Annotated in this window: 41 protein-coding genes (1 of these 41 running past the window's edge); 21 read left to right on the top strand and 20 right to left on the bottom strand. The window is 68.2% G+C overall.

Going from position 1 to position 53119, the window contains the following annotated elements; all coding sequences use genetic code 11:
* A protein-coding gene (locus D472_RS0115020; protein ID WP_083903487.1) for an alpha/beta hydrolase crosses the window boundary here: on the top strand, positions 1 to 70 show its 3' end. It extends 707 nt beyond the left edge of the window; the window shows 70 of its 777 coding nt (coding positions 708–777); its start codon lies off the left edge, out of view; its stop codon occupies positions 68 to 70.
* Positions 71 to 98: 28 nt separating this feature from the next.
* Here the strand turns inward: D472_RS0115020 and D472_RS0115025 are convergent, their stop codons facing one another.
* Positions 99 to 1211 carry a serpin family protein gene (locus D472_RS0115025; protein WP_026117715.1) on the bottom strand — a complete coding sequence of 371 codons (1113 nt, stop codon included), beginning with the start codon at positions 1209 to 1211 and terminating at the stop codon, positions 99 to 101.
* Between the two features lie 307 nt (positions 1212 to 1518).
* On the opposite strand from D472_RS0115025, the gene D472_RS0115030 reads away from it, so the two are divergent.
* On the top strand, positions 1519 to 2280 hold the full coding sequence (locus D472_RS0115030; RefSeq protein WP_017605304.1) for a DUF3159 domain-containing protein: 762 nt from the start codon (positions 1519 to 1521) through the stop codon (positions 2278 to 2280).
* A gap of 191 nt (positions 2281 to 2471) precedes the next feature.
* Here the strand turns inward: D472_RS0115030 and D472_RS0115035 are convergent, their stop codons facing one another.
* Complete coding sequence (locus D472_RS0115035) at positions 2472 to 3164, bottom strand: potassium channel family protein (RefSeq protein WP_033303895.1); 693 nt, start codon at positions 3162 to 3164, stop codon at positions 2472 to 2474.
* A gap of 1 nt (position 3165) precedes the next feature.
* Entirely contained in the window at positions 3166 to 3852 is a 687-nt protein-coding gene (locus tag D472_RS0115040; protein ID WP_026117716.1) for a potassium channel family protein, read from the bottom strand.
* Between the two features lie 222 nt (positions 3853 to 4074).
* Between D472_RS0115040 and D472_RS0115045 the strand changes: the two genes are divergently transcribed.
* A complete protein-coding gene (locus tag D472_RS0115045; protein ID WP_017605307.1) occupies positions 4075 to 5367 on the top strand; it encodes a class I SAM-dependent RNA methyltransferase in 1293 nt (430 codons plus the stop codon).
* A gap of 120 nt (positions 5368 to 5487) precedes the next feature.
* On the opposite strand, the gene D472_RS0115050 is transcribed toward D472_RS0115045, so the two are convergent.
* On the bottom strand, positions 5488 to 6432 hold the full coding sequence (locus tag D472_RS0115050) for an EamA family transporter (RefSeq protein ID WP_017605308.1): 945 nt from the start codon (positions 6430 to 6432) through the stop codon (positions 5488 to 5490).
* Between the two features lie 310 nt (positions 6433 to 6742).
* On the opposite strand from D472_RS0115050, the gene D472_RS0115055 reads away from it, so the two are divergent.
* The 5 genes from D472_RS0115055 to D472_RS0115075 all read left to right on the top strand — a co-directional run bounded on the left by D472_RS0115055 (position 6743) and on the right by D472_RS0115075 (position 16693).
* The gene (locus D472_RS0115055; protein WP_017605309.1) at positions 6743 to 7678 is read left to right on the top strand and encodes an LLM class F420-dependent oxidoreductase; all 936 of its coding nucleotides are present in this window, start codon (positions 6743 to 6745) and stop codon (positions 7676 to 7678) included.
* Between the two features lie 380 nt (positions 7679 to 8058).
* Positions 8059 to 10782: an aconitate hydratase AcnA gene (gene acnA / locus D472_RS0115060; protein WP_017605310.1), complete on the top strand. Its 2724-nt coding sequence runs from the start codon at positions 8059 to 8061 to the stop codon at positions 10780 to 10782.
* A 255-nt stretch (positions 10783 to 11037) separates the two neighbouring features.
* On the top strand, positions 11038 to 13092 hold the full coding sequence (locus D472_RS0115065) for a hypothetical protein (RefSeq protein ID WP_017605311.1): 2055 nt from the start codon (positions 11038 to 11040) through the stop codon (positions 13090 to 13092).
* A complete protein-coding gene (locus tag D472_RS0115070; protein ID WP_017605312.1) occupies positions 13082 to 14389 on the top strand; it encodes a hypothetical protein in 1308 nt (435 codons plus the stop codon). The genes D472_RS0115065 and D472_RS0115070 overlap by 11 nt, the downstream gene beginning before the upstream one ends.
* Positions 14390 to 14524: 135 nt before the next feature.
* Complete coding sequence (locus tag D472_RS0115075) at positions 14525 to 16693, top strand: protein kinase domain-containing protein (protein WP_026117718.1); 2169 nt, start codon at positions 14525 to 14527, stop codon at positions 16691 to 16693.
* A gap of 54 nt (positions 16694 to 16747) precedes the next feature.
* Here the strand turns inward: D472_RS0115075 and D472_RS0115080 are convergent, their stop codons facing one another.
* Positions 16748 to 17344 (bottom strand): uridine kinase family protein, encoded by a 597-nt coding sequence (locus D472_RS0115080; protein ID WP_026117719.1) that lies wholly within the window; start codon positions 17342 to 17344, stop codon positions 16748 to 16750.
* A gap of 113 nt (positions 17345 to 17457) precedes the next feature.
* Here D472_RS0115080 and D472_RS0115085 point away from each other — a divergent pair, with 113 nt between their 5' ends.
* From D472_RS0115085 to D472_RS0115120, 8 genes are all read left to right on the top strand, one after another.
* On the top strand, positions 17458 to 18633 hold the full coding sequence (locus D472_RS0115085) for an ROK family transcriptional regulator (protein ID WP_017605314.1): 1176 nt from the start codon (positions 17458 to 17460) through the stop codon (positions 18631 to 18633).
* Between the two features lie 244 nt (positions 18634 to 18877).
* A complete protein-coding gene (locus D472_RS0115090) occupies positions 18878 to 19978 on the top strand; it encodes a sugar ABC transporter substrate-binding protein (RefSeq protein WP_017605315.1) in 1101 nt (366 codons plus the stop codon).
* A gap of 93 nt (positions 19979 to 20071) precedes the next feature.
* A complete protein-coding gene (locus D472_RS0115095) occupies positions 20072 to 20872 on the top strand; it encodes an ATP-binding cassette domain-containing protein (protein ID WP_017605316.1) in 801 nt (266 codons plus the stop codon).
* On the top strand, positions 20869 to 22149 hold the full coding sequence (locus tag D472_RS0115100; protein WP_017605317.1) for a sugar ABC transporter permease: 1281 nt from the start codon (positions 20869 to 20871) through the stop codon (positions 22147 to 22149). The genes D472_RS0115095 and D472_RS0115100 overlap by 4 nt, the downstream gene beginning before the upstream one ends.
* Before the next feature lie 616 nt (positions 22150 to 22765).
* The gene (locus D472_RS0115105) at positions 22766 to 24037 is read left to right on the top strand and encodes a styrene monooxygenase/indole monooxygenase family protein (RefSeq protein WP_017605318.1); all 1272 of its coding nucleotides are present in this window, start codon (positions 22766 to 22768) and stop codon (positions 24035 to 24037) included.
* Between the two features lie 38 nt (positions 24038 to 24075).
* Positions 24076 to 24846, top strand: coding sequence for a sulfite exporter TauE/SafE family protein (locus D472_RS0115110; RefSeq protein ID WP_017605319.1), 771 nt, complete (start codon positions 24076 to 24078; stop codon positions 24844 to 24846).
* Between the two features lie 277 nt (positions 24847 to 25123).
* On the top strand, positions 25124 to 27052 hold the full coding sequence (gene dxs / locus D472_RS0115115; protein WP_017605320.1) for a 1-deoxy-D-xylulose-5-phosphate synthase: 1929 nt from the start codon (positions 25124 to 25126) through the stop codon (positions 27050 to 27052).
* Between the two features lie 68 nt (positions 27053 to 27120).
* Positions 27121 to 28536: an FAD-dependent oxidoreductase gene (locus tag D472_RS0115120; RefSeq protein WP_017605321.1), complete on the top strand. Its 1416-nt coding sequence runs from the start codon at positions 27121 to 27123 to the stop codon at positions 28534 to 28536.
* Between the two features lie 3 nt (positions 28537 to 28539).
* On the opposite strand, the gene D472_RS29105 is transcribed toward D472_RS0115120, so the two are convergent.
* Positions 28540 to 29922, bottom strand: a complete 1383-nt coding sequence (locus D472_RS29105; protein WP_239642980.1) for a hypothetical protein — start codon at positions 29920 to 29922, stop codon at positions 28540 to 28542.
* Between the two features lie 40 nt (positions 29923 to 29962).
* The gene (locus tag D472_RS0115130) at positions 29963 to 30769 is read right to left on the bottom strand and encodes a TetR/AcrR family transcriptional regulator (RefSeq protein ID WP_017605323.1); all 807 of its coding nucleotides are present in this window, start codon (positions 30767 to 30769) and stop codon (positions 29963 to 29965) included.
* Positions 30770 to 30918: 149 nt separating this feature from the next.
* Between D472_RS0115130 and D472_RS0115135 the strand changes: the two genes are divergently transcribed.
* Positions 30919 to 33135 (top strand): MMPL family transporter, encoded by a 2217-nt coding sequence (locus D472_RS0115135; protein WP_017605324.1) that lies wholly within the window; start codon positions 30919 to 30921, stop codon positions 33133 to 33135.
* 61 nt (positions 33136 to 33196) lie between these two features.
* Here D472_RS0115135 and D472_RS0115140 read toward each other — a convergent pair whose 3' ends face one another.
* The 6 genes from D472_RS0115140 to D472_RS0115165 form a co-directional block, all read right to left on the bottom strand.
* A complete protein-coding gene (locus tag D472_RS0115140) occupies positions 33197 to 33790 on the bottom strand; it encodes a hypothetical protein (protein WP_017605325.1) in 594 nt (197 codons plus the stop codon).
* A gap of 170 nt (positions 33791 to 33960) precedes the next feature.
* On the bottom strand, positions 33961 to 36054 hold the full coding sequence (locus D472_RS0115145) for a 3-hydroxyacyl-CoA dehydrogenase NAD-binding domain-containing protein (protein WP_017605326.1): 2094 nt from the start codon (positions 36052 to 36054) through the stop codon (positions 33961 to 33963).
* Entirely contained in the window at positions 36051 to 37250 is a 1200-nt protein-coding gene (locus tag D472_RS0115150; protein ID WP_017605327.1) for a thiolase family protein, read from the bottom strand. The genes D472_RS0115145 and D472_RS0115150 overlap by 4 nt, the downstream gene beginning before the upstream one ends.
* 329 nt (positions 37251 to 37579) lie before the next feature.
* The gene (locus D472_RS0115155) at positions 37580 to 38572 is read right to left on the bottom strand and encodes a tetratricopeptide repeat protein (protein ID WP_017605328.1); all 993 of its coding nucleotides are present in this window, start codon (positions 38570 to 38572) and stop codon (positions 37580 to 37582) included.
* A 211-nt stretch (positions 38573 to 38783) separates the two neighbouring features.
* Positions 38784 to 40046, bottom strand: a complete 1263-nt coding sequence (locus D472_RS0115160; RefSeq protein WP_017605329.1) for a ribonuclease D — start codon at positions 40044 to 40046, stop codon at positions 38784 to 38786.
* A gap of 92 nt (positions 40047 to 40138) precedes the next feature.
* Complete coding sequence (locus D472_RS0115165) at positions 40139 to 40714, bottom strand: DUF3000 domain-containing protein (RefSeq protein WP_026117720.1); 576 nt, start codon at positions 40712 to 40714, stop codon at positions 40139 to 40141.
* A gap of 275 nt (positions 40715 to 40989) precedes the next feature.
* Here D472_RS0115165 and hemE point away from each other — a divergent pair, with 275 nt between their 5' ends.
* Positions 40990 to 42021, top strand: coding sequence for a uroporphyrinogen decarboxylase (gene hemE, locus D472_RS0115170; RefSeq protein ID WP_083903488.1), 1032 nt, complete (start codon positions 40990 to 40992; stop codon positions 42019 to 42021).
* Positions 42022 to 42127: 106 nt separating this feature from the next.
* On the opposite strand, the gene D472_RS0115175 is transcribed toward hemE, so the two are convergent.
* Complete coding sequence (locus D472_RS0115175) at positions 42128 to 43258, bottom strand: DUF4349 domain-containing protein (RefSeq protein ID WP_017605332.1); 1131 nt, start codon at positions 43256 to 43258, stop codon at positions 42128 to 42130.
* 168 nt (positions 43259 to 43426) lie between these two features.
* On the opposite strand from D472_RS0115175, the gene hemG reads away from it, so the two are divergent.
* Together hemG and hemQ are read left to right on the top strand one after the other, a co-directional pair.
* On the top strand, positions 43427 to 44899 hold the full coding sequence (hemG, locus tag D472_RS0115180; RefSeq protein WP_017605333.1) for a protoporphyrinogen oxidase: 1473 nt from the start codon (positions 43427 to 43429) through the stop codon (positions 44897 to 44899).
* A complete protein-coding gene (hemQ, locus tag D472_RS0115185) occupies positions 44896 to 45606 on the top strand; it encodes a hydrogen peroxide-dependent heme synthase (RefSeq protein ID WP_017605334.1) in 711 nt (236 codons plus the stop codon). Before hemG ends, hemQ begins: the two co-directional genes overlap by 4 nt.
* Positions 45607 to 45963: 357 nt before the next feature.
* On the opposite strand, the gene pssA is transcribed toward hemQ, so the two are convergent.
* The 3 genes from pssA to msrB form a co-directional block, all read right to left on the bottom strand.
* On the bottom strand, positions 45964 to 46761 hold the full coding sequence (gene pssA / locus D472_RS0115195) for a CDP-diacylglycerol--serine O-phosphatidyltransferase (protein ID WP_017605336.1): 798 nt from the start codon (positions 46759 to 46761) through the stop codon (positions 45964 to 45966).
* On the bottom strand, positions 46748 to 47416 hold the full coding sequence (locus D472_RS0115200) for a phosphatidylserine decarboxylase (RefSeq protein ID WP_017605337.1): 669 nt from the start codon (positions 47414 to 47416) through the stop codon (positions 46748 to 46750). The genes pssA and D472_RS0115200 overlap by 14 nt, the downstream gene beginning before the upstream one ends.
* 253 nt (positions 47417 to 47669) lie before the next feature.
* A complete protein-coding gene (gene msrB, locus D472_RS0115205; protein WP_017605338.1) occupies positions 47670 to 48116 on the bottom strand; it encodes a peptide-methionine (R)-S-oxide reductase MsrB in 447 nt (148 codons plus the stop codon).
* Positions 48117 to 48369: 253 nt separating this feature from the next.
* Between msrB and D472_RS0115210 the strand changes: the two genes are divergently transcribed.
* A complete protein-coding gene (locus D472_RS0115210) occupies positions 48370 to 48759 on the top strand; it encodes a hypothetical protein (protein WP_017605339.1) in 390 nt (129 codons plus the stop codon).
* 114 nt (positions 48760 to 48873) lie between these two features.
* Here D472_RS0115210 and D472_RS0115215 read toward each other — a convergent pair whose 3' ends face one another.
* The 3 genes from D472_RS0115215 to glgX all read right to left on the bottom strand — a co-directional run bounded on the left by D472_RS0115215 (position 48874) and on the right by glgX (position 52848).
* Positions 48874 to 49662 (bottom strand): GntR family transcriptional regulator, encoded by a 789-nt coding sequence (locus tag D472_RS0115215; RefSeq protein ID WP_033303908.1) that lies wholly within the window; start codon positions 49660 to 49662, stop codon positions 48874 to 48876.
* Positions 49663 to 49827: 165 nt separating this feature from the next.
* Positions 49828 to 50628 (bottom strand): dihydrofolate reductase family protein, encoded by an 801-nt coding sequence (locus tag D472_RS0115220; RefSeq protein WP_026117723.1) that lies wholly within the window; start codon positions 50626 to 50628, stop codon positions 49828 to 49830.
* A gap of 75 nt (positions 50629 to 50703) precedes the next feature.
* A complete protein-coding gene (gene glgX / locus D472_RS0115225; protein ID WP_017605342.1) occupies positions 50704 to 52848 on the bottom strand; it encodes a glycogen debranching protein GlgX in 2145 nt (714 codons plus the stop codon).
* Positions 52849 to 53119: the final 271 nt, after the last annotated feature.

Here is a 53119-nt window from a genome sequence, read left to right on the forward strand (position 1 = left end):
ACCGACATTGACCGACGCCGAGGCCCACCAAGCCCTGGCCGAGGTCACCGCCGACTTCCTCGATCCCTGATCGACCACTCCGCCCGTTCGGACCCGGTCTACCCGGCGGGACCGGGATCGACGGGGTCACTCACGTGCCCGGTGAACAACAGAGCCGCCCCTCGGCGCAGCGTGAAGCGGAACGGTCGGTCCACCGTGAACTTCTTGGCCTTGGGCGGGATCGCCGCGGACATCACCATCATCGCCGCGGTGGCCGCGGCACCCTCCGCGCCGCGCTCGTCCACCCTCAGCACCGATTGGTGCACGATCGCGTCCACCTTGAGCGGCTCTTCGCTGACCCCGGAGAAGTCCGCTTCATCGCCGGAGAGCCTACGGACCGGAGCCGCGCCACGGGCCAGGGGATCGAGTAGGGCGATGTCGCTTTCGACCGCGAACCGGGGCAGGGCGAGATCGATCTGTTCCGGGCGGCGGGCCCCGTACAGACCGTACAGGGCCCTTTGATCCGGTGCCCGCGTCCCCTCGCCCAGGAACACGTCCAGGGTCAGACCGTGTTCGCCCGGCAGGCTCACCATCCGCCATTCGCCGTGTTCGGCGTAGGTCATGCGCCCGTTGCGGTGCATGGTGGGCACCCGGCGAGTGCCGCCCGGAGCGTGGAAGGGCCGATTCCGAGTCTGTCCCGCCTCGAAGGGATCACGCCAGAGCATCTTCACCCATAGGGCGTTGACCAGTAGCATCCGTAGGTCGGAGTGGACCGTGCCAGGGGTGAGCAGTTCCTCGATGAGTCCCTGCGTGACCTCACGGACCCGACCATTGACCTTGCGTCGCACCCCTTCGGAGTCACCTCGAAAGTCGACCTGCTCCACTTCGGCGCCGACGCGGGACCGGACCCGCTCCTCGAACTCCGCGCGCACCGGCAGGTCCGCGGGCACGTACAGACCGTTGAGGACGGCCATGCCCAGACCTTGAACCGTCTCGACGGCCGCGTCCAACGCCGTGGTGTGTCCGGCCAGGTCACCACCGGGGGCCAAGAGGTCGAGCAACTCCTGTCGGGTCCGGCCCCCGGCCCCCTCGGCCAGCAGTGTCAGCACCGATCCGACCGAGTACGGCGACCAGACGTGCGAAGCGTCCTTCGAGAACAACTCCCGTTCCAATACGGCGGCGAAACGGGCGTGATCCTCCTGGGGTGGCCGATCTTCTCCGCTACTGCTCAAACGGACCTCCTCATGACGAGCGGTGGGCCGCCAGAGTACGGAACGGCCGGCCCCTCAGGCCAGTCCCGGCACGGACCACACGGAACTGCTCATCGCCGCCACGGGCCTTTCAAGACCGGTTCGGGGGGCGTGGAGCCTCGGGGTGAGAAAGCGCACGCGACAAGGCATCACCAATGGGGACGAGAACGGTCGATTCCGCTTCGGAACCCCTACGAACGGTGAACAGGGGATGTGAGGACTCACATAGGGTGGTGCATCATGGTCGACGGCCCTTGGGCCCACAGCGAGCACCGGACGCGGGAGCGGGATGACTGAGCAGGAACGGGCCTCCGAGAAGGCGGCCCAGGCCGACGGGCGGGTGCACGCCGCCACCATCGTCACCGAGGGCACGGTCGAGGCACTGGTCCGTACCAAGCTCGCCGAGGCGCTGGGTGGTAAGCGCGGCATGGTCGAGGCGGCCATCCCCACCCTGACCTTCACTCTCTCCTACGTCATCTTCTCCGAGTTGCGATCGTCGATCATCCTCGGAGTCGCCGCGGCACTGATACTCGGCGTGATCCGCCTGGTGCAGCGTTCCTCGATGCAGTACGTCCTCACCAGTCTGTTCGGGATCGGCATCGCCGCGCTCTTCGCCATGCGCAGCGGTAACGCCGCCGACGCCTTTTTGCCGGGCATCATCTACAACGCCGTCTACGCGGTGGTGCTGTCCCTATCGATCCTGGTGCGCTGGCCCGCCATCGGGTTGATGCTCGGCCCCTTCATCGGGAACAAGGAGGACTTCACCTCTTGGCGGAGCAACCCGGCGGTGGTCGAACTCGCCTCTCGGCTCACCTGGTTGCTGGTGCTGCCCTGCGTCATCCGGGTCGTGGTCCAGTACCCGCTCTGGCTCGCCGACAGCAACGGCTGGGCGGACACCTTCGCCATCCTGGGGATCTCCAAGGTCGCCATGGGCTGGCCGCTCCAGGTCGCCGCCTTCACCGCGATGGTGTGGGTCTTGGCCCGTGGACGTACCCCGCTGGAGTCCGAGGAAGGGACCGGCGAACCCCCTCGGAGCACGGACTCGCACTAGTGTCGTGGCAGCCGAGGCCCACCCTTTCGCGGCCCCAGGTCGTGTTCTTGCATCATTGTGGGCTCGCTTCCACCGGCTCTCATCGCGCCCATGTGCTCGTGAAGCACGACCAGGCCGAACTTCGCACACCGCCTTGCCAAAGACGCCTGGACGGCCGCTCACCGATCCGAAGGCCTGCTGAACAACACTCCCTAGGAGTTCTCTGCCGGGTCGGCTTCGTCCACCGGGCCCAAGACCTCCTCCAACGGCTCCAGGGCCTCCGTTTCGGCCAGGAAGACCATGGTGTTGCCCACCGAAAGGGTGTGTTCCGGAGCCGGAGGACGAACCCCCCCGGGGCCCAGTACCGCTACCAACGCCACCCCTTCGGGCAGCGCCGCCATCAACTCCGACTGCGGTCGATCCACGAACGGGCTGCCGGCGTGCAACACCGATTCGGCGATCTCCGCCCCCGGCAACGGAGGTAGCGCGCCGTCCTCGAGGTCACGCTCCTCGGGCACCCCCTCGACCAGGTCGGCGATCAGTCGGGGCGGGGAGACCGCCAGGTCGACGCCCCAGGAGTCATCGAACAGCCACTCGTTGTCGGGGTCGTTGATCCGAGCGATCACCCGGCCCACCCCGAACTCCGTCTTGGCCAGTAACGAGACCACCAGGTTCACCTTGTCGTCGCTGCTGGCGGCGATCACCACGTCGAAGTCGCCCAACCGGGCGTCCTCCAGGGTGGCCAACTCACAGGCGTCGGCGAGCAGCCACTCCACCTGGGGCAGGTCGTCCACCCCGATCGCCCGAGTGTCCCGGTCGATCAACAGCACGTCGTGTCCGTTGCCCGCCAACTCCGTGGCGATGGAGCGGCCCACGCTTCCGGCCCCCGCGATGGCGACCCGCATCTCAACCACGCCCCGTCTCGTCACCGCGCGGTGTCTCCAGTCGCTCGGCCAGACCATCCATGTCCCGGCCGTGCGCGACCACGTGCAACACGTCGCCTTCCGCCAACGGTTCTTCCGAGGTGGCGAGCACGATGCTGCCCTGACGTACCAGGTACACCAACCGTAGCGGGAACCGGTCCTCCAGTTCGGCCACACTCGTCCCGGCTCGACCTCGGGGAAGGGGGAGTTCCCGCATGACCAGACTGCCCGAGGCGTCCTGCCACTCGGGGGAGGCCTCCAACTGGTCGTCGCCGGGGATCATCCGGCGCAGGATCGCGTCCGCGGTCCAGTTCACCGTCGCGACCGTCGGAATGCCCAAGCGCTGGTACACCTCGGCCCGCCGAGGGTCGTAGATGCGCGCCACCACGTTCTGCACCCCGAACGTCTCGCGCGCCACCCGAGCCGAGATGATGTTGGAGTTGTCGCCATTGCTGACGGCGGCGAAGGCCGAGGCACGGTCCACACCCGCGGTCAGCAGGACCTCACGGTCCTGCCCGCTGCCCCGCACGGCGTGTTTGGCCACCGAGCCGCGTAGCCGACGGAAGGCGTCGGGGTCCTGGTCGATCACCGCCACCGTGTGGCCCAGGTCCACGAGTGTGTGCGCAAGGGTAGAGCCCACCCGGCCGCACCCCATGATCACGATGTGCACCTTGTCAGTACTCCCTGTCCACACCGGGGCGCACGGGTCCTGCTCCCATGGCCCGCCGGGTCCACCTTGACACACATCGGTGTGACCCGCGCGACCGGCCCGGCCCTCAGACCTCGGACCAGCCCGGGCGGTGCTTCGGGGCCGGTAGATTGGGGCCGCTCGGTGGCTGTGCGCGCAGGGTCACCCGCAGTCCCCGAACCGACCACCGAAGGACACACCGCCATGACCCGTGTTGGTACCGAGATCGAGATGACCGTCGACGACGTCGCCCACGGAGGTTGGTGTGTGGGGCGCCACCACGAGCAGGTCGTCTTCGTCCGCCACGCCCTGCCCGGTGAACGCCTGCGGGTCCGTGTCACCGAACAGACCACACGTTTTCTGCGAGGTGAGGCCATCGAGGTGCTCGACTCCTCACCGGACCGGGTCGAGGCCCCCTGCCCCTACGCCGGTCCCGGTATGTGCGGCGGTTGCGACTGGCAGCACGCCTCCTTGGACGCCCAGCGTCGTATCAAGGGCAAGGTCGTCGCCGACCAACTGAGCCGGATCGCCGGTATCGACCTGGACGTGGACGTGGAGGAACTGCCCGGAACCCCCGATGGTCTGGGCTGGCGCACCCGGGTGCGCTTCTCGGTCGATGAGGAGGGCCACGCCGGACTGCGGCGTCATCGCTCCCACGAGATCGAACCGATCGACCGCTGCCTGATCGCCCACCCCGGCGTATCCGAACTCGGGGTGACGGACGTGCGCTGGGAGGACGTCAAGGACGTGGAGGCGGTCGCCTCCGCCACTCGCGCCGACCGGGCCATCGTGGTCACCCCCACCACGGCCAAGCTCGCCGCACTGCCCGAACTGAAGGCCTCCAGCGCGGTACTGCGTCGCTTCAAGGGCGGACGGGTGCAGTCGGTCCGCGGCCGTAAGGGTGTACGCGAGGACGTGGCCGGACGCGAGTACCGGGTCGGCGCCGGCGGATTCTGGCAGGTCCACCCGGCCGCCGCCGAGACCCTGAGCGGCGCAGTCTTGGACGCCTTGGAGCCCAAGCCGGGCGAGACCGCCTTGGACCTGTACTGCGGTGCGGGCCTGTTCACCGGGGCGCTCGCCGACGCGGTCGGTCCCCAGGGCCGTGTGATGGGCGTGGAGAACGGGGCCACCGCCGTCCGTGACGCCCAGTACAACCTCAAGGACCTGCCCCAGGTGCGGATCGAACGCGCCGACGTGGCCAAGCAGATGCGCGAATGGGCCGACGTACGCGCCGACGTGGTCGCCTTGGACCCGCCGCGCGCCGGCGCGGGCAAGGAGGTCGTGCGCAAGGTGGCGGGCATGAAGCCGCGCCGGATCGCCTACGTCTCCTGTGACCCCGCCACGCTCGCCCGTGACCTGGCCGAGTTCGACCGTGCCGGCTACCGGTTGGCGGGGTTGCGCGCCTTCGACGCCTTCCCGATGACCCACCACGTGGAGTTCCTGGCCATGCTGGAACCGGTCAGGCTCGCCCGCCGGCACCGCGAAGAGCAGGACTGAGCGCACGTACGCCGCCGACCCCTTGTCCGGGTCGGCGTACGAGCCGGAGCGGTCTTTCCAAGACTGCTCCGGTGACGTCGCGGGCCGCGTCGAAGGCGTTCTCGCGGGGGGAGGGGGCGATCATCCGGCTCGCCCGCGCCCGGTGGGCGCCTTCAGCACGGCCAGGCCCAGGGCGAGCACGACCAACCCGGACCAGGACACCAACGGCAGCCGTTCCCCCACCAAGGCCACGCCCAACAGCGCAGCCACGGCGGGTTCGGCCAGACTCAGGGTGGTGGCGGTGGAGGCGGAGGTGTGCCGCAGACCGTTCCCGAACAGCCAGTAGGCCAAGAACACGGTGAACAGTGCCAGATGTAGGGCGACCAAGGCGCCGTTGACCGTCGCCAGCCAGGCCACCCCGGTGCACAGGAGCAACGGAAGCACGAACAGGCCACCGCCCGCGAACATCGTGCCCATCACCGCGCCCGAAGGGTGCCCGCGCCGGATCAGACGCTCGGCGATGATCGCGTACAGCGAGTAGGAGAATCCGGCGACCAAGGCCAGAGCCACCCCCAGCGGGTGTACGGGGGCCGGTGTGCCGACCAGGTCGGGGCCCAAGACCAACACGGCGCAACCGAGTACGGCGGCGACGGTGGCCACCGCCCAACGTCCGCTGGGCCTGACCCGTTCCAGACCCCAGACCAGCAGTCCCGCGAACACCGGGGCACTGCCCAAGGTGATCACGGTGCCCACCGCGACCCCGGCGTGGGCGACGGCCGGATAGAAGGACAGGGGGTAACCGGCGACCGCCAGGGCACCCAGGATCAGGGCCGATCGGGTACGCCCATCGGACCGTGCGATCAGGGCGGTGGAGCCCCGTCCCACGAGGAACAGCAGGATTCCGCCCAGAACCAGCCCGGCCGAACCGGTGGCGGCGGGGTGGGCGCTGTCGGGTGCGAAGGACGCGGCGGTACCGGTGGTGCCCCACAACATGGCGGCGCCGAGGATGGGCAAAGGCCCATCGGTGAGCCGCTGCGAGAGGAGGGTGGGTCGTCCGGTGGTGGGAGCAGAGGTGTGTTCCGGCACGTTCGTACCTTCCGTCTTGCCGCCTGGGGAACGTCGAGGGGAGCACGACGGGCGGGCCGCTCACCGTTTCGGTGCAGGCCCCGTGGGCCGAAGAGGGCTCGCGAGCGCGTCGAACCAAGCGTTCGATGGCGGAAGGGTCTTGCGCCGGTGGTGGTGCACGCTCACCACGGTAGCGCGGCGGGTGATGATGGTCGGGCCCGGGCTCGTTGACTCCGAAGGCCCGGGGTTCCTCGTTCCCGATGGACTCGTTTTCCCGCGGTTCCGCGCGGCGATTCGAGAATGCCGGTGAGGGTGGGAGAAAATGGGACGTATGCGCCTGAGGATCTTCCTTGAGCCCCAACAAGGGGCCACCTACGAGGACCAGCTCGCCGTCGCCAGGGCCGCCGAGGACCTGGGGTTCGACGCGCTATTTCGCTCTGACCACTATCTCCACATGGGTGACCACGTGAGCGGCTTTCCCGGCCCCACGGACGCCTGGATCACCCTGGCGGGGCTGGCCAGGGAGACCTCCCGGATCCGGCTCGGCACCCTCATGAGCGCGGCGACCTTCCGTCACCCCGGCCCCCTCGCCATCTCCGTCGCCCAGGTCGATCGGATGAGCGGTGGACGGGTCGAGTTCGGCTTCGGTGCGGGGTGGTTCGAACAGGAGCACGCCGTCTATGGCATTCCGTTCCCCGCCACGGCCCGCGAGCGCTTCGATCGCTATGAGGAACAACTCGACATCATTACGGGGTTGTGGTCGACCCCGGCGGGGGAGACCTTCCGTTACGAGGGGCGGCACTACCGTTTGGCGGAGGGGCCGGCGTTGCCCAAACCACAGCAGGGTCCGCGTCCTCCGGTGCTGATCGGTGGCACCGGGCTCAAGCGCACCCCGCGGCTGGCGGCCAAGTTCGCCGACGAGTACAACGTGCCCTTCGCCTCGCTGGAGGACACCGCCGCGGCCTTCGGCCGTACGGCGGAGGCGGTCCGGACGTCCGGGCGCACCACGCCGATGGTCTACTCCGCGGCGCAGGTCTTGTGCGTGGGGCGTGACGAGGCCGAGGTGGCCAAGCGCGCCGACGCCATCGGTCGCCAGGTGCCGGAACTGCGTGAGAACGGTCTGGCCGGTACACCGGAGGAGGTGGTGGACAGGCTCGGCCGGTTCGGAGCCGCGGGCGCTGACAGGATCTACCTGCAGCTCTTGGACATGAGCGACCTCGACCACCTGGAACTGGTGGCCTCCGAGGTGGCGCCACGGTTGGGCTGACCGGGGCGCAAGGGGCGGGGCGCCCCTAGAGTGCGTGAGGGCACTCGATAACTTGATATCGAGATACAAGTTGGATACCTTGACATCAAGATATAGCGGGATTCCCCCGGCCCGCTCCCGGTCCGAGTGTGTGAGGTCGACCGCTTTTTCGGCGCTACGTCCGAGCCGGTGGGCGTCCGCGGCCAACGGGCCGCACGACCCGCGGTGATGTGACGTCGCCGCAGGTGGGAGTGGCCCTGAAGGGGCTTCGGGGTGACGGGGCGCGTGACCGGTGACCCTCGTTTTCGAGGGAGCCGGTCAGGGCGGCCTCAGTAGGTCCCGCATCCACCCCATGGGGCAGGATGCTGGGGACAAAGTGGCGAGATCAGGAGGCAGACACCGTGTCCGCGAACAGCTTCGGCGCCCGTGACACGTTGCGCGTTGGCGACGAGTCGTACGAATACTTCCGGCTGGACACCGTCGAGGGTTCCAGCCGTCTTCCCTACAGCCTGAAGGTTCTGTTGGAGAACCTGCTGCGCACCGAGGACGGCGCGAACGTCACCGCCGACCACATCAGGGCCCTGGGAAACTGGGACCCCAAGGCGCAGCCCAACCAGGAGATCCAGTTCACCCCCGCGCGGGTGATCATGCAGGACTTCACCGGCGTCCCCTGTGTCGTCGACCTCGCGACCATGCGTGAGGCCGTGCGCGACATGGGCGGTGACCCGGACAAGATCAACCCGCTCGCCCCCGCCGAGCTGGTGATCGACCACTCCGTCGTCGTCGACCTCTTCGGCAGCCCCGACGCCTTCGAGCGCAACGTCGAGATCGAGTACGAGCGCAACTACGAGCGTTACAAGTTCCTGCGCTGGGGTCAGACCGCCTTCGACGAGTTCAAGGTCGTCCCGCCCGGCACGGGCATCGTGCACCAGGCCAACATCGAGCACCTGGCACGCGTGACCATGTCCCGCAACGGTCAGGCCTACCCCGACACCTGTGTGGGTACCGACTCCCACACCACGATGCAGAACGGCCTGGGCATCCTGGGCTGGGGTGTCGGTGGCATCGAGGCAGAGGCCGCCATGCTCGGCCAGCCGATCTCCATGCTCATCCCGCGCGTGGTCGGCTTCAAGCTGACCGGTGAGCTCAAGCCCGGCACCACCGCCACCGACCTGGTGCTCACCATCACCGAGAAGCTCCGCGAGCACGGTGTGGTCGGCAAGTTCGTCGAGTTCTACGGCGATGGCGTGGCCGCCGTGCCGCTGGCCAACCGCGCCACCATCGGCAACATGAGCCCCGAGTTCGGCTCCACCGCCGCGATCTTCCCGATCGACGACGAGACCATCCGCTACATGCGTCTGACCGGCCGCTCCGAGGAACAGGTCGCGCTGACCGAGGCCTACGCCAAGGCCAACGGCTTCTGGCACGACCCGGCCCAGGAGCCTGAATTCTCCGAGTACCTGGAGCTCGACCTCGCCGAGGTCGTTCCCTCCATCGCCGGCCCCAAGCGTCCCCAGGACCGCATCGCGCTGTCCGCGGCCAAGCGGGTCTGGCGCCACGACGTCAGCGACTACGTCTCCGACGGCGCCGACCAAGTGGGCGAGGAGTCCTTCCCGGCCTCCGACGCCCCGGCCCAGGTCGCCAACGGCGATCGTCCGCACCGCCCGATCCCGGTCACCCTGGCCGATGGCACCGAGACCGAGATCGACCACGGCGCCGTCGTGATCGCCGCGATCACCTCCTGCACCAACACCTCCAACCCCTCGGTCATGCTGGGCGCCGCCCTGTTGGCCAAGAAGGCGGTGGAGAAGGGGCTGTCGCGCAAGCCGTGGGTCAAGACCTCCATGGCTCCGGGCTCCAAGGTCGTCACCGACTACTACGACCGTTCCGGCCTGACCCCGTACCTGGACAAGCTGGGCTTCAACCTGGTCGGCTACGGCTGCACCACCTGCATCGGTAACTCCGGCCCGCTGCCGGAGGAGATCTCCAAGGCGGTCCAGGACAACGATCTCGCGGTCTCCGCCGTCCTGTCCGGCAACCGCAACTTCGAGGGCCGGATCAACCCGGACGTGAAGATGAACTACCTGGCCTCGCCGCCGCTGGTGGTCGCCTACGCGCTGGCCGGTTCGATGGACATCGACATCACCACCGAGCCGTTGGGCACCGGTAAGGACGGCGAGCCCGTCTACCTGGCCGACATCTGGCCGAGTGCCGAGGAGATCCAGCAGGTCATGGACTCCGCGATCGCCTCCGACATGTACGAGGCCGCCTACGCGGACGTGTTCGCCGGTGACGACCGCTGGCGTGCGCTGCCCACTCCGACCGGCAACATCTTCGAGTGGGAGGACGAGTCCACCTACGTCCGCAAGCCCCCGTACTTCGACGGTATGGGCAAGGACCCGCAGCCGGTCACCGACATCACCGGGGCCCGTGTCCTGGCCAAGCTGGGGGACTCGGTCACCACCGACCACATCTCCCCGGCCGGTGCCATCAAGCCGGGCACCCCGGCGGCCGAGTACCTCAAGGCCAACGGTGTGGAGCGTCGCGACTTCAACTCCTACGGTTCGCGTCGCGGCAACCACGAGGTGATGATCCGCGGAACGTTCGCCAACATCCGCCTGCGCAACCAGATCGCGCCGGGCACCGAGGGCGGCTACACCCGCGACTTCACCAAGGACGACGCTCCGGTGACGTTCATCTACGACGCCGCGCGCAACTACGCCGAGCAGGGCACCCCGCTGGTCGTCTTGGGCGGCAAGGAGTACGGTTCCGGTTCCTCGCGTGACTGGGCGGCCAAGGGCACCAGCCTGCTGGGCGTGCGCGCCGTCATCACCGAGTCCTTCGAGCGCATCCACCGCTCCAACCTGATCGGCATGGGTGTCCTTCCGCTGCAGTTCCCGGAGGGCCAGTCCGCCGACTCCCTCGGCCTGTCCGGTGATGAGACCTTCTCCATCACCGGTGTGACCGAGCTCAACGAGGGTCGCGTCCCGGCCACGGTCAAGGTCACCACCGACACCGGTGTCGAGTTCGACGCCGTGGTGCGGATCGACACCCCGGGCGAGGCCGACTACTACCGCAACGGCGGCATCTTGCAGTTCGTGCTGCGCCAGCTGATCGCGAAGTAGTCCCACGAGCTCCGCTCCGTGCCCAACAGGCACGACGCGCGGTTCACGGGGCCGCCACCGTCCAAACGACGGTGGCGGCCCTTTTTTCGTGCTCTGCACGCCTTCGATCAACGGAAACGAAGACCCCGGGTTTCCGCAGGTCAACAAATTCCGGATATGCTCACTTGGCGCCCCGGCCACCGGAAGGCGTGGCCCTCGCCCCGGCCCTTCCCACCCCCGATGATCCCGACGGCATCGCCGAGACAGGATGACCGGATGTCTTCCCACCTCTCCCGAACCCGCCACACCTCGTGGCTGGGGTACGTGTCGTTGTCGGCGTTCTTGGTCCTGCTGTGCGCCGTCCCGGCCCAGGCCGACTCAGAGGAGTCCACGCAAGACGGGGTGGGGGCGGCCGAGTACTACGCCGGCCTCTTGGCCGAGGAACCCGAGGGCGAAGCGGTCGTCGTCGACGACTCGCTCGCGGGCCTGTACGACCTGGAGGAGCTGGAAGGGGACCTGCACGAGGCGTTCGGCCCACTGGAGGTTCCGTACTACGTGGTGGCCAGTGCGCTCCCCGGTCACTCCACCATGCCCAAGGACTTCTTGGCCGCGACCCAGGACCGAGTGGGAGAACCCGGCCTGTACGTCTACCTACGGCCGGGAACGGGCGAGGTGGCCGCGGTGTCCCGGGAGGTGGACCTGCCCGTGGACCGTGCCAACAGCGTGCTTTTGCGGGAAGGTGGGATCAGCACCTTCCTCCCACTGGAGGAGCGGGCCGAACTCTTCGCCCGGACACTGGTCGCCCCCGACCTCGACGAGCGATACGAGAAGAGATGGGGGCCGGGGCGCCGGCTCCTGGGGCCGGTCTACTGGTGGGCCGACACCTACCTGAGGCAACTGAGCCTGCAAAGCTACAACGGCCCGGAACGACTCGGTACGACCGCCGCCTTCGCCACCGGCCTGACCCTCACGCTGGCCGTGGCCATGGGATGGGCTCGTTCGAGGCGCCGGAAACGGGCCACCGAAGCGGGCCATACCGGCCGACCGGCCGGTGACCGTGCCCTCCTGACGGGCACGGCCCTGGCCACCGCCACCGGTGCGGTGATCATGATCGGGTCCCTGATCCACCTGAACAACGCGACCCTGCCCCAAGACGTCGAGAAGGCGGCCCCGCTCCCACCCGTGACACCGCCCTACGTCGTCGACACCGTTCGCCTGGAACGGGTGGCCCAGGCATTGCGGGAGGATCCCTTCTACGTGGACCCGCAGACGGAGATGGACACCCAAGGGCTGGCGGAGGTCATCGAACGAGACCTGCCCGAGGACTTTCCCGTCTACGTCACGGTGATGCCCATGAACCCGCACGACGAGTCGGGTGGCGATGGAGAGGTCTTCGCGCACGCCCTGCACCACGTGATGGGAGAAGACGGCTTCTTCGTCACCGTCCACAGCCGGTCGCGGGACGCGACCCAGGTGGACACGGCCCGGTTCGGTCTGACCTACGAGGACGGGGACCGGGACTGGTCGCACCTGGGGGACGTGACCGGCTACCTCACCGACATCACACCGGAGCGTGCCCTGGGTGAGCTGTTCGATGTCGTGGAGACCGAGATGGTGGTGGCTCCAGGAGAGGCCTCGGAGGTGCCCCATTCGGTGGAGTACCGGGCCGAACCGGCCCCCGAACGCTCACGTTTCTCCCGGTTCTTCTCCGAGGGCTTCTACCTCGCACTGTTCCTGATCGGGCCTTTGGCCGCCGTGGCGCTCCTCGCCCTGGTGCGGACGGTGGGCGCGGGTGTGGTCCGTGTGCGCGTCGCGCCCGGCCGCGCCCTACGCTCGCGCGCCGACCGTGCGGTGCGGCGGATGACCAAGGCGCTCCACGAGGCCCCCACCGACCACCCGGGGCGCAGGCAGGCGCTCCGAGAGTCCGATACGGCGCTGACCGTTCTGGCCGGCCGCCCCGACGAACTCGACCTCGTCGGGATCATCGTGCTGGCCGATCGGGTCGCCCTCAGGCTCGACCCGGATCCACAAACCGCCGCTTTGGCCGACCAGCCCGTGTGCGTGGTCGACCCCTTGCACGGACCGTCCGTGCTCCGAAGGGCCGGACGCAAGAAGAACGGCCATCGTGAAGTCGTGGTCTCGGTCCCTCTCTGTGCGGCCTGCGCCGTGCGCTCGAAGGCCCAACGGCGGAGCCGCGTCCTGCGGGTCGCCGCGCCCGAGGGAGGACGCGTTCCGCACTCGGAGTCGGATCGCGCGTGGGTCCGGAGCGGATACGGGGCCAGGCACCGACTCGACGTGGAAGAGCTGTTGAAGGAGTCCGATGTCCACTGACCACCGTAGGGTGAGGACCCGCCCGTTCATGTTCGCGGCCTCGCTCCTGGCCGTCTTCTTGGTGTTGGTCGCACCCGGGGCCGTCCTGGCCGACACCGAACCGGAGGCGATGAGCCCGACGGAACGGATCGTCGCCGAACTGCGGGAGTCGCCGGTCCACATCGACCCCTCCTTCTCGTCCGCCCTGCCCGAGGAACGCGCCGGCGCACTGGCCGAACGGATCACCGATTCCCGGATCCCGCTTCGTCTGCTGGCCGTGCCACTGATCGAGGGCGGTGACTGGTCCGGTGACGCCGACCACATGGTCGCGGCCGTGCACGACCGAATCGGAGGCCGGGCCCACTACCTGGTGACGGATGGTCGCAGCGTGACGGGCCACGACTTCGGTACCGAGAGCGCTCCTGAAGAGCAGCGGGCCTTCTATTCCGCTCTCGCGGTCTCCTACGAACTCGGCTATGACGCCCCGGCGGCCGAAAAGGTGGAGCGATCGGTGGAGATCGCCCTGTCCGACGACCCCTACGGAACCTATGAGGAACTCGTCGAGACCAGGCAGAAGGGGCCGCTCGACTGGATGTACTCGCTCGGTCCGGGCGGGTACTCGGCGCTCGTGATCCTGCCCTGGGCATTGGCGGTGATGGCACTGGTCGGTCTGGGGGTGGGCGTGTATCGCTGGCGCAGGCCCCGCGCCGTACCGACCGTCCCCCAACACGCCGCCTTCGACAACGCGAACCTGGCCCGTCGAGAGGAGCTGGCACGCAAGGCCGGACGGGAGTTGATCGAGTTCGGCGAACGGATCGGTGCCGCTCGGCCCCACAGCGACGACCCCGGGGCGACCGAGGCGTTGCGCCGTGCCCTCGACGCGCACGCCGCGGCCCGTAGCGTTCACGACCGGCTTCCGGACGAGGGGGCCCTGGTGGACGTCGCCGGTGTGCTCGTGTTGTTGGACATGGCCGAGGACCACATGGCCAGGGCCACCCGGCCGGCCCAGAAACGGAAGACGTCGCCCCTGCGCTCGCACTGCTACGCGAACCCGCTCCACGGGACCGACACCAAGGTGACGAAGTGGCGCGAATTCGGAGGGCTGAACGACATCCGGGTACCGCTGTGCGCCGTGTGCGCCAAGGCCGTCCGGGATCGGACCCGCCCCACGGTGTTGGCCGCGCGGTATCGGGGACGTGAGGTGCCCTACTACGAGGTACCCAAGGAGGAGAGCGTGTGGGCGGCCACCGGCTTCGGGACACTGAGCGATGACCTGGTCGAGCGGGTCCTGCGAGGTGACCACTCCCGACAGCGGTGATGACTCCATCGGCAGGGGCGCCCGAACGGGAACCCGGAGCGGCGCGGAGGGTCCCACTTCTGTGGCACCCTGACAGAGCCCTTTACGGTGGGCCATGCCAAGAGAACGCGAACGAACATAGGGACGGGCGGGGCTGTGGACGATCCCCAGGACCAGGACACGTGGGAGCGCGTGATCGGTGGCTACCGGCTGCTGAGGTCTCTGGGCCGAGGTGGGTTCGGTGAGGTGTTCCTCGGTGAGGCCGAGGACGGGACCCGGGCGGCGGTCAAGTTGCTGCACGCGAGCTGGTCGGGTGACCAGGACATGCGGCGTCGGTTCGCGGCCGAGGTGGAACAGGCACGCCGTGTGAGCGGTTTCTGTGTGGCCGAGATCTTGGACGCCGATCCCGAGGCCGAGCAGCCCTGGATCGCCTCCGAGTACATCGACGGCCCCACCTTGCAGGCCTCGGTGGAGTCCGATGGGCCCCGTACCGGGTCCGATCTCCAGCGGTTGGCGGTGTCGACCGCCACGGCGTTGGCGGCCATCCACGCGGCCGGGGTGGTGCACCGGGACCTGAAACCGGACAACATCATGCTCGCGCCGGACGGGCCGAGGGTGATCGACTTCGGGATCGCCCGCGCCGTGGAGGCCACCTCGGTGACCGCCAGCGGGGTGGTCGGCACCATCGGCTACATGGCCCCCGAACAGTTGGAGGGCGCCCGCCTCACCGCGGCCGTGGACGTGTTCTCCTGGGCGGCGGTGATGGTGTTCGCCGCCACCGGGCACGAAGCCTTTCCCGGGCCCACCCAGGCCTCCCGGATCGCTCGCATCCTGAGCGGGGAGCCCGATCTCGACGGTGTGCACGATTCGTTCGCCGGTCTCCTGAAGGAATGTTTGGCCAAGGAGCCCGGGGCCCGACCGGACGCCGCCCTACTCCTGCAAGGGCTGATCACCGGTGGATCGGACGCCGCTCTGACCCCGAACACCTTCGGGACCCAGGAGATGACCACCATCACCCCCGCGCCCAACGCGCCCACCCTGGTGGGTGTGGAGCGGACCCGGGTGGCCCCCCACTCGCCCGGTGGAACCGCTCCGGTGGCCCCCACGAAGGTCGCCCCGGCCGAAACCGGACCGGCCTCGGCCCCTCCTGCGGTCCGGCCACAGACTCCGCCCGCCGTCCCACCGGCGCCCCTCACCCCGCCCGGTACCTTCGCCCCCGCCCAGACCGGGGACGCCCCGCCCTACCACTTCGCGGGTGGCCGCTTCCATGACATGGGGGCTCTGGCCGAGGCGATGCAGCACCATTGGGCCGCCGCCGTCCAGGTCTTCAACGATCCCGACGAACACTCCGTCCTGGGTGCCTGGATCATGGAGGACCTGGGTGACACCACCATCGACCGAGGCCTGTTCCGTCGCCAGGTCGGTGACGCCAACCTGGCCGTCGCCTCCTTCATCGCCCAGGCGCGCCCCGACCTGCCGCCGGTCTTTCGTGGCCGCGCCGCCGCCATGAGCGACCTGCGCACGCTGTTCGCCGATCCGCGCCCACTTCTCACCGGTGCTCCGCTGGCCAACGAGATGATCCTGTTGGCCCGCCCCGAACTCCTGCGGGTCCTCGGCTCCCACCAGACCCCCGACCCTGGGGCACACCAGCGACTGGCCGATGACCTGGACCGTGCCGAACAGGCCGGCAACGCCCTGTGCGCACGTCTTGCCCAGGAACTGGAGGGGTGGCGTTCGACCCAGGTCTCTGTCAACCCCGCGCTGATCATGGCCTTCCTGCTCGACCCGGACCAGATCACCCCGCCAGGCGACGGCCGCGACCGAGGGGTGGCCGACTGGGTCGACATCCTCTGGGAACGCGTGATCGCCGCCGAACTCCCCGATTCGGCCGGATACGCAGCCGCCGTCCACGGCGCCATGCCCACCATCCGGGTGTTGGCCCGCCAACGCCGCTACTGGGAGGGCCGTTACTCCGAGGTCTTTGGGGCACACCAGGCCCTAGAGCAGAAGGTCCGGTTCCAGGAGAGAATGAACAAGGCCGCTCAAGTGTGCAAGTACGCCATCGTCGCCCTGCCCTTGGGATTCGTGCTGGGGCTGGCCCAGGGTGGTGGCTTCGGGGACTTCCTCTTCTGGCTGGGGGTCCTGGCCCTGATCGGCGCCGCGAGCGCCACGGTCACCAACTGGGTGATGTGCGGTGGCGCGGCCCGTCGGGCCCAGCGGGTCATGGAGCTGCACCACTCCCGCCGGCAATTGCCCCAACTCACCGACGGGGTGGAACGTATCCGCGCCGACCTGGAACGCGCCCGACGACTGTCCTCCGGCTGACCCGCACGGGCGGCCGGGCCCGAGCCCGAAGCGATCGCTCGGCCCACCTCCGCTTCAGGGGTTGTCGATCACCAGGTCGGCCCGGTCGCGGGTACGGTCACCGGCGTACAACTCCTCCTCTTGGTGGGCCCATACCCGACGGAAGGGGGCGTAGGCGTCGTGGTCCTCCCGCCGGTCCAAGCGCGCCGAACGCACACTCGTGGGCGCCTCTACCCACAGCAGCACGTCCAGTAGGTCACGAACGGCCTCCGCGCCCGACCCGCACCCCTCCACCACCAGGGTCCCGCCCGTCGACAGGGCCGCGGGCAGTCCTCGCCACCGTTCCTCGAAACGGTTCCGCTCCCAGTCGTAGCGTCGCCAGGCCACAGGACGTCCTTCTGACAAAGGTGAGAGCACCCACGCGCGCAGCAGTTCGGGTGCTCGGGCCAGCCCTTCCCAACCCGGGTAGAGGTCGTCCATGCTCAATACGGCGACCGGCTCGCCGCGTTCGGCCAGTTCTCGCCGCAGTCGCTCGGCCACCGTGCTCTTGCCCGACCCCGAGCGACCCTCCACCGCCACCACCCGTACCCGTGGTCCGACACGCGGGGCCGCCAGCACGAACAGTGCCGCCCGCCCGACCCAGCCGGAGTGTTTTGTCCCCACCTTCGCCATGGGGCGGAGTCTAGGGCCCTGGTGAGATCGGGCACCTGCGGTTCTCAGCCGCGTTCAAGGCTTGTAATATTCCTCCCGACGAGCACACAGGACACGAACCAAAGGGGTACGCGGTGACCGAGGCCGACACGACCCCGGGTTCGCAGTCCGCGTTGCGCCAGGCCAATGAACGGCGTGTGGTCGACGTGCTGCGCCGTGATGGAACCCGCACCCAGGCCGAGCTGGCGCGGGCCACCGGACTGTCGGCGGCCAGTGTCTCCAACATCGTGCGAGGTCTGCGCGCCGCCGGCACCGTCGTGGTCCGGGACACCTCCTCCAACGGTCGTAGGGCTCGCGCGGTCAGTCTTCTGCGCCCGCCGGGCACGGTGGTGGCGGTGGACTTCACCGCCGACCACATCCGGGTCGCTCTGGGCGACAGTGCGGGCACCATGACCTCCCACGAGAGCGTCGGCTACGACGTGGCGGCGGATGCCTCCCGCGCGGTGCGACGGGCGGCCTGGCTGGCCGAGACCCTGCTGATCGCGGCCCGGATCGATCTGGGCACGGTCTCCTCGGTGGTGGCCTCGATTCCGGGGCCTTTGGACCCCGACACCGGGGAGGTCGGCGAGATCTCCGCTTTGCCGCGCTGGTCGGGCTTTCGGCCGGCTCAGGCGCTCAGTGAACGACTCGCCTTGCCGGTACGGGCGGAGAACGACGCCAACCTCGCGGTGCTCGCAGAACGTGAGCGTGGTGTCGCACAGGGCGCCGAACACGTCATCCACCTGCTGCTCAGTGAGGGAGTGGGGGCCGGTGTGGTGGTCGCCGGGAACCTCTTTCGCGGGGCGGGTGGAACCGCGGGCGAGGTCGGACACATCGGCTTGGACTCCCGTGGTCAAGTGTGCCGATGCGGTAACCGCGGTTGTCTGGAGACCTTCGTCGGCTCCTCCTACCTGCTCAACATGCTGCCCCGGCACACCGACCTGGCCCGCGGCTCGGACCCTGTGCGGTTGAGCGATCTGGTCGATGCGGCTTTGAACGGTGACCCGGGTTGCCGCCGGATCATCGATGAAGCGGGCACGGCCCTGGGCCAAGGCGCCGCGATCATGGCCAATCTGTTCAACCCGGACCGGGTGGTGGTCGGCGGGGAGTTGGCGCGGGCCGGTGAATTCTTGCTGGGTCCGATGCGCAGAGCGATGGAGCTGGGGACGCTGGGCAGTGCTCTGAGCAGGTTGGACCTGCTCCCCAGCGCTCTGGGGGACCAGGCGATGCTGTACGGAGCGTTGAGGATGGCGGCCCGGTCGGCGGGCTGATCCGACCTCACTTCGGGCGTGAAGCCGGGGACGTCATAAGGCTCTGACCAGCGCATATGCTGACTTTAGAGCTTGAATGCAATTTCTGTGATGTTTCGGTTATGTGTTCAGGAGTTGACGGCAAGCCGGTCTCGGGGTTTGACTTCGACCACCATCCGCGGGTGGGGTCCGCTCGCCCCCTGACCATGAAAGTGAGCCGGTGTTGAACAGACCAAGCTCAGCCCCACGACTTCTCACCGCAGGTTTGGCCGCACTGACGGCGGCTCTGACCCTGGTGGCCACCGGCTGCGGTGCCATTACCTCCGACGGTGGTGAAACCGAGAGCCAGACCCACAGCGTCGAGGACGGTTTCCACGTCGGTCTCCTCCTGCCCGACCTGTACACCGCCCGCTACGAGGCGTTCGACTACCCCTACTTCGAGGCCGCGCTCGAGGAACAGTGTCCCAACTGCGAACTGTCCTACGCCAACGCCGACGGTGACGTCGACGAACAGCAGACCCAGGCACAGGCCATGCTCACCGACGGGGTCGACATCCTGGTCCTGGACGCGGTCGACGCAGCAGCCGCCGCCGGTACCGTCAACGAGGCCAAGAGCCAGGGCGTGCCGGTGCTCGCCTACGACCGGCTCGCCGAGGGCGGCGTCGACACCTACATCTCCTTCGACAACCACCGGGTCGGCCAGGTTCAGGCCGAGTCCCTGATCGGCGCGATGGAAGAGGAGGGCACCGCGGGTGAAGGCCAGATCGTCATGATCAACGGCTCACCCACCGACCCCAACGCCGGTGACTTCAAGGCCGGAGCCCACGAGATCTTCGAGGGCCAGGTCGAGATCGGCCAGGAGTACGACACCCCGGACTGGTCTCCGGAGGAGGCCACCAGTCAGATGGAGGGCGCCATCACCTCCTTGGGCGTGGACGAGATCGTCGGAGTCTACGCGGCCAATGACGGCATGGCCTCCGGTGCCATCGCCGCCCTGCGCAGTGCCGGTGTGAGTGTGGCGGACCTGCCGCCGGTGACCGGACAGGACGCCGAGTTGGCCGCCATCCAGCGCATCATCGCCGATGAGCAGTACATGACCGTCTACAAGGCGATCCAGCCCCAGGCCGAACTGGCCGTCGCCGCGACGATGGCCCTGGCCACCGGTGAGGAGGTCGAGGCGGGCGAGTACGAGATCACCGAGATGGAGGACGGCGGAGGCACGGCCGTCCAGGCCATCCTGCTCGAACCGGTCGCGATCACCAAGGACAACATCGGGGACACGGTGGTCTCCGATGGCTACTACACCATCGAAGAGATCTGCACCTCTGACTACGAAGACACCGAGTTCTGCCAGGAAGCCCTCTAGGCACGACTCTTTCGACCGGCCCCGGGGCGGGACCCCGGTGCGGGGAGACCCGCCCCGGGACGGTCGAAAGGAGTAAGGAAGACAGCGGTAAACATGAGTAAACCCGTCCTGGAACTGTCCGGGATCTCCAAGACCTTCGGGGCCGTCAGGGCTCTCGATGGGGTCGACTTCCACGTCGATGAGGGCGAGGTCGTGGCCCTGTTGGGTGACAACGGTGCCGGTAAGTCCACCCTGGTGAAGGTCATCGCCGGTGCGCACACGGCGGACGCCGGCGGTGTGATCGCCTGGGACGGCACACCGGTCACCATCGCCAATCCGGCCGACGCCCAGCGTCTGGGCATCGCCACCATCTACCAGGACCTCGCCCTGTGCGACAACCTGGACATCGTAGGCAACCTGTTCCTGGGTAGTGAACGGCTGCACTTTCCCGGCACCCTCGACGAGGTCGAAATGGAACGCCGGGCCTGGGAACTCCTCGACTCGCTCTCGGTCAGCATCCCCGACCTTCGGGTGCCGGTGTCCTCCCTCTCGGGCGGTCAGCGCCAGATCATCGCCATCGCCCGATCCCTGCTGGGTCAGCCCCGCGTGGTGATGCTCGACGAGCCGACCGCCGCGCTGGGCGTGGCCCAGACCGCACAGGTCCTGGACCTGATCGAACGCCTGCGTGACCAAGGGCTGGGCGTGGTCCTGATCAGCCACAACATGGCGGACGTGCGTGCGGTGGCCGATCGCGTCTCGGTCCTGCGCCTGGGTCGCAACGCCGGTGACTTCTCGGTCGCCGACACCAGTTACGAGGAGATCGTCGCGGCGATCACCGGCGCGGCCGACAACCCGGTCTCGCGTCGTTCGAACCGTACGGACCAGGGGTCCATGGCGACGGAGGACCAGCGATGAGCCAGCAGACTCCGGTCGTGAGGGAACCCGGACAGGGAACCGGCCCCTCCACGCCCCGACGAGACCCCCGACTGCTGTCGGTGGCCGCCAGCCCTCGGGGCTGGTGGACGGCGATCAAGCGCAATCTTCGTTCGGGCGAACTGGGCGCGGCCCCGGTCGTCATCGGACTGGTCCTCATCGCGATCGTCTTCCAGTCGCTCAACGATCGCTTCCTGTCCCCGCAGAACCTATCCAACCTCACGGTGCAGATCGCCGCGATCGGCTTGATGACCACCGGTGTCATCATGGTGCTGCTTCTCGGCGAGATCGACCTGTCCATCGGTTCCGTCGCGGGCCTGTCCGCCGGTGTCCTGGGTGTGACCGTGATGCGGCACGGCTTCCCCGAGTGGGCGGGCATCCTCACCGCGCTGGGGGTCGGCCTGCTGGTCGGCCTGATCCACGGGGTGATCTTCGCCAAGATCGGAGTCCCCGCCTTCGTGGTGACCTTGGCCGGGTTGTTGGGCTGGCAGGGACTCCATCTCTTCCTGATGGCCCCTGACGGCACCATCAACACCCGTTCCGATGGACTCATCGCGGCCCTGACCCAGACCTACTTCGTGCCGTGGATCGGTTGGGCGGTCGTCGCGCTGGCGCTCTTCCTCTACGCCTCCACGGTATTGACCGCCGAACGGCGCCGCCGGTTGTCCTCCCTGCCCTACAAGCCTCTTCCCGAGGTGCTGCTGCGTACCGGTCTACTGGCGCTGCCGCTGGTCGCGGGGGTGTGGGTGGTCAACCAGCACAAGGGTGTCTCCCTGGCGTTCCTGATCTTCGTCGGCGCGGTGGTCGTGCTCGACCTGGTACTGCGCAAGACCCGCTACGGGCGGATGGTCTACGCGGTGGGAGGTAACGCCGAGGCGGCGCGCCGGGCCGGTATCAACGTGATCCTCATCCGAATCTCGGTCTTCGGGATCGCCTCCACCCTCGCCGCGCTCGGCGGGATCATGCTGGTCTCGCGCAACATCGCGGCGAGCACCACCACCGGTGGTGGGTCGGAGTTGATGATGGCCATCGCCGCGGCGGTCATCGGCGGAACCAGCCTGTTCGGTGGGCGCGGCAACGCCTACTCCGCGCTGCTGGGCGGCCTGGTGCTGGGCGCCATCACCTCCGGGCTGCTGCTCCTGCCCAACGTGGACACCTCGGTCCGGTTCATGATCACCGCGGCGGTCCTGCTCGTGGCGGTCATCCTCGACGCGGTCTCGCGGCGTGGACGCAAGACCCACGCCAGGGGCGGGGCCTAGCGAGGCGGCACCAGCGTCATTCGACCTCTCCCGCGGGAGGGGCGGCCCTTCCGTCCAGGGCCGCTCAGGTCCCGGGCCGGTCCCACACCCACCGGCCCGGGACCTGGCATGAGAGGACCCCGGTGGACTCTTCACGGTCTCCGGTGACGCTCTGGGCCGCTTCTCCCCTCCCGTTCTCGAGGGGCCGGTTCTTCGCCCTCAGGGTCAGGTGAAGTGCGTCACCTTCCTCGCTTGGTGGCGTACCCGTGCCGAGCCTCGGCCTCGGCGGAGGCCGCCTGCCGAGAGGACCTTGGGTCCCAGAAGTGGGCCTTCCTTGCCGGATTGGAGGGCTCGATGCCCTGACCTGCGTCGACCTGGAAAGAGGGTGAGGGGAGCGCCCCTGAGGCCCAAGGTCCGATGTGGGACGGGACACTCAGGGCCCTCGGGTCCCTTGGTCCCACCGGGATGAGGGCGAAAGTCCCAAGGTCAGGGGGTGGTCTCGGTGCCTTGGCGAGTACTGCTAGCTTCACCCCCGACAAAGCCGCCGGCCATTGCGGGGGCGTCGCACGCCATGGTGACGCACCCCTGTTCGGCCATGCCCGAGAACCCGGGGCCACCTGAGAACCTACGGAGACACATGCGCAAGATCCTCATCGTCGGTGCCGGCCAATCCGGGCTTCAGCTCGCGCTGGGTCTGCTCGCGGAGGACTACGACGTCACCTTGGTCGATCCGAGGGGGCCCGACGAGATCAGGACGGGACGGGTGATGTCCACCCAGTGTCTCTTCGGTCCCGCCCTGCGCCGTGAACGTCGACACGGGCTGGCCCTCTGGGACGACCTGGCTCCGGAGGTGACCGGAGTCGGTGTGCGAGTGACACGTCGCGAAGGCGGTTCCACTCCCGAGGTGGGTTGGGTCGGGCGTCTGTCCGAACCCGCCAGGTCGGTGGACCAACGGCTGAAGATGGCCGCCTGGTCGGAACTGTTCGTCCAAGGCGGCGGCCGCTTCCTGCGTCACCGGGTGAGCTCGGTGGAGTTGGAGACGCTCGGCGCCGGGTACGACCTCGTGGTCGTCGCCGCCGGCAGGGGGGAGCTCGCCGAGGTCTTTCCTCGCGACGAACGGCGTTCGCCCTTCCAGGAGCCCCAGCGTGCCCTGTCGATGGCCTATGTGAGCGGGGGCGAGTCGCGGCCTGGGGGCGGGGTGCTGTCGCGCACCGCGATCCCGGGGGTGGGCGAGGTGTTCACCCTGCCGACGTACTCCCTGAACGGACCCTGCCACGCCGTGATGGTGGAGGCGCTGCCGGGTGGTCCGCTCGACGGGCCACTGCCCCCAGGGACCACCGGTGAGGACCTGCTGGCGGGTCTGCTGGACGTGCTCCGCAGATACGCGCCCTGGGAGTACGAACTTTTCGCGCACGCCCGTCTGGCCGACCCGATGGCGGCCCTGTACGGCGGCTACACGCCGGTGGTGCGGGAACCCGTGGCCCACCTTCCGGGAGGCGCCCTGGTCTGGGGTATGGCCGATGCCGTGGTCACCAACGACCCCATCACCACCCAAGGCGCCAACATGGCCTCACTGTGCGCCGAGATCTACCGGCGGGCCATCGTCGACCACGGGGCACGCTCCTTCGACGAGGCGTTCATGCGGGCCGCCTTCGCCGACTACTGGCGGCGCGCACGCCAGGTCACCGCGTGGAGTCGGGTGATGCTGTCCGGGCCGAACCACGTATGGGAGCTCTACCGGCTGGCCGAACGGCACCAGCCCACCGCCGACCGGTTCGCCGACTCCTTCAGCGATCCCAGCGGGCTCATCGACTGGTTCCTGCACCCCGAACGGGCGATGGAGTACGTCGACTCGATCCGACGCGGCCGGACCGAAACCAGCGATTCGCCCTATGTTCGGATCCCCTGACCTGGGTCGAGTGAGGGGAGATGTAGCCTCGTCGCCTGATGTTCGCTGATCTCTTCACTCCCACCGCCCACGGTCTGTTCGGCCAGCTCGACGCCTGGGTCCTCCTTCTCGTGGCGGCGGTCGCGGTCCTGTTCGGGGCCGCCGTCCAGAGCATGGTCGGTCTGGGTCTGGGCCTGGTGGCCGCGCCGGTCATCTCCTTCCTGGATCCCACGCTCATGCCCGGGACGCTCCTGATCACCGTGATCGTCCTTCCGGTGCTGACGTTGGTCCAAGAGTGGCGTCACGTGGACTGGCACGGCATGCTCTGGGCCATGCCCGCGCGTGTCCCCGGAACCATCGCGGGTGTCGGGGTCGTGGCCCTCCTCGATCCCCGTGCGCTGGCCGCCTTCATCGGGGTCATGGTGCTGGTGGCCGTCGCGCTGACCCTGTGGTCCTTCAAGGTGCGCATCACGAGGTCCTCCCTGGTCGCCGCGGGCCTGCTCTCGGGGTTCGCCGGTACCGCCACCTCCGTGGGCGGCCCACCGATGGCCTTGCTCTACCAGAACGAGTCGCCGGAGAAGGTTCGTGCCAGCCTGGCCGCCTTCTTCCTCTTCGGCGGGGTGTTCTCCGTGGTGGCCTTGGCCGTGGGCGGCCAGATCGACGTCCGCACCACCGCCGCCGGGATCATCCTGATCCCCTTCGTCGGGCTGGGTTTCATCCTGGGTGCCCGGGTGCGCCGCCGGGTGGACCCGGGCAGGATGAGGACCATCCTGTTGTCCGTGGTGACCGCCTCCGCCTTGGGGCTTCTCGGACAGGCGGTCCTCCGATAGCCTCGCACCCGATGCTCAGGGGTAACGATGGTGGCAAAACCGAGTAATCTACGCCGGAACGGCGCACCCGGGGAGGCCCTCCGTGGTGAGCGGGACACGCGGCCCCATCGGTCCGGGTACCGGCGAGCCTTCGGACACGGGGTTCCCGGTGAGGGCCATGGGCCAGGGGCCCATAAACTCGAGTATGTATACCTGCCGGTAGCCAAGGTCGACCAAGACAGGGGCGGGCGGGGGNCAGACGTAAGCGGACACGCGGGACGAGGGGACTGACGAGACAGTGACACTGTTCGAGTCGATGCACAATCCGGAAGCGCTCAAGAGGCTTCCGGCCGAACAGCTCCCTGTGCTGGCCCAGGAGATCAGGGAGTTCCTGATCCGCTCCTGCGCACAGACCGGCGGGCACCTGGGTCCCAGCCTCGGCGTCGTCGAGCTGAGTATCGCCCTGCACCGGGTCTTCGACTCTCCCAAGGACCCCCTCCTCTTCGACACCGGGCACCAGGCCTACGCGCACAAGGTTCTCACCGGCCGCCATGACTTCAGCAACCTCAAGTCCGAGGGCGGCCTGTCCGGCTACCCCTCACGCGCCGAGTCCGAACACGACTTCATCGAGAACTCCCACGCCTCCACCGCCCTGTCCTACGCCGATGGCATGGCCAAGGCCAACGAGGTCCAAGGACGCACCGACCGCACCGTCGTCGCCGTCATCGGAGACGGCGCCCTCACCGGCGGGATGGCCTGGGAGGCCCTCAACAACATCGCGGAGAAGAAGAACCGCCGCCTGGTCATCGTCGTCAACGACAACGGCCGCTCCTACTCGCCCACCATGGGTGGTTTGGCCGACCACCTGGCCTCGCTGCGCATGACCCCCGGCTACGAGCAGGCCCTCGACCTGGCCAAGACGACCCTCAACCGCACCCCGGTGGTCGGCCAGCCCCTCTATGAGGCCCTGCACGGACTCAAGAAGGGCCTCAAGGACACCATCCAGCCGCAGATGATGTTCGAGGACCTGGGACTGAAGTACCTGGGGCCCATCGACGGTCACGACGAGCAGGCCCTGGAGAAGTCGCTGCGTCGCGCCCGTGACTTCGGTGGCCCGGTGATCGTCCACGTCATCACCCAGAAGGGCAAGGGCTACGCCCCCGCCGAGAACCACGACGAGGACCAGTTCCACGCCCCCGGACCCTTCGACGTCGACACCGGACAGGCCAAGCCCGGCCCCAAGGTGGAGAAGTGGACCGGCGTCTTCGCAGACACCATGGTCGAACTCGGCGCCGAACGTGAGGACATCGTCGGCATCACCGCCGCCATGCTCCACCCCACGGGGCTGAACAAGTTCGCCGATGCCTACCCGGACCGCGTCTTCGACGTCGGTATCGCCGAGCAGCACGCCGCCACCGCCGCCACCGGCATGGCGATGAACGGTCTGCACCCGGTGGTCGCCGTCTACGCGACCTTCCTCAACCGCTGTTTCGACCAGGTGCTCATGGACGCCGCCCTGCACCGCCAGGGCGTCACCTTCTGCCTGGACCGAGCCGGTGTCACCGGTAACGACGGCGCCAGCCACAACGGCATGTGGGACATGTCCATCCTCCAGGTCGTGCCCGGTCTGAGGCTGGCCGCTCCGCGCGACGCCGAGCGCCTGCGCACCCTGTTGCGCGAGGCCGTGGCCGTGGAGGACGCTCCCACCGTCGTGCGTTACCCCAAGGGCGCCGTGGCCGAGGAACTGCCCGCGATCGACAAGATCGGCGGGATGGACCTGCTGCGTCGTGCCACCGACAACGGTCACTCCAAGGACCTGCTCATCGTGGGCGTGGGCACCATGGCCCAGGTCGCCTGTGAGGTCGCCGACCGCATGGCCGATCAGGGCATCGGCGTCACCGTCATCGACCCGCTCTGGGTCAAGCCCTTGGACGAGGCCCTGGTGGCCGAGGCGGCCGAGTATTCCGTGGTCGCCGTGGTGGAGGACAACGGTCGCACCGGCGCCGTGGGCGACGCCGTGGCCCGCCTACTGCGCGACCACGAGGTCGACGTGCCCGTGCGCACCTTCGGCATCGAGCAGGAGTTCCTGGACCACGCCAAGCGGGATCGGATCCTCCAACAGCAGGGCCTGACCCCGCAGGAGCTGTCCCGTAAGCTCACCGAAACGGTCTCTCGGCGCGGTGAGGGCTCCGGGGACGCTCGAGAGTTGGCCGACAGGACCGCTTGAGGCGCTTTCGTACCGCCGTGCCTTCTGGCGGCACCGGATGAAGGCTCCGGTGCTGCCAGAATGGGGTCATGACCTCTTCCGTACCCGAGCAGAGCCCCGAACCGCCCACCTGGGAGGAGGCCACCCCGCTCCGGGTGGCCGTGATCGGCTCAGGCCCGGCCGGGATCTACACCGCCGACGCGCTCACCCGCCAACGTCGTGTCCCCGTCCACGTGGACGTCCTCGACCGACTGCACACCCCTTACGGGTTGGTGCGTCACGGTGTGGCCCCCGACCACACCAAGATCAAGGGTGTGGCCAAGGCCCTGCGCCGGATCCTGGAACATCCGAGCGTGAACTTCGTCGGTGGGGTCGACTTCGGCGTCGACCTCACACGTGAGGACCTGGCCCGTTCCCACCACGCCGTGGTCTACGCGACCGGGGCCTCCGTCGACCGGAGGATGAACGTACCGGGTGAGGACCTGCCAGGCAGTCTCGCCGCCACCGCCTTCGTCAATTGGTACTGCGGTCACCCCGACAGCGAACTGGAACGCTTCGTTCTGGACGCCGAGGAGGTCGCCGTGGTCGGTGCGGGCAACGTGGCCTTGGACGTGGCCAGGATCCTGGCCAAGACCGCGGACGAACTCAGGCACACCGACATCCCCCAGAACGCCTTGGACGTGCTCGCCGCCAGCCGGGTACGAACCGTGCACGTACTCGCCCGGCGCGGCCCCCTCCAGGCCAAGTTCACCGCACCCGAACTGCGCGACCTACTGGAACTGCCCGGCGTGGACGTCATCGTGCGCCCTGAACAGGTCGACATCGAACTCACCGACGTCGGTACCGGTCGCCCCGAGCTACGCCGGGTCGAGCGGGCCGCCCGTACCAACCTCAAACTCCTGCGCGAACAGGCCGCGCGTGCTCCCCGGGAAGGCCCGCGACGCATCGAATTCCATTTCTGGACCCGCCCTGAACAGATCCTGGGCACGGACCGCGTGAGCGGGCTGCGCGTGGAACACACCCGCCTGGACGATGAGGGACGCCTGGAAGGGCTGGGGGAGTACTCCACCCTGAACGTGGGCATGGTGCTGCGTTCGGTGGGTTACGCGGGCGTTCCCCTGGCCGGGGTTCCCTTCGACGAACGTGAACGGACCGTCCCCCAAGAACACGGGCGTGTTCTGGACACCGAGGGAGGTGTCGTGCCGGGTGATTACGTCGCCGGCTGGATCAAGCGTGGCGCCACCGGTGTGATCGGGACCAACAAGTCCGACGCCGCGGGGACCGTGCGCTCCCTACTGGCCGACTCCCCGGAGCTGCGTGCCGCGGTCCCCGACCCGGTCGACCTGACCGAGGTATTGGCCGCACGTGGCCTGGCCGTCAGCGACTACGAGGACTGGTTGCGCATCGATCGGGCCGAGGCCGAACACGCCACCGACCTCGGACGTGGTGAACGGGTCAAACTGGGGGCGTGGAAGGCCTACCGCAAGGCCCTGGGGCGGAACTGAAGTTCAGTTCACTCGTTCCGCCTCGGCGCCGTAGGTGTTGCACCCCCGCACGGTCGTGTTCTCCCAGCCCTCTTGGAGCCAATGGGTGCGGGAGACCGCGCTGCCATGGGTGTCCAGATCACCCTCGGCGTTGAAGTGCCGATTGACCACCTCCAGCGCGTCGCCCTCGGGGTCGGTCAGGCCGCGCAGTCCGATCGCGGCCATGCACTCGGCCTGGAGCTCGGTCCGGCGTAGGGTGTCCAGTTCGTCGTCCTCGCTCCCCGCGCTCATGCGCAGCTCGTGGGAGACCCCCAGGATGCCGGTCGCCTGCTGGAGGTGGTGAGCGTATTCGTGTCCCATCAGGGCCAGCCACACGACCTCGCGCTCATCCGAGGGGATCGAGTTGGACACCTCACGCACGTTGGGCAGGACCACGGTGATCCGTTCACGGTCGCTCTCGTAGTAGGCCATGGTGAAGGACTCCGCGGTGTCGCTGGGCAGAGCCTGTTCGGACATGGTGACCTCGGGCAGTTCCCGGGCCAGTCTGAGTTCGTCCAGGACGGGGGCCCATAGGGCGTCCAGGCAATCCAGGGCCTCCTGGGAAAAGGCCTCCCAGGAATCGTTCGCGTCAACGTCCAAGGGCGGGAGTTCACAGTCGACGGGTGGGGGAGTGGCCACGTCGTAGAGCGGGTGTTCGACCAGGTCCACCTCCACTGGGGAGGGGCGCGCGAACAGTTCTCCATCCCGGTACGTGGACAGGTCCGCCCCGCCGGGGGAGGACTGTTCCTGTGGGGTGTTGGCCACGGTCACCACACCGGCGACCAGCGCGATCAGGGCCAGGCAGGCGGCGGCGCACGCCGCGATCAGTACGGCCTTGGCCTTGTCGGAGTGCCGGGAGGCACGCGGCCGTGGGCCCGGGGGAGGCCAGGACGGCCCCACGGGTCCGGCGTGCCGGGGAGCATGGGAAGGGTGAGCCGGACGGGCGGGCTCGGGGTAGGGGCGTCCGGCCGGATACCCATAGGCCCACGGAGGCGGCCCCTCGGGCCTCGGCGGAGGCCCTTGCTGAGGATGAGAGGGCTGTGGGGGGCGTGCGGCGTGCGGGTTCTGTGCGGGGTGGGAGGGCTGACCACCGTAGGGGGCGGGCCCTGGCCAGGTTGCGCCGGGGCCCTGCGCCGTGGGGCGGCGGGTCCGGCCCCCTTGAGGTAGGACCGGATGCGGCCTTTCGGGGGCCTGGGACAGGGGCGATTCCTGGGACGGAAGCGAACTCTGGGTGTCCTTCGCCGGCTGCGGCTCGCCGGGAAGAGCGCCGCGCCGGTCGGGCCGGGAGAAGTGCTCCCCGGGAGCCTCGTCGCCGGTTCGGTAGTCCACGGGGCCGTCCTCGTCATCGCGCCTGCACGGTTCGGGCATGTCCGTTTCGTACCCATGAAGCGGACAACTGCCCCATGGTTCAATTATGGGGTAAATCAGTCATGTCGGTGGTCGGAGCCCCCTCCTCTCGCTCCACCGGTCGGTAGCGCACACCAAAGCCCGCCATCATGTCCTGAAGCTCGGATTCGAAGAGCGGTTCCATGTCGCGCACCACGAAGTCCAGGTGTTGGAACACCTCCATGCACACCACCCCGTAGACGCGCACCCAGCACCTGGTCAACACCAGGGCCGCTCCCACCGAGACGTCGTGGACCGATAGCCCCACCGTGTCGGCGAAGGAGTTCAACTCCTTACGGAGGTCGGGGTCGATCTCCTCCTCGGCGGGCAGCGGGATGTCCTTCTCTTGGAGGAGTTGTTCGAACAGGGCGAAGAAGGTGGAGCCGAAACGGCCACCGGCCGCCACCGCGGGGGTGATGTCGGACTCCGGTCCGATCCGAACACGCGGGCCGAACATCACCGAGAACTCCGTGGGATGGGTGATGGCCCAGCCCCGCAGGGCACGCAGTGCCCGGTGCAGGCGCAGTTCGGTGTCCTCGGGCGGGGCCGAGGCGTCGGCCGAGGAGACGGCGTCGGCCAACTCGTCGAACATGTCGGCGGTGATCGCCACCAACAGGGCGTCGATACCGGGCACGTAACGGTACAAGCCCGGGGCGGTCATGCCCATCTCGCGGGCGATCGCGCGCAGGGAGACCCCGGCGACCCCATGCTCCACCAGGTGGCGGCGGGCGATCGATTTGATCTCGGCGAGTGTGGCCTCGCGCACACGCTCACGGCGACTGAGCGTGCCATCGGCCCGCGGTCCGCTCGTGGCCTGTGGGTTCGTCATGTTCGGTAGGACACCTCGTCTCGCGCCGATTTCATGGCGCTGGTCGGTTCAAGGCGACGATATTGACATCGTAATGGGCGCACGCTTAAGTGAACACCGTTAGCAAACAGCGTTAACGAACATGATGCTCGTTAGCTCGGAGGACGGTCATGTCGACGAACACGGGATTCTTCGGCCTACTGGGTCTGGCTGCCCACCGAGGCAGAAGAGGGATCCTCGCCCTCACCGGTCTGTTCGTCCTCGCTTCCCTGCTCTGGGGCCTGGGCGTCTTCAACGACGTCAGCCAAAGCGGCTTCGAGGACCCGGCCTCGGAGTCCGCTCGGGCCATGGACCTCCTCCAAGACGAACTCGGCCACGCCGACATCGACGTCATCGCGGTCTTTCGCAGCGACGAGACGCGGGTCGACAACCCAAGCTTCGCCAAAGCGGTGCAGCGCATCGCCGATGACCTCCCCGAAGACGTCGTCTCCGACTTCGACCTCTACCTCGACGAGGATCTGGCGGACATCGAACGCGGCATGCTCGTGTCCGAGGACATGCACGCCACCTACATGCCCATCACCCTCACCGGAGCCACCCACGAGGAACGCCTGTCCCAGTTCGAGGACGTGGCCGCCGCTCTGGAGGCAGGCCCCCTCCGAACCCACCTGGGCGGTCCCATCGCGGTCGAGCACGAACTCTCCGAGACCGCCGAGACCGACATCGTCCGCGCCGAACTCCTCACCCTGCCCCTGCTGCTCCTCTTGCTGGTCCTGATCTTCGGTGGTCTCATCGCGGGCCTGATGCCCTTGGCCGTCGGCGCTCTGGCCATCCTCGGCTCCCTCACCGTGCTACGGGCGCTCACCCACGTCACCGAGGTCTCCGTCTTCGCCATCAACGTGGCCACCCTGCTGGGCCTGGGTTTGGCGATCGACTACGGCCTGTTCATGGTCAGCCGTTTCCGTGAGGAGCTGAACAAGGGCCGCTCGGTGCGCGACGCGGTCGGCCGAACCGTGGACACCGCAGGCCGCACCGTCGCCTTCTCCGGTGTCACCGTCGGCATCGCTTTCGCCGGGCTGCTCTTCTTTCCCCAGCCCATCCTCCAGTCCATCGGCTGGGGAGGCATCGCCGTCGTCGCCTTCGACCTCGTCGCCGCCCTGGTCTTCCTGCCCGCCCTGATGTCGGTGGTGGGCCACCGAATCGATCGTCTGAAGCTGCCGCTGCCGCGGCGCACCGTCACCGGAGCGGTCGATGAGAGCGTCGGGGCCTGGGCCCGCCTGGCTCGCGTCGTCATGCGTGGACCGGCGGTCTCCCTGGTCGCGGTCGCCTGTGTCCTGGTGGCTTTCAGCTCCGGGCTCGCCTCGGCCGACCTGGGTACCACCGACCAGCGTTACCTGCCCGTCGACGCCCCTTCCCGGCTCGCCACCGAGGCGATGGGGGAGGAGTTCCCGGCCGGCCAGGTCGGTCGTCTGCACGTGGCGGTGGTGGGTGAACCCGGCGAGGAGGACCTGAACGCCTACGTCGAACGCCTGGAGAACCTTCCCGGAGCGGCGCGCGCCGGCGTGGAACGCACCGGTGAGGGCATCGCCCACATCGAGGTGGGCTACCAGGGCGCCACCGACGCGCCCGAGATCCAGGCGCTGGTGGAGGACGTGCGGGCCCAGGAGACACCGGAGGGCGCAGAGGAGGTCCTCGTGGGCGGTGTGGCCGCGATGCAACTGGACAACCTCGACGCCATCGTCGAGAACGCGCCCACCACCATCGGGTTCATCATCGGTTCCACCCTGCTCCTGCTCTTCCTCGCCTTCGGCTCCCTCGTGCTGCCGATCAAGGCGGTACTCATGGGGGCCTTGTCCCTGGGCGCGTCACTGGGCGTGGTGGTCTGGGGGTTCCAGGAGGGGCACTTCTCGGCCTTGCTGGGCTTCGAGGCGGTCGGCACCATCGACCCCACCTATCTGGTGCTGGTCACCATCGTCTCCTTCGGATTGGCGATGGACTACGAGCTGTTCCTGTTGAGCCGAGTGCGAGAGGAGTACCTGCGCAGCGGTGACAACACCGCTTCGGTGGCGCTGGGCCTGCAACGCACTGGGCGGATCATCACCAGTGCGGCCCTGCTGCTGGGCGTGGTCCTGCTGGCGATGGGCACCTCGGGGCTGCTCTTCTTGAAGATCATCGGCGTGGGCCTGGCGATCGCGGTCCTGGTGGACGCCACCCTGGTGCGGGCGGTGATGGTGCCCGCCACCATGCGCCTGCTCGGTGATCGGAACTGGTGGCTTCCGCGTCCGCTACGGTGGCTGCACGACCGGATCGGTATCTCCGAGGGTGGAGACGAAGAGGAACCGACCCGGACCCGCCGCGAACCCGAGCGAGTATCCGCGAGCGTGTGACCTCCATGAGTGCGCGGGCCGGGGTGGCGGCACCGGGTTCGCCCATCACCCCGGTGCGGTCTTACTCCTCGAAGAGTTGCTCCGCGTTGGTGACGGGAAGGTCGAAGACCTTGTCGACCCAGGCTTCGACCCGGTTCGGGTCGGTGGGGCCGTGGGCCGCTGCGGACAAAACGCCTAAAGTCGGAAAACGTCCGACTTCCATCGGATCAGTGACCACAGGAATGCGTTCCGGTCCCAACACGATGGGGTGGAGGACGAAACCCGGATGTCCCAAGGAAATGGGTTTGTCGTACCAGTCGGCCACATGCCGGCGAGGGCAGATCACCAAGAGGGCGGTGGGGCATTCGTTCTTGGCGCGTAGTGCCACCAGATATTCCGGCCAAGTTAAACGTTTGCGCTCGCTGGTGTCGCGTTGAACCTCCACCACGACACCCATCAGCTTGCCCAACGGGTCTTCACCGGCCTTGCCGCGCAGCATGATCGCGACGTCGGACCGGCGTTCGACCGGGTCGACGTGTCCGAGGTCGCAGGAGGTCGGTTCGCTGCGGTCGTACTTCGGTATCTCCACTCCGAGGTCTCGCAGGAAGGCCACCGCCACGTCGGGGGCGTCGGAGAACAGCTCCGCGTAGATCTGGTGTTCGGATGAAACGGCCATGGAAGACACATTGCCGAAAGTTATCGGCGAGCATGTTCGTGTAATTGAAATGCGATGACAAGTCGTTTGGCTTGGGGAATGAGCGATATGTTAAGGGGGTCGGAAATGACAGGAAACGGGCCCGGCCTCCGTAGGAGACCGGGCCCGTTCGGGAACTACCGGATGCGACCTCAGACGGCCTTCGGGTCACCCTCGTGGAAGGGCTTGCCGTTCACCGCGGTGGAGACGCCGACCTTGTCCAGGTACGGGGTGATGCCACCGGTGTGGAAGGGCCAACCGGCACCCGTGATCAGGCACAGGTCGATGTCGGCGGCCTCGGCCACGACACCCTCGTCCAGCATGATCTGGATCTCCTTGGCCAGAGCGCGCAGGGCCCGGTCCAGGATCTGGCTCTCCTCGGACGGGTCGTCCCCACCCTTGAGAAGCTCCTTGACCTCGGGGTCGATGGTGAAGTCAGGGGCGAAGATCTGCGACTTGCCGGCCTCGACCACGGCCTCCAGTTGCGGGGAGACCGCGAAACGCTCGGGGAACGCGGCGTTCAGGGTCTGGGCGACGTGCAGACCGACGGCCGGGCCGACCAGTTGCAGCAGCATCAGCGGCGACATCGGAAGACCCAGCGGTGCGACCGCGCGGTCGGCGACCTCAGGTTCGGTGCCCTCGCCCACGGCACCCAGGACCTCGCCCATGAACAGGGTGAGCAGGCGGTTGACGACGAACGCCGGGGCGTCCTTGCACAGCACCGAGGTCTTCTTCAGCTTCTTGGCGACGGCGAAGGCCGTGGCCAGGGAGGCGTCGTCGGTCTTCTCGCCGCGAACGATCTCCAGCAGCGGAAGGACGGCGACCGGGTTGAAGAAGTGGAAGCCCACGACCCGCTCGGGGTGCTCGAGCTTGGAGGCCATTTCGGTGATCGACAGGGAAGAGGTGTTGGTGGCGAGGATCGCCTCGGGGGAGACCACGGCCTCCACCTCGGCGAAGACCTGCTGCTTGATCTCCATCTTCTCGAAGACGGCCTCGATGACGAAGTCGGCGTCCGAGAAGGCGTCCTTGGTCAACGAACCGGTGACCAGGCCCTTGAGGCGGTTGGCCTTGTCCTGGTTGACACGCCCCTTCTTCAGGAGTTTGTCGACCTCACCGTGGACGTAGGCCACGCCCTTGTCCAGACGCTCCTGGTCCAGGTCGGTCATGACGACCGGAACGTCGAGGCGACGCGCGTACAGCAGGGCCAGCTGACCGGCCATCAGACCGGCGCCGACGACGCCGACCTTGGTGACCTTGCGGGCCAGCGACTTGTCCGGGGCACCGGCGGGACGCTTGGCGCGCTTTTGCACCAGGTCGAAGGCGTACAGACCCGCCTTGAGCTCGGGGCTCATGATCAGGTCGGCCAGCGCCTCGTCCTCGGCGGCGAAGCCCTCGTCACGGGTGCGGTCCTTGGCTTGGGCGACCAGTTCGACGGCGCGGGCCGGGGCCGGGGCGGCGCCGTGCAGCTTGCCCTCGACGGTGAAACGGGCCATGTTGACCGCGTTGTCCCAGGCTTCGCCCTTGTCGACCTCGGGGCGCTCCACCTCGACGTCGCCCTTGAGGACCTGGGAGACCCAGCGCAGGGACTCCTCGACGAAGTCGGCGGGTTCGAAGATCGCGTCGGCGATCCCCATCTCGAAGACCTGCTCGCCCTTGATGACCTTGTTCTGGGCGAGCGGGTTGTCGATGATGATCTTGAGGGCCTTCTCGGCGCCGATCAGGTGGGGCAGCAGGTAGGTGCCGCCCCAGCCGGGGACCAGGCCCAGGAAGGTCTCCGGCAAGGAGAAGGCCGGCACGCCGGAGGAGATGGTGCGGTAGGTGCAGTGCAGAGCCACCTCGACACCGCCGCCCATGGCCGCACCGTTGATCAGCGCGAAGGTCGGTACGTCCAGCTCACCGAGCTTGCGGAACACGTCGTGCCCGAGCTTGCCGATGGCCTCGGCCTGTTCGCGGGTCTGAATCGCGGGAACACCGCTCAGGTCGGCGCCGACGGCGAAGATGAACGGCTTGCCGGTGACGGCCACCGCGACGATGTCGGTGCGCGCCTTGGCGGCCTCGATCGCGGCGTCCAGGCTGAGTAGACCGCCGGGGCCGAAGGTGTTCGGCTTGGTGTGGTCGTGTCCGTTGTCCAGGGTGATCAGGACGGCCGTGCCGGCCCCGTAGGGGAGCTCGACGTCACGGGAGAGCGCCTTGGTGACGACCTCGTCCTTGAACAGTTCCCGGGCCTCTTCGATCGCGGTGCTCACTTGCCCCCCTCGTAGTTGGTGTTCTCCCACAGGATGGTCCCGCCCATGCCCAGGCCCACGCACATGGTGGTGAGGCCGTAACGGACGTCGGGACGCTCGGCGAACTGGCGCGCGAGCTGCATCATCAGGCGCACACCGGAGGAGGCCAGCGGGTGCCCCAGGGCGATGGCGCCGCCCCACGGGTTGACCCGGGCGTCGTCGTCGGCGATGCCGAAGTGCTCGAGGAAGGCCAGCACCTGGACGGCGAAGGCCTCGTTGATCTCGATGAGGCCGATCTCGTCCATCGTGATGCCCTGACGGGCGAACAGCTTCTCGGTGGCCGGGACCGGGCCCACGCCCATGACCTCGGGCTCGACTCCGGCGAAGGAGAAGTCGACCAGGCGCATCTTGGCGTCCAGGCCCAGCTCCTCGGCGACCTCCTCGGCCATCATCAGGGCGCCGGTGGCGCCGTCGTTGAGTCCGGCGGCGTTACCGGGCGTCACGTTGCCGTGGGCGCGGAAGGGGGTCTTGAGGCCGGCCAGGGACTCCATGGTGGTGCCGGGACGCGGCGGCTCGTCCTGGGTGGCCAGCCCGAAGCCCTGCTCCGCGGAGCGGACGAGCATTTCGACCAGGTCTTCCTGGATCTTGCCGTCGGCGTAGGCCTTGGCGACCTTCTCCTGGCTGCGCACCGCGTAGGCGTCGGCGCGCTCCTTGGTGATGGAGGGGTACCGGTCGTGCAGGTTCTCGGCGGTGTTGCCCATGACCAGCGCGGAGGGGTCGACCAGCTTTTCGGAGATGATGCGGGGGTTGGGGTCGACGCCCTCGCCCATGGGGTGACGGCCCATGTGTTCGACGCCACCGGCGATCACGACGTCGTAGGCACCGAAGGAGATGCCCGCTCCGGAGGTCGTGACGGCGGTGAGCGCGCCGGCGCACATACGGTCGATGGCGTAACCGGGGACGCTGCGGGGCAGGCCGGCCAGCAGGGCGGCGGTGCGGCCGATGGTCAGGCCCTGGTCGCCGATCTGGGTGGTGGCGGCGATGGCGACCTCGTCGACACGCTCCGGGGGCAGACCCGGGTTGCGGCGCATCAGTTCGCGGATGACGCGGACGACGAGGTCGTCGGCGCGCGTCTCGGCGTAGAGGCCCTTGCCTGATTTGCCGAACGGGGTGCGGACCCCGTCGACGAACACGACTTCGCGGGCGGTTCGCGGCACGATGGCCCCTCCTTCTTCAAGCGATGGGTGGACTGTCGCCCCCATGCTACTCGCCAGTAACAAATAGTGCGAGTGGTGGGGCGGACCACTTCGCGGAGGTGGGATCGCCCTACCGCGAGTGGTTGTGGCTTCACGGGGCAGCAGGGTGGAACGATCAAAGGTGCCCCCAAGGCAAGCTTGGGGTGCACGGGGCCGAGTCGAAGATCCGAACACGCCGTACCGGGCGGACCCGTGGCCGAAGGATCTCGCGGCCTGGTCCTTTCGACCTCGCGGAAAAGGAGGCCGAGGGCCTCACCCGCCCTCAGCCTCCTCATGGCCTTCCAAGTCGCCTAAAGCAGTGCCTTGGCCTCACGGTGACGTCCGGCCGCGTTGTAGGCTCCGGCCAGGTCACGGCGCAGCCGTAGGATCAGCCGCCGCACCTCCGGGTCACCAGAGGAGGTGAGCGCCGCCCGGTAGGCCTCGCGCAGCACGTCCACGGCCTCGTCGGCGCGACCGGCCTGAGTGTAGGAGCGACCCAGCCGGTGGTGCACGGTCAGGGTCTCCAAGTGGCCCCTGCCCAGACGGCGACGGCGTCCGGCCAACACCATGCGCAGTTGTGCGGCGGCCTCCTCGTAACGTCCGACCATGCTCTGTGCGGCGCTCAGCCCCAGGCGCAGTTCCTCGCGGCGTTCGGTGTGGGCGACGTCCTCGATGGCTCGCTCATAGTGGGCCACGGCGGCGTCCACCCGACCGCTGCGCCGGTAGCACACGGCCAGGCGCGCACGTGCCTCCACCGTGTCCTCGTCGGCGGCTCCGAACTGATTCTCGCGTTGTCCCAGCAGGATCTCCCACTGCCCGGCCGCGTCGGCGGGGCGTCCAGCGTCCTCGAACGCCCAGGCCAGGTTCTCCCGGATGATCTCCGAACGCGGGTGCTCCTCGCCGTAGATCGCCACGGCCTCGCCCAAGGCCAGTTCGAACTGTTGCACGGCCGCCTGGCGGCGTCCCATCTGCGCGTACTTGGTCGCGAGGTTGTTGCGGGCGGTGATGGTGTCCGGGTGCTCGGTGCCCAGTCGCTCCACGAGCGACTGCAAGGTGCGTTCCAGAGCGGCCGCGCGCATGCCGGCGGTGGGCACGGGTGGCGCGGAGGAGGGCCCAGACCCCTTTGGCAGGGCGGGAACCGGAGCGGCGGGCACGCGCACGGCGGAGGCCGCGACCTGCTCGGGAACCTGGGACGAGCGTTCCTCCGCACGCTCTTCGGGGGTGGGCAGGGTGGCCTCGGCCGGTTCGACCTCGACGGAACGCGTCAACCCGGTCCCACGCAGCAACGCACGCCAGAACGACAAGCAGACTCACCACATTTCCCTGATCGTGCACCGAGGCCTCATGGGTCACGGTTCGGTGCACACCCGACGGAGAAGGTCACGTGCTCCTACAGATCTTGAGCACATTTCTATAACTTAAACAGACAACGGGCCACGGACCAGGCATGAACCGCCCTTGGGGGGTGGTGACTTCGCTCACCTTTTGGTTCAACGTGGGTGAAGCGGGTAAAGCTCACCCATTTTCGGCTTCGCGCAGGGCTTTGGTCAAGGGCTCCGCGGTCAGCAGCACCTGCCAGTTCCGGGCCCCGCGCGTGCGCAGGAACTCACCCACCGAGTCCGGGTCCACGGTCTCCGGAGGCGCCCAGGCCAGCCTTCTGACGGCGTCCGGTAGCAGCAGGTTCTCGGTCGGCATCACCACCTCCTGCGCGATCCGCGCCACGGTCGAGCGTGCCGCGTCCAACCGGCGTGCCGCCTCGGGGGCCCGGTCGGCCCAGCGGTTCACCGGGGGAGGGCCGTCGCCGGGGGCGTTGGGACGCGGAAGTTCGGGCTGGGCCATGTCCCGGGCCCGATTGATCGCCTTGATCCAGGTGTTCACGTAGCGCCGGGCGAGTTTGATGCCGAACTGACGGATCCGGGTCAGCTCGGTGGGGGTGCGCGGCATCGCCATGGCCGCCTCCACGATCGCCGCGTCCGGCAGGACCCGCCCGGGGGAGGTGTCCCGTTCCCGGGCGATGCGGTCACGCTCGCACCAGAGTTCGCGCACGACGGCCAGGGAACGCTGATTGCGGACCTTGTGGATTCCCGAGGTGCGCCGCCAGGGATCGGGGCGGGGCTCTTTGGGCGGGGTGGCCAGCACCGAAGCGAACTCCTCGCGAGCCCACTCCAGCTTGCCGGTCTCCTCCAGTCGCGACTCCAGGATGTCGCGCAACTCGATGAGGATCTCCACGTCCAACGCCGCGTAGCGCAACCAGTCCTCGGGTAGCGGTCGCTGGGACCAGTCCACCGCCGAGTGCTCCTTGGCCAAGCGTAGGTTCAACAGCCGTTCCACCATGGAGCCGAGGCCGACCCGCTGGTATCCGAGCAGGCGCCCGGCCAACTCGGTGTCGAACAGACGGGAGGGGCGTAGATTGACCTCGGCCAGGCAGGGCAGGTCTTGATGTGCGGCGTGCAACACCACCTCGGTCCCGTTCAACGTCGAGTCGATCTCGCTCAGGTCGGGGCAGGCGATCGGATCGATCAGTGCCGAACCGGACCCTTCCCGGCGTAGCTGGACCAGATAGGCGCGCTGTCCGTAGCGGTAGCCGGAAGCACGCTCGGCGTCCACCGCGACAGGACCCGAACCGGCGCCGAGCGCCGCGACCACACCCGCCAGAGTGCCGGGATCGGCGGTGACCTCGGGCATACCCTCGCGTGGTTCCCGCAGTAGAGGCGCCCTCTCCGAGTCGTCGTTGTCGGGTTCGCGGGATTCTGTCTTGGAGTTCAACGCGTTCGCCACACCACTACGGTATGCGCTGCGGCCACCGAACGCGGATACGAATCCTTCCGTGGCCTTCTCCCGAGGACGCCATCACGGGCCTTCCACCGTGCTCAAGGACGTGAACGTTGCCGGGCTATGTCGGTGACGTCCAGGGGCGGCAGTCCGGAGGCCGAGGCCAGCAGCGCCAACCAGGCGTTCACATGACCGGACAACTCATCCGACTCCGGTGTCCACGAGGCACGCATCTCCACCTCGGTCGTGGCGCCCTCGTTCGCCTTGGTGCCGAACCCTTCGGTGGTGGCCCGGGTGACCGTGCCGCTGAGCGTGTGATGGGTGGCCCCGTTGGCCTCCAAGGCGTCGGTGAGCCAACTCCAGGCGACCGGACCCAGCAGGGGGTCGGTGGCGATCTCCGACTCCAGTTCGGAGTTGGCCTGGCAGACCACGCGGAAGGGGCCGGGCCAGTCCCGAGTGTTCTCCGGGTCGTACAGGACGATCAGTCGTCCCCAGGCGACCTCTTCACCCTGGACGGTGACCTCGGCCGAGACGGCCGCCGCGTGGGGCGCGAGTCGCTGGGGAGCGGGGAGTTCCCCGATGGTGATCTCGGGACGCAGCAGAGGGGAGCGCAGGGCCTCGACCGCTCGCCGAAACGTTTCATTCGCGTTCTCGGCGTTACCGGCATCGGGCATGGTGGAAACGTCAGCCTTCATATTGTGGTGATCACGCCCTGGCGGGAGTCCTGGGGACACGTCCCGCCGATGGTGTGATGGTGGGCACGGATTCGACCGTGGCACGAGTCACCGACGGGTGGCCGCAGATCTCCCGGCGTGTCGGCGTTTTGTGATGATCTTGGGATCGCAGGAGCGCCGATCGGACCCGCTTCGTCCGAATCGTCCCCGAGCCGAAGGGACCTTCCGGGCCGAGCCGAGTGAGAGCATCGGGCCAGGCATGGCACGATCGAGGTGTGACGCTTCAAGACTCTCCATTCCTTCGTGCCTGCCGGCGCCTTCCTGTTTCCCACACTCCGGTGTGGTTCATGCGCCAGGCCGGGCGTTCCCTACCCGAGTACCGCCGGGTCCGCGCCGACGTGCCGATGCTCGAGTCGTGCACGCGCCCCGACATGGTCACCGAGATCACGATGCAGCCGGTGCGCCGATACGACGTCGACGCCGCGATCTTCTTCAGCGACATCGTGGTGCCGCTCAAGGCCATCGGTATCGACCTGGACATCAAGCCCGGGGTCGGCCCGGTGGTCGAGGACCCGATCCGGGGCGCCGGCGACATCAAGCGACTTCGTGACCTGGAGCCCGACGACGTCTCCTACGTCACCGAGGCCGTGGGACAGCTCGTCGGAGAGCTCGGTGACAAGCCGCTGATCGGGTTCGCGGGCGCGCCTTTCACACTGGCCTCCTACCTCATCGAAGGTGGGCCCTCCAAGAACCATGAGCACACCAAGGCGCTCATGTACGGCGAACCGGAGCTGTGGGACGAGCTCATGCGCCGTCTGGCCTCGATCACGCTCGGCTTCCTGCGTACCCAGATCGAAGCAGGGGCCAGCGCGGTCCAACTCTTCGACTCCTGGGTCGGCGCGCTCAGTGCCGAGGACTACCGGGCTTCGGTGCTGCCCTACAGTTCGTGGATCTTCGACCGGCTCGCGCAGTACGAGGTGCCGCGCATCCACTTCGGTGTGGGCACCGGTGAGCTGTTGGGCATGCTCGGTGAGGCGGGGGCCGACGTCGTGGGCGTGGATTGGCGGATTCCGCTGGACAAGGCCGCCCAACGGGTCCAGCCGGGGACCGCCCTGCAGGGCAACCTGGACCCGGCGACCCTGTTCGCCCCCTGGGAGGTCGTCGCCGACCGAACGCGTGACATCCTCTCGCGCGGGCGCGCGGCCGAAGGCCACATCTTCAACTTGGGCCACGGTGTGCTGCCCACCACCGACCCGACCATGCTGGAGCGCCTCACCGCCTTCGTGCACGAGGAGACCTCGAACTAGCCGTCCAGGCCCGGCTCTCGAAGGAGAGCCGGGCCTGGGTCGTGTTCTTCGGTGCCGCCGCTTGGTTTTGGCGTGACCGTCACGGCACCGGGCGCGTGTGCGAGGGTCAGGAGGGCCGACCGTCGCTCTCGGGGGTGTCGGGGGCCGTGTCCTGGGAATCCGTACCACCGTGATCCGTGCCATCGGCTCGTGCGCCATCGAGGTCGGGCCGGAGCACTCTCTCCTCCGGCTCTTGGAGGCCGCTGGTCGAGGGCCTTGCCGTCGGTGTCGAGGAGTGATGACGACGGGGGCGTTTCGTGCTCGGGGCCCGGCGATCCCTGCCGTGGACGATCTCGCGCTTTCGACGCCACCACCACAATGGTGGGGCGCCCAACACCGCGCCCGTCACCGCGAAGGGCAACAGCCAACCGGTGACCACGGCCAGGCCCCGACCCAGCTCCACCAGGGCGCGCCAGCCGCGTTCCAGCCCGCCCAGGAAGCCGATCGACTCATCGGAGGGACGTTCCTCCAGGTACGTGGACGGTGGTCGCAACGACAGGTTCACCGTCGAGTAGGCCGTCTGGTCGCGCAGTGACTCCAACCGGGCCTGGAAGGACTCCAGGGACGCTTGGCGGTCCTGGATCTCCCGTTCCACCCGCAGCAGGTCATCGACGTCTTCGGCCTCCTCCAGGTAGCCCCGCAACGACTCCAGGGCGGTCTCGGCGGACTCGATGCGGCTTTCGACGTCGGCGACCTCCTCGGTGACGTCCTCCAGCGAACGCTCCAACTCGGAACGATCGCCCAGATCGGCCAGGGCGACCAGGGTCTCCTCGTACGAGTCGGTGGGAACGCGCAGGGTCAGTTCGCCTCGGGGAGCGCTTCCCGAGGGGGTGGACACGAGCTCGGAGGCCACATGGCCCTCCGCGTCCAAGGTCAGCTTCTTGGCCGCCTCGGCGGCCTCGGACACGTCGTCCACCCGCACGGTCATGGTGGCGGTGTGCACGAGTCGCCGGTCGTCGATCTCCACGTCGGGGCCGACCGCCTCGACGGCCTCGCGTTCGGCGCCCTCCCCGGAGAACTCGGCGCCGGCCCCCGCATCGGGCGCGGCCTCGGGGACGCCTCGATCCTCCGACGCCGATTCGCCGTGGTCGGCCGTTTGTGAGGACGCTCCGCAGGAGGCCAGCAAGAGGGCGGTCAGGGCCGTGGAGACCGTCACCGTGGTGAGACGGCCCGCACGGACGAGCACTGAGGTGTCCATGTACGTTTGGACGAAACGGGGCCGGCGCGCGTTCTCCCCTTCACGTAACGGTGACGCAACGGGTCGGATGACTCCGAGTCACGGGGCCTTCGGGCACGTCCCCGCGCACGACGTCCCCTCCGGGGACGGCGCCGACGTGTGACGCGCGACATCTGAGAAGCTGGAGACATGCCTGAAGCACCGCATGTCGTCGTGGTCGGGGGCGGGATCTCCGGACTCACCGCCGCGTATCGTCTCAACGCCCGAGGGGTCGCCACCACCGTGCTGGAGGCCGCCGAAGTCCCGGGGGGCAAGCTGAGGGCCTCACCGATCGCGGGAGTGTCGGTGGACGTCGGGGCCGAGGCGGTGCTCGCACGTCGACCCGAGGCCCTGGAACTCTTCTCCGAACTCGGTCTGGAGGAGCAGGTGGTGCATCCGGGCCCCGGATCGGCCGCCATCTACAGTCGGGGGCGACTCCGTTCGCTGCCCCAGGGCCAACTCATGGGCGTGCCCGGCGACCTGCGCGCCTTGGCCCGCAGTGGGGTGCTCTCTCCGGTGGGCACCCTGCGCGCGGCCCTGGACCTGGTATGGCCGAGCACCCGGACGCGTTCGGACGTGCCGGTGTCCACCTACGTGGGCGTCCGCATGGGGCGCCAGGTCGTGGAACGCCTGGTCGAGCCGCTCCTGGGTGGTGTGTACGCGGGTCGGGCCGAGGAACTGTCCCTTGATTCCACCCTGCCCCAGATCGCTCCGATGGCCCGCTCCGACCGATCCCTGATGAAAGCGGTCCACCATAGTCTCAAGGGTCGCGGCGCCGCCCCGACCAAGGCGGGTCCGGTCTTCGCGTCCCTGCGTGGAGGTGTCGCCTCGGTCGTGGACGCCCTGGCCACCCGCCAAAAGGACCTGCGCACCGGAGTCCGGGCCCGAGCCCTTGGTCGCACCGAAAAGGGCTGGAGCGTGCGCCTGGAGGGCGCACAGGGGGCGGAGAGCATCGAATGCGACGCGGTGCTGCTGGCCTGTCCGGCCCCGGAGGCCGCCCGTCTCCTTGCCGGCCTCGAGCCCGCCGCCGCGCACGAGCTCGACGGTATCGAGTACGCGAGCATGGCCCTGGTGACCTTCGCCCTGCCCGCCTCCGCCTTCCCCGAACCCTTGTCCGGAAGCGGTTTCCTGGTCCCGGCGGGGGAGGGGCCGACCATCAAGGCCGCGACCTTCTCCAGCAACAAGTGGCCCTGGTTGGCCCAAGAGCTGGATAGGGTCGATCCAGGCGCGGACCTGGTCGTCCTGCGCTGCTCCATCGGACGCTTCCGTGACGTGGCCGTCCTGAACCGCTCCGACGAGGAATTGGCCTCCCTCGCCTTGGCGGACCTGGCCAGGGTCACGGGTGTCGAGGGAAGCCCGGTCCAGACCCGGGTGACCCGTTGGGTGGACGGGCTACCCCAGTACGCGGTGGGCCACGCGGGCAGGGTGGAACGGATCCGAACGGCGGTGGAGCGCCACGCCGGGCTCGGAGTATGCGGAGCCGCCTACTCAGGAGTGGGCATCCCCGCGTGTATCGCCGACGCGGGCCGTGCGGCCGCGCGATTGGCCGACGCGGTCCACGAGCACACCAGCCACGGCGCCCAAAGCGCCGAGGGAACGAATCAGCAAGGAGTCAACCCGTGACGGGCCAGCAGAACGGGGCGGTCGCCCAGGACGGCACCGACCTCAACCAACTCATCCGCTACACCATGTGGTCGGTCTTCAAGGTCGACAGCCTGGAGGGTATGGACCGCGGCGCCGCCGCCGAGGAACTGCAGAACCTCCTCGACAAGGCCGCCGAACAGGGTGTGACCACCCGTGGAAGCTACGACGTGCAGGGCTATCGAGCCGACGCCGACATCATGTTCTGGTGGATCGCCGACAGCTCCGACCAGGTGCAGGACATCTACTCGGACTTTCGCCGCACCCGGATCGGTCGTGCCTCCACCCCGGTGTGGTCGGTCATGGGCCTGCACCGCCCGGCCGAGTTCAACCGCGGACACGTGCCGGCCTTCCTCGCGGGTGAGGAGCCTCGCGACAACATTTGCGTGTACCCGTTCGTGCGTTCCTACGAGTGGTACCTGCTCCCCGACGACGAGCGTCGAGCCATGCTCGCCGAGCACGGCCGCATGGCCGCCCCGTACCCGGACGTGCGAGCCAACACGGTCTCCTCGTTCGGCCTCAACGACTACGAGTGGCTGCTGGCCTTCGAAGCCGATGAGATGCACCGCATCGTGGACCTGATGCGTCACCTGCGTGGCGCCAAGGCCCGGCTGCACACGCGTGAGGAGATCCCCTTCTACTCGGGTCGCCGCAAGAGCGTGGCCGCTCTGGTGGAATCGCTGCCGTAGACAGTGTTTTTCAGCGCCTCCGCTTCTCCCACCCATCGCCCACCGCCACCCTCGACGGACGGCCTGGCGGCCGGCGGAGATCCTTGGCGTGTTCGGGCGCCTGGGAGTCGGGAACCTTCGGTGCCTACGGTGTGATGGCTCGTCCACCCGTTGTCCGCCACCGTCCTCAACGGGTGGCCTGGCGGTCGACGGTCTCCTTTCGAGTGATCCCACCTGCGGCACCTTCGCGGGTCTCAAGGAACAGGACCTGACGGCGCCCGAACGCCCGGCCCCCGTGGTCCACCGAATCGGACCTCGACCTTCCGGACGAACGGCACCCGCGCTCATCGAGCGCGGGTGCCGTTCCACGTGGTGTGCCTATTCGGCGCGGGCCGCGTCCCGACGGGTGGCGATCACGTAGAAGGGGAGCGTGACGATGAAGACCAGTACCAGTGCGCTCATCAGGTAGATGAGCAGGTCTCCTGCGGGCAACCCCAGCCCCCAGGCGATCATCAGGACCACGCCCGTGGCGAGCAGGCCCAACACCACGTAGGCCTTGCGACCCTTGGGCTTGGGATACTCCATCCGGCTGACCATCAGCCAGGCCACCAGCAGCACCGCGGACACACCGACCAGGAGCGGCGGGTCCAAGACCACGATGGTCACCACCGCCATCGCTCCGAAGGGACTGGGCAGGCCGGTGAAGTAGTCGGAACCCGGAGCCTGACAGGAGAAACGGGCCAACCGCACGATCGTGGAGAGCAACACGGCTCCCGCGGCCACTACCGGGAGGAATCCGGGCCCCCCGGCGATGGTGCCCCATACGACGAAGAAGAACGCCGGTGCCACACCGAAGCTGATCACGTCCGCCAGGTTGTCCAACTCCGCGCCCATGCCACTGCCGCCCCACTTACGGGCGACCCGACCATCGAGTACGTCGAGCGCGGCCGCGACCATCATCAGACCGATGGCGGTGGCCATGGTCGCCCTGGGCAGGGAACCGGTCAGTCCGGAGGCCAGGTGGGCGCTCTGGGCCGTGGCCAGCGCCCACACCGCGAGGAAACCGCACAGGGCGTTGCCCAGGGTCAGGTAGTCGGCGATGCCCAGACGTAGCCGGGGCGCCTGCTCGGTGACCTCGGTGCTTTGGGGGACGAGGGAGGTGTCAGTCGGCGTCAAGACGGGTTTCCCCGGCGCGGACCTTCTGACCGATCTCCACCGCGGGGGTGATCCCGCGCGGAAGGTAGACGTCGACGCGTGACCCGAACCGGATGAGACCGATCCTCTCGCCTTGTTCGACCTTCTGCCCCGCAGCGAGATACGGGATGATACGCCGGACCATCGCGCCGGCGATTTGAACGACCGTGATCTCACCGATCTCGGTTTCAAGGGTCCAGATGACGCGTTCATTACGCTCGCTGTCCTTGTCGAAGGCGGGCTGGAAGCCCCCGGGGCGGTGCTCGACGCCGGTCACGACTCCGGCTAGGGGGGCACGGTTGACGTGCACGTTGAGGGGGTTCATGAAGACCGCGACCCGAGTGCGCCCGTCGGGTTGCGGGTCGAGGCTCTGGACGACGCCGTCGGCCGCCGACAACACCCGCCCGGTGGCCGGCCCTCGGTCCGGATCACGGAAGAACCACGTCATCCCCGCCGCGAGGGCGATCACGGGAGCGGCGGCCAGGGCGCGCCTTCGGGAACCTCGGGCCGCGAACGCGGCGACGCCCGCGGCACCGAGGGCCGGGATCAGCCACGGTGCCGACCCCTGGGCCATGCCCAGACGAGGCCTGGCCGGGGGTCGGGGGGAGACGGTGGAAGAAGGTGAGTCGTCGGTCATCAGGAGCTTTCGTCGCGGGTCGGTCTGGTCGCCCGCACATCGATCATCGCTGTGAGGGTGGGACCCGCCCTGGTGGCGGGGCCCGTGGTGCGCGGCCACCCTAGCCGCGCGCGCTCCGCCGTCGTCGACAGGGTCGAACGTCGGTGCGTTGTGAGATTATCCCTGATCCCACGGGGGTGGGAAAGCGGACGAGTCGTCGCGGACCCCGCAAAGGCCGGTCCTTGGGAATACCCGGATGACCAGGGTGGTAAGCCTACTCCCTGGGTTCGAGGGAGAGTGCTACGGAATTGATGCAGTAGCGGGCGTCGGTGGGGGTGGCGTACCCCTCGCCATGGAAGACGTGACCCAGGTGGGAGCGGCAGGTGGCGCACCGCACCTCGGTTCGGACCATGCCGAGGGAGGTGTCCTCGTGCAGGGTCACGGCTTCGGAGTCGGCCGGGTCGAAGAAGCTGGGCCACCCGCAGTGGGAGTCGAACTTCTCGTCGGAGCGGAACAGTTCGGTTCCGCATCCCCGGCAACGGTAGACGCCCTCGGTCTTGGTGTCGACGTAGGCACCCGTCCAGGGGCGTTCGGTGCCCGCTTCCCGCAGGACCGTGTACTCCAAGGGATCGAGGCGCTCACGCCACTCCTGTTCGGTCCTGGGCAGGTCCTGTTCCGACCCGTCCTGTTTCCGTGGTGCCTGGTCCGATGCTTCAGCCATGGTGAAGACGCTACCTGGAATCGGGCTCTGATGCCGAGCGGACACCAAGTCATCTCAGAAGCTGACAAGAGTCTCGAAGGTAGATGAATCATCCTTAGGTGCCACATGCACCTAACTTCACCCTCGGCGACGTTCGGTAGTGGTCTTGACGGGTAAGGGCTTCGTAGGGGTCAGTGGGCAAAGGTGCACGAGGGCAGGTGGCATGGCTGTTACAGCTCAACAAGCACTGGGAGTGAGTCGGCGACCACTGCGCGTGGGAAGAATTCGATACGGACTGTGGTGGCTGGAGCAGGCGAGCCTGGGGCCCCGGACCCGTGTTCGGGCCTTCGGCGAGGGTGTGAGCACCGTGGGCCGGGAGTTGCGTTGGGCCACCGAGCTCAGCGTCCGCGTCACCCTGGTGGGGATCGACCACGCGAGGCCCGAGCCTTGGAGTGACCGAAGACTGATGTGGCTGCTCGGCACGATCGCCATCGCCGCCGTGGCGGTGGCGATCGTTCTGGGGATGGGGATGGCGCGCTGGGTGATGACCTCGTCCAACGCCATGCTGTTCGCCGCGGCGGGAGCCTTGGCGGTGGGACTGGTGTTCCTGCCGCTGGCCTATCTGGTCTTCGCCTCCAAGCGAGGGCGTCGTCGGCATGGGTAGGGGTGACGGATCGGACCATCGGGGAACCGAAGACGGAGGGGCCTGGGCAGGGCCCCTCCGGTGTGTGCGGGGGCGGCGCCGGGGGCGTGGGCACCGAGTGCGAGGGGCGGCCCTTCAGGCGTCGAAGTCGTACTGGAGCACGTACGCCGAGCCGTCCATGATGATCTCGTTGAACTCCACGGGTCGGTGGTGGCCGGTCAGCGCGGTACGGGCCATCTCCAGCACGGGAGTGCCGGGAAAGAGTTCCAACTCCACGCTCTCCTCGGGGGTGGGCATACGGGCTCGGATCTCCTCGGTGAAGTGGGCCGGCGTGTGCCCCAGTTCGGTCAGACGAGCGTAGATCCCTCCGGGCCCGCTGTCGTGGGCGCGTATCCGCCGGGCCGCTTCGGAGTCCTCCCGCCCCTCCCACAGGTGTGGAGACAGGTGTGAGACCGCGCTCTGCACCGGCCTACCGTCCACGAGGTAGCGCCGGGAACGGCGCAATACCGTGGCCCCCTCGGGGAGTTCCAGAATCCGTAGAACGTGTTCGGCCGGGGTCACCTCCTCTATGACGAGGCCTTCCACCTCGTACCCTCGGGTGTCGCTGTCGGTCTGCCAGATCGCCCGTCCGCTGCCCCACGATTCCTTGGACAGACGACGGGCGCCGTGTCTTCGTAGTGGGCGGAACAAACGGACATAGACGCCCGAGCCGCGTACGGCCACGGCTAGGCCCTCGTTGATGAGCACGGAGAGCGCCTGTCGCGCGGTCGCCCGAGCGACCCCGTACCGCTCCATGAGACTGTTCTCTCCAGGAAGGCGGTCGCCGTCGGCGTACCGTCCGGAGCGAATCCGTTCTCGAAGCTCCTCGGCTATCTCCCGGTACACCGGTGGTGGTCCGTTTTCGGACGTCGGCACTACGTTCATCCTCTCGCCCAGGGGACCTCACCGGTGAGCCCCGTCGATGCGGTGTGTCCGGTCGCAGTGTTTCCAGTGGATGGCACATCACGGGTATGTCCGGTTGCGGGATGGTTCATGCGTCATTGTGGGGCGACCGAAACAGAGCGGTTATGGATCCTCGAGGGGAGTGCCTCAACCTCTGAGATAACGAGTGAACAGGTTCCCCTCCGCTTCCAACAGGTGCGCCAGCCGTACGGGTGTGTTCTCGACCGAGGCGTGTTCTGGAGCCCCCGGGGCCCCCGGCCCTCCCGCCACGATTCTGGGCGATCCCGCGCCCAACAGGTGTGGACTCACCGTCAGGCACAGATCGTCCAACGAACCCGCGGCCACGAACTCGGCCAACAGGTGCGGACCCCCTTCCGTCAGCACTCGGTACAGGCCCCTCTCAGACAGGGCTCGGACGACGTGGTCGGGGTGGACCGAAGCGCCGTCGACGACCACGAGGTCGGCGTGGGCGGCCACGAACTCCCGACGTTCGGCCGGGCTCGCGGCAACGGTGAACACGAGTGTGCGGGCGTCCTCGGGGGCGCTGGTGAGCAGCTCCTCTTGGATGTCCAGACTGCGTGAGACCACTGCTATCCGTGGTGTGGCGGGACGGCCCTCGCGCAACCTCGTCCACACCTCACGAGGCCGCACCGGCCGATACCCCTCCTGGCGGGCGGTGGCCGCGCCCACCAGTACCACGTCGCACATACCGCGCAGCAGAGCCATCACCTTGCGGTCGGAGGGCGAGGACAGGCCTCGGCTGCGTCCCGAGGGATCGATCGCGCCCCCGTCGGCGCTGGCGACCATGTTGGCCCGGATCCAAGGGCGGTCCAGGTCGGCGGGGTAGGCGTAGGTCTCGACCAGGTCCACGTCGGTGCGGCCGGGTACGGGAAGGAGTTCGCGAAAGGGGGCGGGTTCGGTGGTACCGGTGATGTGAGTGTTCGCCATGGTCACCCAGGCTAGGGACACCACGTCCCTTCCGGCACCCGTGTGGACGGTGTGCCGGAAGGGACGTGGCCGGTCTCACCCGCCCTGGTGCGAGGCACGGCGTAGCAGGACCAGGGCCCGGTCGATCACCCGTATCCGTCCGCCCGCGGTCACGAACGGTCGCCCACCCACGTCCGGTTCGGCGGTGTCCAGAACCGTTTCCCAAGCCATGCCGTAGGAGGTCCCGGGGAGCTTGAATTCCACCGGGTCCGGGCCGCTGTTGAGCAACAACACGAACGAATCGTCCCGGATCGGGCGCCCGCGCGGGTCCGGTTCGGTGATGGCGTCCCCGTTGAGGAACACCCCCAACGCCCGCTCACCGCTGTTCCAGTCGTTGCCCTCCATCGTGGAGCCGTCCGGCCGTAGCCAGGAGATGTCGGGCAGTCCCTTGACGCTCTTGCGACCGCTCTCCACCGGACTGCCCCGAAAGAAGCGCCGTCGCCGGAACACGGGATGTTCTCTGCGGAGCCGGGCCAACTCGCGCACGTAGTCCAGCAGGTCGTTCTCCGGATGGTCACCGGCCAGTCCCGCGCCCTCCCAGTCCATCCAGGCGATCTCGTTGTCCTGACAATAGGCGTTGTTGTTGCCACCTTGAGTGCGGCCGATCTCGTCACCGTGCGAGAGCATCACCACGCCCTGGGACAGGTACAGGGTGGCGAGGTAGTTGCGGACCTGCCGGCGTCGCAGGGTGAGGATGGCCGGGTCCTCGGTGGGCCCTTCCGTGCCGTGGTTCCAGGAGCGGTTGTCGTCGGTGCCGTCCCGGTTCCCTTCCCCGTTGGCCTCGTTGTGCTTGTGGTTGTAGGAGACCAGATCGGCCATGGTGAAGCCGTCGTGGCAGGTGATGAAGTTGATCGAGGCGACGGGTCGGCGGCCGTCGTTCTGGTAGAGATCGCTGGAACCGGCCAGACGGGAGGCCAGTTCACCCTTGACCGGTTCACCGCGCCAGAAGTCGCGCACCGTGTCCCGGTACTTGCCGTTCCACTCGGTCCACAACGGTGGGAAGTTGCCCACCTGGTAGCCGCCCGGTCCCACGTCCCAGGGTTCGGCGATCAGCTTGACCTGCGAGATCACCGGGTCTTGCTGGACTATGTCGAAGAACGTGCTCAGTCGGTCGACGTCGTGGAACTCCCGGGCCAGGGCCGACGCCAGGTCGAACCGGAACCCGTCCACGTGCATCTCCAGGACCCAGTACCGCAGCGAGTCCATGATGAGTTGCAGGGAGTGCGGGTGGCGCACGTTGAGGCTGTTGCCACAACCGGTGTAGTCGAGGTAATAGCGCTGGTCGGCGTCGCTGACCCGGTAGTAGCCCAGGTTGTCGATGCCGCGCCAGGACAGGGTCGGGCCCATGTGGTCGCCTTCGGCGGTGTGGTTGTAGACCACGTCGAGCAACACCTCGATGCCCGCCTCGTGCAGCGACTTCACCATGGCCTTGAACTCCTGGACCTGCTGGCCACGTGATCCGCGTGCCGCGTACCCGCTGTGCGGGGCCAGGAAGGCCAGGGTGTTGTACCCCCAGTAGTTGGTCAGTCCGCGCGCCACCATGGCGTGTTCGGGTACGAAGTGGTGGACCGGCATGAGTTCGATCGCGGTCACCCCCAAAGAGGTGAGGTAGTCGATCATCACCGGGTGGGCCAGTCCCGAGTAGGTGCCGCGCTGGTGTTCGGGGATGCCCGGATGGCGCATCGTCAGGCCCCGCACGTGCGTCTCGTAGATCACCGTCCGGTGGTACGGGGTGCGCGGGCGCGATTCGTTGCCCCAGTCGAAGAACGGGCTGACCACCACGCACTTGGGCACGTACGGCGCGCTGTCGGCGGTGTTCTTTCGGTCGGGGTCGGCGAAGTGGTAGCTGAACAGCGACTCGTGCCAGGTCAGATCGCCGTTCAGTGCCTTGGCGTAGGGGTCCGTGAGCAACTTGTGCGGGTTGCAGCGTAGGCCGTGCTCCGGAGCGTACGGTCCGTGGACACGGTATCCGTACTGTTGGCCCGGACCTACCCCGGGTAGATAACCGTGCCAGACGAATCCGTCGTATTCGGTCAGTTGTATACGGGTCTCTTCTCCGGCGTCGTCGAACAGACACAACTCCACCTGTTCGGCAGCCTCGGAGAAGAGGGAGAAATTGGTGCCGGAACCATCGTAGGTCGCACCGAGCGGATAGGAACTACCTGGCCAGACTTCCACCATGGGCGTCGTCAGTCTCTTGAGTGTCGGGGCCCTGAGCGGGCGCTTTCGGTTGTGGTTCCTTTATTCCGCCGAGTTCTCAAAAGTATGCCGAACGGGACCGATGATCATCATCGGCCCCGTCCGGGCGTGATGTCTTATGGGGATTGTGTCGGGTTTGTGATGTTATTTAGTAAAGGGGTGAATGCGTATATCTATCACTGGATGTGTGCCATTCCCGGAGGGATCAACCCAGGGCGATTTCAAAGTTGATCGCCTGCTCAAGACCCCAAGT

The sequence above is a fragment of the Nocardiopsis alkaliphila YIM 80379 genome (genome assembly GCF_000341005.1).
Taxonomy (GTDB): Bacteria; Actinomycetota; Actinomycetes; order Streptosporangiales; family Streptosporangiaceae; genus Nocardiopsis; species Nocardiopsis alkaliphila.

Excerpts from the sequence above, each read along its gene's own strand:
- D472_RS0115030 (WP_017605304.1), top strand. The coding sequence starts at position 1,519 with ATGACTGAGCAGGAACGGGCCTCCGAGAAGGCGGCCCAGGCCGACGGG.
- D472_RS0115035 (WP_033303895.1), bottom strand. The coding sequence starts at position 3,164 with ATGCGGGTCGCCATCGCGGGGGCCGGAAGCGTGGGCCGCTCCATCGCC.
- D472_RS0115045 (WP_017605307.1), top strand. The coding sequence starts at position 4,075 with ATGACCCGTGTTGGTACCGAGATCGAGATGACCGTCGACGACGTCGCC.
- D472_RS0115055 (WP_017605309.1), top strand. The coding sequence starts at position 6,743 with ATGCGCCTGAGGATCTTCCTTGAGCCCCAACAAGGGGCCACCTACGAG.
- D472_RS0115065 (WP_017605311.1), top strand. The coding sequence starts at position 11,038 with ATGTCTTCCCACCTCTCCCGAACCCGCCACACCTCGTGGCTGGGGTAC.
- D472_RS0115070 (WP_017605312.1), top strand. The coding sequence starts at position 13,082 with ATGTCCACTGACCACCGTAGGGTGAGGACCCGCCCGTTCATGTTCGCG.
- D472_RS0115080 (WP_026117719.1), bottom strand. The coding sequence starts at position 17,344 with ATGGCGAAGGTGGGGACAAAACACTCCGGCTGGGTCGGGCGGGCGGCA.
- D472_RS0115095 (WP_017605316.1), top strand. The coding sequence starts at position 20,072 with ATGAGTAAACCCGTCCTGGAACTGTCCGGGATCTCCAAGACCTTCGGG.
- D472_RS0115100 (WP_017605317.1), top strand. The coding sequence starts at position 20,869 with ATGAGCCAGCAGACTCCGGTCGTGAGGGAACCCGGACAGGGAACCGGC.
- D472_RS0115105 (WP_017605318.1), top strand. The coding sequence starts at position 22,766 with ATGCGCAAGATCCTCATCGTCGGTGCCGGCCAATCCGGGCTTCAGCTC.
- D472_RS0115110 (WP_017605319.1), top strand. The coding sequence starts at position 24,076 with ATGTTCGCTGATCTCTTCACTCCCACCGCCCACGGTCTGTTCGGCCAG.
- D472_RS0115120 (WP_017605321.1), top strand. The coding sequence starts at position 27,121 with ATGACCTCTTCCGTACCCGAGCAGAGCCCCGAACCGCCCACCTGGGAG.
- D472_RS29105 (WP_239642980.1), bottom strand. The coding sequence starts at position 29,922 with ATGCCCGAACCGTGCAGGCGCGATGACGAGGACGGCCCCGTGGACTAC.
- D472_RS0115130 (WP_017605323.1), bottom strand. The coding sequence starts at position 30,769 with ATGACGAACCCACAGGCCACGAGCGGACCGCGGGCCGATGGCACGCTC.
- D472_RS0115135 (WP_017605324.1), top strand. The coding sequence starts at position 30,919 with ATGTCGACGAACACGGGATTCTTCGGCCTACTGGGTCTGGCTGCCCAC.
- D472_RS0115140 (WP_017605325.1), bottom strand. The coding sequence starts at position 33,790 with ATGGCCGTTTCATCCGAACACCAGATCTACGCGGAGCTGTTCTCCGAC.
- D472_RS0115165 (WP_026117720.1), bottom strand. The coding sequence starts at position 40,714 with ATGCCCGATGCCGGTAACGCCGAGAACGCGAATGAAACGTTTCGGCGA.
- D472_RS0115175 (WP_017605332.1), bottom strand. The coding sequence starts at position 43,258 with ATGGACACCTCAGTGCTCGTCCGTGCGGGCCGTCTCACCACGGTGACG.
- hemG (WP_017605333.1), top strand. The coding sequence starts at position 43,427 with ATGCCTGAAGCACCGCATGTCGTCGTGGTCGGGGGCGGGATCTCCGGA.
- D472_RS0115200 (WP_017605337.1), bottom strand. The coding sequence starts at position 47,416 with ATGACCGACGACTCACCTTCTTCCACCGTCTCCCCCCGACCCCCGGCC.
- msrB (WP_017605338.1), bottom strand. The coding sequence starts at position 48,116 with ATGGCTGAAGCATCGGACCAGGCACCACGGAAACAGGACGGGTCGGAA.
- D472_RS0115215 (WP_033303908.1), bottom strand. The coding sequence starts at position 49,662 with ATGAACGTAGTGCCGACGTCCGAAAACGGACCACCACCGGTGTACCGG.
- D472_RS0115220 (WP_026117723.1), bottom strand. The coding sequence starts at position 50,628 with ATGGCGAACACTCACATCACCGGTACCACCGAACCCGCCCCCTTTCGC.
- glgX (WP_017605342.1), bottom strand. The coding sequence starts at position 52,848 with ATGGTGGAAGTCTGGCCAGGTAGTTCCTATCCGCTCGGTGCGACCTAC.